Origin of the sequence: Pseudomonas sp. HMSC065H01 (assembly GCF_001815235.1) — a bacterium.
In the GTDB taxonomy this organism is placed as follows: domain Bacteria; phylum Pseudomonadota; class Gammaproteobacteria; order Pseudomonadales; family Pseudomonadaceae; genus Pseudomonas; species Pseudomonas aeruginosa.
Map to the genome: position 1 here is coordinate 59,898 of NZ_KV819914.1, position 55,600 is coordinate 115,497.

Here is a 55,600-nt window from a genome sequence, read left to right on the forward strand (position 1 = left end):
AACGGCCTGAGCACCTGGAAGCTCGATGCGCTGAAGCGCGACGTGCTGGCCAACAGCCTGCCGCAGGTGTCCTGGATCGTCGCCCCGGCCAAGTACTCCGAACACCCCGGCCCGTCCAGCCCGATCTGGGGGGCCGAGTACACTTCCTGGGTACTCGACGCGCTGACCGCCAACCCGGAGGTCTGGAGCAAGACCGCGCTGCTGGTGATGTTCGACGAGAACGACGGCTTCTTCGACCACGTCGCCCCGCCGGCCGCGCCGAGCCTGAACAAGGACGGCACGCTGCGCGGCAAGACCACCGCCGACGCCACCCTCGAATGGCACACCAAGGGCGATATCCGTTATCGCAACCAGCCCTACGGCCTCGGCCCGCGGGTGCCGATGTACGTGATCTCGCCGTGGAGCAAGGGCGGCTGGGTCAACTCCCAGGTGTTCGACCACACCTCGGTGATCCGCTTCCTGGAGCAGCGCTTCGGGGTCATGGAGCCGAATATCAGTCCCTGGCGTCGTGCCGTCTGCGGCGACCTGACCTCGGCGTTCAACTTCGCCAACCCGAACAACGAGCCGTTCCCCGAACTGCCCGACACCAGCCAGGCCGACGCCATCGTCGCCAGCCAGATCAAGCTGCCGAAGCCGAAGCCGCCGGCGGTGGCCGCCATGCCCAAGCAGGAAATGGGCATCCGTCCGGCCCGCGCCTTGCCCTACGAGCTGGGCGTGCATGCGCGCTACCGCAGCGGCGGAGATGCGCTGAGCCTGACCTTCGCCAACACCGGCAAGGCCGGCGCGGTGTTCCAGGTGTTCGACCTGCTCGACAGCGAGAACCCGCCGAAACGCTACACCGTCGGCGCGCGCAAGCGCCTGCACGACAGCTTCCAGGGCGACGCCAGCGGCGACTACCACCTGGAAGTGCACGGTCCGAACGGTTTCCTCCGGGTCTTTCGCGGCAACCTGCGGCGCGACCTGGCGGAGCGCAAGGCGCCGCTGCCGGAAGTGCGGATCGACTACGAGCCGCTGTTCGGCAACCTGCGCGTGCAACTGATCAACCGTGGCCGCCATCCGGTCAAGCTGACGGTCAAGGACAACGTCTATCGCCAGGGCGAGCGGCGTACCGTCAACGTGCCGCCGGGACAGCGCCGGGAAGTCCGCTATTCGCTGCGCAGCAGCGGCAACTGGTACGACTTCAGCGTCAGCGCGCAGGGGGCGGACAGCTTCCTGCGGCGTTTCAGCGGTCGCATGGAAGATGGTCGCTCCGGCTTCAGCGACCCGGGCATGGGCCTGGGCACGCTGACCTTCTGACCCGGACGGCCGCGCCGGCTCCCTGCAATGGGGCGGCCGGCGCGGACGGCCTGCGCCCTAGTCGAGGGGAACCGGGTAGAGGGTATTGAGGATCCACTTGCCGTCCTTCAGGACGAAACCGTACGAAATCTCCTTGGCCATGTACGTATCCCAGCGCGTGCAGACGCCCTGGCCGTCGGCCTGCTTGCAGGAGTAGGCATCGATCTTGCCCATGTGCAGCTTCTCCAGGGAAACCACCTGGAACTTGCTGTTGCCGCTGCAGGCCACCGGATTGTCGATGTATCCGTACTGGCGCCAGGCCGCGTCGTAGTTGCCTCTCGACTTGAACAGGGTCTTGTCTTTCTGCGACGAGCCGGATGGCGGCGTCATCCCGTAGATGTGCTGGGTCACGTGGCCGCCCATCGAGGTATTGCGCGTGGCGTCGGCGCTTTGCTGCACGCTGGTGATGTCGCGGCAGGCGGCGGCGTTGGCCGAGGAGGCCAGCAGCAGAAGGGCGGAGAAACCCAGGCCGGCGACGCACTGGTGTGCGTCGGGGCGGGGCAGTGAAAAGCGGTTCATCGGCGGCTCCTGTGAGATGGATTGCTTATGAAGGAACGCCGCCGCGCAGTTTTCGTGAAGATGCCTCAGTCGCGATAGCGTGGTGGCGGCGCGTAGCCGCCGCCGTTCCGGGCGTCAGCGGGAAATGCCTGCGGTCCGTCGGCCGGCGCCGCGCGACCGCTGGCCGGAGCGTCCAGCTCGAACAGGGCCACGCCGATCACGCCGAGGTTGCGGCTGTCGCCGGCCGCGCTGTTGCTGGCGTAGGCATCGTCGGGGCTGGCGAAGCGGAACGCCGCGACTTCCCGTTCGTTCTTGCGGAAGCCCTCGATCACCAGGCTCTCGCCCGGCTCCAGCACATAGCCGCGGTTCTTCAGGCTGCCCGGCTGGCCGTTGAGCACGTCCAGGCCGTCTACCGTGGAGACCACCTCGTAGGTCGCGCTGCCGAGGTTGTTCAGCCACAGTCGGTAGCGCTGGCCTTCACGACCCTGCAATTGCAGGGTGCTGCGGTGCTGCACGAGGTCGAACTTGCCGCCATCCTCGTCGAGTACGGCGAAGCCCACCCTGCCCTTGGCCAGGGGCAGTTCCTTGATGGCACGTCCATCGAAGCGGCTCGCGCTGTAGAACACCTGGCGGCGATCGACCGGTTGCTCCGATAGACGTCGCAGGGCCACCGAGGTGACCGGCGAGGCGACGCCTTCGCCCCATTGGGTGCCGAGCCGCTGCTCGGTCGGCGCGCCGGCCTGCTGTTGGGGCAGGCTGCAGCCGCCGAGGGCCAGCAGGCCCAGCAGTAATGCGGATAGCAGTGGTTTGCGCATGGTTCCTTCCTCTCCCTGGACACCAGGAGGCGGGGTGCCTCCCTGATGGCTCCGAGCACCGATGATGCCCGATCTTCGGCGGGCTTCGTAAATTTCCTCGAACGGGCGCGGCGGCGCGTTTTCCTATTGGCTGACCCAGCGCTGCCGCGCCCAGGCGCTCAGGCTGTCGACCCCGAGCACCAGGACCAGCATGGCCAGGATCACCGTGGCGGCCTGGGCCTGCTGGAACAGGCTCAGGCTGAAATAGAGCATCTGCCCGAGCCCGCCGGCACCGACGAAGCCGAGCACGCTGGCCATGCGGATATTGTTCTCCCAGCGGTACAGGGTATAGGCCACCAGTTGCGGCCAGACCCCCGGCAGGGTGCCATAGGCGAATGCCGCGAGGCGTCCGCTGCCGGCCAGGCGCAAGGCCTCGGCGGGCTGCGCCGGGGTGTTCTCCAGGGCTTCGGCGAACAGCCGGCCGAGCACGCCGCCGGTGTGCAGCGCCAGGGCGAGGGTCCCGGCGTTCGGCCCGAGCCCGGCCGCCAGCACCATCAGCGCGCCCCAGACCAGCTCCGGCACCGCGCGCAGCGCATTGAGCAGGAGTCGCGCCAGGCTCTGCGCCGGCACGCCGAAGCGACCTGCCGCCGGCAGCGCGAAGAGCAGGCCGAGCAGCGCCGCCAGCAGGGTGCCGATGGCCGACATGGCCAGGGTTTCCAGCAGCCCCCGGCCAATCGCCCGCAGGTGCGGAGCGGACAGGTCGGGCGGGAAGAACTCGCTGGCGTAGGCGGCCATCTGGCCCAGTCCCTTGCCGCTGAAAAGACCTGCGGTGTCCATGTCCAGATAGGCGAACGAGGCGCCCACCGCGGCCACCACCAGCAGCGGCCAGAGCAGCAGGCGCCAGGTCCGGCTCATGCCAGCCTCCCGCGCAGGAAGCGGCTCAGCAGGTCGGCGAGGAGGACCAGCAGGAGGAAGGTCAGCAGGATGCTGGCAACCTCGCCGCCGGCGAACATCCGCAGCGACAGGTCGATCTGCTGGCCGAGGCCGCCGGCGCCGACGAAGCCCATCACCACCGAAGCACGGATCGCGCACTCCCAGCGATAGACAGTGTAGGAAATCATTTCCCCGGCGGCGTTCGGCAGCACCCCGTAGGCGAACGCCGCCAGCCGCGATCCGCCGCCCAGCAGCAGGGCGCGGGTGGGGCGCGGATCCACCGACTCGAAGATTTCCGCGTAGACCTTGCCGAGCATGCCGGCATAGGTGATGGCGATGGCCAACACCCCGGCGGTGGGGCCCAGGCCCACGGCGCGGACGAACAGCAGCGCCCAGACGATTTCCGGCACGCTGCGCAGGAGGATCAGCAGGCCGCGCACCGGCCAGCGCAGTGCCCGTGCCCACCAGGCCGGCAGGCCGCCGCGCGGCAGTGCCGAGAGCGACAGGGCGCGGGTCGCCAGCAGTGCGGCGGGAAACGCCAGGAGCCAGGCCAGGGCCATGCCGGCGGTGGCGATGGCGAGGGTTTCCAGGGTGGCGCGGCCGAGCAGGGCGAGGAACCCGGGATCGTGTGCCGGCGGCCAGAAGCCGGCGAGGAAACCGCCCATGGTGCGCGCGTTGTCGCCGCTGAACAGGCCGGGGATATCCAGTTCGCTGAGGCGCAGCCCCGGCCAGAGCAGCAGCAACGCGGCCAGGGTCAGCAGCAGGCGCGGCAGGGCGGCGGGGTCGCGCGGCGGAGAAGCGGCGTTCAGCATCGTGGGATGTGCACCACGGCGGGTTCGCCGGCCGGGCTGGCGCGCTCGGCCTGCAGTTGTTCGTTGGCGTAGAGGGCGTCCAGCGCGGCGCGGTCGACTTCGCCGGCGGGCAGGTCGAAGGCGATGCGTCCGGCGCGCAGTCCGATCACCCGGGGGAAGTGTTGCAGCGCCAGGTCCACCGCGTGCAGGCTGGCCAGCAGGGTGCTGCCGCGCGCGGCGGCCTCGCGGTTGAGCAGGGCCAGGGTATGGCCGGCGAGCACCGGGTCCATGGCCGAGACCGGTTCGTCGGCGAGGATCAGCTCGGCGCGCTGGTAGAGCACCCGGGCGATGCCGACCCGCTGCAACTGGCCGCCGGAAAGCTGGTCGCAGCGCTGGAACAGCTTGTCGCCGAGATCCAGGCGTTGCAGTGCGTCGTGGGCGCCGGCGCGGTCCAGCGGATAGACCAGGCTGACCAGGCTCTTCCATAGCGGCCACTGGCCGAGGCGCCCGGCCAGTACCGCGCTGACCACCCGCTGCCGTGGCGGCAGCGGCGGTGCCTGGTGGACCAGGCCGATGCGCGCGCGCAGGCGTTGGCGGGCGGCGGCGGATAGCGCCCAGGGCTCCTCGCCGAGCAGTTCGACACGGCCGACGCTGGGCCGCCATTGGCTGGCGAGCACCCGCAGCAGGCTGGTCTTGCCGGCGCCGGAAGGTCCGATCAGGGCCACCCGTTCGCCAGCGGCCAGGCGTAGGCGGATGTCGGCAAGGGCGCGTTGGCCGTCGGCGTGGACCAGGTCCACGCCGTCGAGGCTCAGGCTCACTTCAGCAGGCCGGCGGCGCGTGCGGACTCCTCGATGCCCTTGTAGTTGTCCGGATTGGTCTCGATGAAGCGGCTGGCGGCCTGCAGGTCGAGGATCTCCTTGTCGGCCGGTTTCGCCGGGTCGAGGGCGAGGAAGGCCTGCTTGATCTTCTCGGCCAGGGCCGGGTCGAGGTTGCCGCGCACGGTCCAGTTGTAGTCGTAGTAGGTCGGCGTGGTGGCGAAGACCTTGACCTTGGCGGTATCGACCTTGCCGCTGTCCACCAGCTTCTGCCAGACCGAGGCGTTCAGCACGCCGGCGTCGACCTTGCCGGCCTGGACCCAGGCTACGGTGGCGTCGTGGGCGCCGGAGTAGGCGACGCGGGAGAAGAACTGCTCGGGGACGATGCCGTCCTTCTGCATGAAGTAGCGCGGCATCAGGCTGCCCGAGGTGGAGGAGACCGAGCCGAAGGCGAAGGTCTTGCCCTTCAGGTCCTGCAGGGATTTCACCTGGGGATCGGCCGTGATGAATTTGCTGGTGAACTGCTGGTCCTGCTCGCGCTGCACCAGGGGAATGGCGTTGCCGGTCTTCAGCCGCGCCTGGACGAAGGTGAAGCCGCCCAGCCAGGCCATGTCCAGGCGGTCGGCGGCCAGCGCCTCGACCACCCCGGCGTAGTCGGCCACCGGGACGAACTTCACCGGCATGCCGAGTTGCTTCTCCAGATAGGCGCCGAGCGGCTTGAATTTGCGCAGTAGCTCGGTGGGCGCCTCGTCGGGGATCGCCGAGACCTTGAGTTCTTTCAGGGTTTCGGCGTGGGCGAGCGCGGCGGACAGGGACAGGGCGATGCCGGCGGCGAGCGCCAGGGAGCGTTTCAACATGGGAGAGTTCTCCGGTTCAATGGCGGAAAAAACCCGGGGAGTATAGTGGTGCGCGGCCCGCTTGGGCAGCCGTCGCGGCGTTGCTCGCCGGCGCCTCGCGGGTAATATGGCGCTCCCCGTGCCCATTCGCTGCGTATTGGAGTTCGCCATGTCCGCTTCCCTGCCTTCCCTTGCCTTCGCCGGTCTCGGCCTGATGGGCGTGCCCATGTGCCGCCGGCTGCTGGCCGCCGGCTATCCGCTGGCGGTGTGGAACCGTTCGCCGGGCAAACGCGAGTTGCTCGCGGCCGAGGGCGCGAAAGCCGTCGAGGTCCCGGCCGAACTGGCCGCCGACGCGGAAATCCTGATGCTTTGCCTGGCCGATACCGCGGCGGTGCGTGAAGTGGTGTTCGGCGCCGGCGGCATCGTCGAGAACGCCAGGCCCGGGCAGTTGCTGGTGGATTTCTCCAGCGCCGAGCCGGCCGCCACCCGCGAGATGGCCGCCGAGCTGGAGGCGCGCTGCGGCGTGCGCTGGGTCGACGCGCCGGTCTCCGGCGGCACGCCGGGCGCGGAAAGCGGCAGCCTGGCGATCATGGCCGGCGGACGCGCAGCGGATATCGAACGCCTGCGGCCGGTCCTCTCCCGGCTTGGCCAGCGCCTGACGCGCATGGGCGAGGTGGGCGCCGGGCAGGTGACCAAGGTCTGCAACCAGATGATCGTTGCCTGCAACGCCCTGGTGATCGCCGAAGTGGTGGCGCTGGCGGAGCGGGCCGGGGTCGACGCCAGCCTGGTCGCTCCGGCGCTGGCGGGCGGCTTCGCCGACTCGAAGCCGTTGCAGATCCTCGCCCCGCAAATGGCCGAGAGCCGTTACGAGCCGGTCAAGTGGCACGTACGGACCCTGCTCAAGGATCTCGATACCGCGGTGAAGCTGTCCCGCGAGCAAGGCGCGGCCACCCCGATGAGCGGGTTGGCCGCGCAGTTGATGCGTCTGCACGGCAGCCAGGGCTATCTCGAACGCGATCCGGCGACCCTGGTGGAGCAATACCGGACCGCCGTCGAGTGAACCTCAGGCCTGGTTCAGGCTGCGCAGCGGCGGCGCGGCGTCGAAGCGGTAGGCGCGGAGGAACTCTTCCAGGGCCGCCAGCGGCAGCGGCCGGCTGAACAGGTAGCCCTGCACCAGCTCGCAATGGTTCTCCCGCAGGAACGCCAGTTGCTGCGGGGTCTCCACGCCCTCGGCGACGACTTTCAGATGGAGCTTCTGGGCCATCGCGATGATCGCCTGGGCGATTTCCATGTCCCGCTGCGAGGCGGGGATGTCCATGATGAACGAGCGATCCACCTTCAGCGCGTCCAGCGGCAGGCGCCGCAGGTAGGCGAGCGACGAATAGCCGGTGCCGAAGTCGTCGATCGACAGGCTGACGCCCAGCTCGCGGAGGCGTTCGAGCAGCGGGATGGTCTGGTCGATGTTGTACATCAGCGCGTCCTCGGTCACCTCCAGTTCGAGGAAGCACGCCGCCAGCCCGGCCTGCTCCAGCGCATGACGGACTTCGTCGACCAGGCTGGCCCGGCCGAGATTGCTGGCGCAGCAGTTGACCGCCACCCGCAGCCGTTCGTGGCCGGCCAGGTGCAGGCTGCGCAGGTCGCGGCAGGCGCGTCGCAGCACCCAGTCGTCGAGCTGGTCGATCATGCCGTTGGCTTCGGCCAGGCCGATGAAGCGGTCCGGACCGAGCAGGCCCTGGGTCGGATGGCGCCAGCGCACCAATGCCTCCAACTGGTGTACCTCGCCGTCGGCGAGGGCGAGGATCGGCTGGTAGTGCAGCTCCAGTTGGTCGTCGCGCAGGGCCTGGCGCAGTTCCTCCTCCATCTGCAGTTCCTGGGTCGCCCGCACCAGCAGTTGCCGGCTGAAGAACTGCGCGTTGTTGCGCCCGCAGGCCTTGGACTGGTGCAGGGCCAGGCCGGCGTTCTTCAGCAGCTCCTCGCACTGCTCGCCGTCGTTCGGGTAGAGGCTGACGCCGACGCTGGCGGTCATCACCAGGGTGCGCCCGTCCAGGGCGATGGGTTCCTTCATCTTCTGCATCAGGCGTTGCGAGAGGATGTGCGCCTCGTGGTCCTGGGTGAGGTCGGCGAGCACGCAGAACTCGTCGCCGGCGAAGCGCGCCACCACGTCGCTATCGCGCAACACGCTGCGGATGCGTTCGGAGACGATCTTCAGCAGTTGGTCGCCAGAGTCGTGGCCGAGGGAATCGTTGATCCGCTTGAAGTGATCGAGGTCGAGGAACATCACCGCCAGGCCCTTGCCTCTCAGGCGACAATTCTCCAGGTGCTGGACGAACACTTCGTTGAATGCCGTGCGGTTCTGCAGGCCGGTCAGGCTGTCGTAGCGAGCCATCTGGCGCAGCGAGGCGTGGGCGTGGTCGAGCTGGTTGAGCAGGGCGTTGACCCGGCTGTTTTCGCTGAGCCGGCGCTCCCGTTGTTTCTCCGACCATGCGGCCCAGATGCCGCAGGCGGCGATGGCGCTGGCGAGCACTCCGGTGAGCCAGCCCAGGCGCAGCGAGTCGGCGCTGGCTTGCAGTTCCAGCGGCGTGCCGGCGGGTACGCTGAGCACCAGCGCGGCCATCCCGGTGAAATGCATGGCGGCGATGGCGCCGGCCAGCAGCAGGCTGGCGATCAGTTTCATGTAGCGGTAGCGCGCGCTGCGCCGGCCGCGCAGGTAGGGGACCGCGGCGAGGGCGGTGAAGGCGGCGCCGATGGCGATCAGTACCGAAAGGGCGAACAGCGATGGCTGGTAGTACTGGGTGGCCACCGAGCGCATCGCCGCCATCCCGGTGTAGTGCATGGCAGCGATGCCCAGGCCGATGCAGCAGGCGGCGAGCAGGCAGGGCAGCAGGCCGAAGCGCGGGCGGGCGGTCATGTACATCGCCAGGTACGAGGCGGCGACGGCGATCAGCAGCGACAGGCCGGTGATCGGCAGGTCGTAGCGCAGGGCGATCGGCGCGTGGAACGCGAGCATGGCGACGAAATGCGTGGCCCAGATGCCGCTGCCCAGGCAGAACGCCCCGATCCATTGCCAGAGGCGCGGGTGGCTCAGGCTGTTGCCGACCCGCTCGACCATGTCCAGTGCCGTGTACCCGGCGAGGCAGGCGACGAGGAAGGCGAGCGCCACCAGCGACGGCGAATAGGTGCAGTTCTGCAGCACGTAGCCGTCGACGGGAGACTCTCCGAGGAAGCGCAGGCCTTGCCAATCCATAGCGGTGTCTCCCTGGACACGGAAAACCCGCGGACGGCGCGGGTGCGGGCTGGGGGTGGCATTGTGCTTCCAGTATAGATAGCGGGAGCCACCTGCAAGGTCGGCATGGAAGGAAGTCGCTGGCCGCCGACATACGGCCGGTTTCGGCATTTTCCCGGGGAGAAAAGGCATAGCTGAGCTTGTTCCGGCTCCATCGCCACGGGCATGATCGCTGCGCCCGCGAGGGCTCGCGAGGCTTCACGAAATTTTGACCAGGCGCCCGATAGAGTTCGGGCGCCCCGCCACGGGGGGTGGCGGCGGTCCGTTACGTTTCAGGAGTTGCTTCAATGGGTGGGGGTATCAAGCGTTTCTTGCCGGCTATCGGTTCGACCCGGCTGGTGATGCTGTTCGCGCTGGTTCTGGTGGTGTTCTACAACGCGGCGACCTGGAAGGCCCTGCATGGCCTGGTGCCGCTGCAAGGCTTGAAGGGCTTCGCGTTCTTCGCCTCGTTCGCGGCGTTCCTGTGGGCCGCCTTCACGCTCCTGCTGACCCTGGTTTCCTTCCGCCCGCTGCTCAAGCCGGCCTTGACCCTGGTCGCCCTGTGCTCGGCCGGCGCGACCTACTTCATGGGCAGCTACGGCATCAGCATCGACACGGTGATGGTGCAGAACGTCTTCGAGACCAACGCCACCGAGGCCGGCGACCTGGTCAACCCGACCCTGCTCGGCTATCTGCTGTTGCTCGGTGTCCTGCCTTCGCTGCTGATCTGGCTCTGGCCGGTACGCTACCGGCCGTTCTTCCGCGGCCTGCTGAACAAGATCCTGACGCTGCTCGGCTGCCTGCTGATCGTCGCGGTAATGGTAGGCAGCTTCTATTCCACCTACGCCCCGATCTTCCGCGAGGAAGACAAGCTGACCCACTTCATCAACCCGACCAACTACATCTACGCGGTGGGCAAGTACGCCAAGCAGCGCCTGGTGATCAAGGAACACCTGGTGGTCGAGCCGATCGGCCTGGACGCCCGTCAGGCGCCGGCTGCGCTGCAGCGACAGAAGAAATCGCTGCTGGTGTTCGTGGTCGGCGAGACCGCCCGTGCCGATCATTTCTCGCTGAACGGCTACGCCCGCGAGACCAACCCGGAGCTGAGCAAGCAGGACATCGTCAACTTCACCCAGGTCCGTTCCTGCGGCACTTCCACCGCGGTCTCGGTGCCCTGCATGTTCTCCCAGTACCCGCGCGAGGACTACAGCGACAAGAAGGCCAAGACCCACGAAGGCCTGCTGGACATTCTCCAGCGTGCCGGCGTGCAGGTGTTGTGGCTGGAGAACAACAGCGACTGCAAGGGCACCTGCCTGCGGGTGCCCAACCGGGACATCCCGAAGACCCAGCCGAGTCCGTTCTGCGACGGCAAGAACTGCCTGGACGAGTCGCTGCTGGTAGGCCTGCAGGAGTACATCGACGGGCTGCAGGACGACGCCATCATCGTCCTGCACTCCGATGGCAGCCACGGTCCCGAGTACTACGAGCGCTACCCGAAGGAGATGGAGCGCTTCCAGCCGGTATGCCGGACCAACCAGCTCGGCAGTTGCAGCAAGGAAGAGCTGGTGAACGTCTACGACAACACCATCCTCTATACCGACCACTTCCTGACGAAGGTGATCGAATTGCTCAAGCGGAATGCCGACAAGCGCGATACGGCGATGATCTACGTGTCCGACCACGGCGAGTCGCTGGGCGAGAATGGCGTCTACCTGCACGCGGCGCCCTATTCGATCGCGCCCCAGGCGCAGATCCACGTGCCGATGGTCATGTGGTTCGCCCCGCAGGCGCTGGGCAACTGGGGCATCCAGCGCAGTTGCCTGGACGGCAAGCGCGACGACAAGGACCTGAGCCACGACAACCTGTTCCACTCGGTGCTCGGCCTGCTGGACGTACAGACTTCGTTGTACCAGCCGGCGCTGGACATCTTCGCCAGTTGCCGCGCGCCCAGGGCAGCCCAGTGAGCGACGGGGGCTGAAAGAAAAAAGGCCGTGGAGGATTCCCCCCACGGCCTTTTTCGTCGGCTTTCGCCTTATTTGTCGCGGACCAGCAGGACCGGACGCGAAGCCACGCGGATCAGGCCTTCCGCCACGCTGCCGAGCATCAGGCGGCGCATGCCGCGACGACCATGGGTGCCCATGACCACCACGTCGGCATCGCTGGCCTGGGCCTCGAGCTCGATGCGCTCGGCGATTTCCTCGCTGGCGCGCTCCTGGCAGACGCGATCGAAGGTGGCGCCTTCGACGTTGCTCGCCTCGACCTTCTCGCGGGCCTTGGCCAGGACGTCATCGGCGGCTTTCAGCGCGGCTTCGCGCAGCGGCTCGGGGTTGTAGTACACCGCGTAGTCGGGAAGGTGGCGCAGCGGGCTGTCGACGATGGTGATGACGCGCAGCTTGCCGCCGCTGAGGCCGGCCAGCTTGATGGCCTCTTCCAGGGCGCGGTCGGAGACCGGGCTGCCGTCCACGGCTACCAGAATGCGATCGTACATAAGGTGTCCCTCCAGAGTGAGTGTCCGCCCGCCGGGCGTTCTTGAAACTTCCAGGACACTGTAGACCCTCGCGGCCGGCGGACCTTTGCCGGAGGTCAATAAGTCGCAGGGCGACCGTCGCGATTCCGCTGCGACGCCCGGCTCGCGGCCCGGCGGGGGCCGGGGAACGGGGCGAACGGTCGCCGCGCGGCCATCCGCCGTTGCGGCCTTCGCTGGAAATGAAATGAAAGAAGCCATGGGGGATGCCCATGGCTTCTCGTTTCGCGCAGCCGTTGCCGGGCGTCAGCCGGCGACCAGGATGCGGATCGCCTCGAGGCGCAGGGAGGCCTTGTCGAGCAGGGCCAGGCCTTCCTCGCGCTGGGTGCGCAGGCTGTCCAGCTCGCTGTCGCGGACGCTCGGGTTGACCGCCTTGAGCGCGGTCAGGCGCGCCAGTTCCTCGTCCATGGCGGCGGCGAACTGCTGCTTGGCCCTGGCCACGCGTTCCTCGTGGCGCGGGACGATCTTGCCCTCGGCCACGTCGAACTGCTTGGCCAGCACATCGCGCTGGGCCTGGACGAACTTGTTGGCGCTGACCCGTGGCACGCTTTCCAGCTGGTCGTTGAGGGTTTCCAGGGACACCCGGCCGGCCAGGTCGTTGCCGTTGGCGTCGAGCAGGCAGCGCAGGGCCTGCGGCGGCAGCCAGCGGCCGAGCTGGAGGGCGCGCGGTGCCACGGCTTCGCTGACGAACAGGAGTTCGAGCAGCACGGTGCCGGGCTTTAGCGCCTTGTTCTTGATCAGCGCCACCGAGGTGTTGCCCATCGAGCCGGACAGCACCAGGTCCATGCCGCCCTGAACCATCGGATGTTCCCAGGTGAGGAACTGCATGTCCTCGCGGGCCAGCGCCTGGGCACGGTCGTAGGTGATGGTCACGCCTTCGTCGTCGCCGAGGGGGAAGCCGGCGTCGAGCATCTTCTCGCTTGGCTTGAGGATCAGGGCATTTTCCGAATGGTCTTCGCTGTGGATGCCGTAGGCGTCGAACAGGCGCTCCATGTAGATCGGCAGGGCGAAGTCGTCGTCCTGTTCCTCGATGGCCTCCACCAGCGCCTCGCCTTCGCCGGCGCCGCCGGAGTTCAGCTCGAGCAGGCGGTCGCGACCGCTGTGCAGCTCCGCTTCGAGGGCTTCGCGACGGGCGCGGCCTTCGGCGAGCAGCGCGTCCCAGGCCTTGTCCTCGCCGCCGTCGAGCAGCGGCAGCAGGCGCGGGCCGAACTCGTGTTGCAGGGCGTTGCCGGTGGGGCAGGTATTGAGGAAGGCGTTCAGCGCCTGGTGGTACCACTGGAACAGGCGCTGCTGGGCGCTGTTCTCCAGGTGCGGTACGTGCAACTGGATGGTGTGTCGCTGGCCGATCCGGTCGAGGCGGCCGATGCGCTGCTCGAGCAGGTCCGGGTGGGCCGGCAGGTCGAACAGCACCAGATGGTGGGCGAACTGGAAGTTGCGGCCTTCGCTGCCGATTTCCGAGCAGATCAGCACCTGGGCGCCGAACTCTTCGTCGGCGAAGTAGGCGGCGGCGCGGTCGCGCTCGAGAATGCTCATGCCTTCGTGGAACACCGTGGCGGAGATGCCCGAACGCAGGCGCAGGGCGTCTTCCAGGTCGAGGGCCGTCTCGGCGTGGGCACAGATGACCAGGACCTTGAACTGCTTGAGCATCTTCAGGGTATCGATCAGCCACTCGACGCGCGGGTCGAAGCGCCACCAGCGGTTGTTGTCGTCGCCGTCTTCCCACTGCTGCTGGAAATTCACTTCCGGATACAGGTCCGGGTGTTCGCCGGCCGGCAATTCCTCGTACTGGCTCGGCATCGGCAACGGATAGGCGTGCAGTTCGCGCTGGGGGAAGCCCTGCACGGCGGCACGGGTGTTGCGGAACAGCACGCGACCGGTGCCGTGGCGGTCGAGCAGCTCGCGGACCAGGCGCGAGCGAGCTTCTTCATCGCCGCCCTCGACGCTGGCCAGCAGCTCGTCGCCCTCGCTGCCGAGGAAGCCGTGGATGGCCTTGCGCGCGCCGGCGGAAAGACTGCCGTGGTCGAGCAGTTCCTGCACCGCTTCGGCGACCGGGCGATATTGCTCGCTCTCCCGGCGGAACGCTTCGAGGTCGTGGAAACGATTCGGATCGAGCAGGCGCAGGCGCGCGAAGTGGCTGTCCTGGCCGAGTTGCTCCGGGGTCGCGGTGAGCAACAGGACGCCGGGAATGATCTCCGCCAGTTGCTCGACCAGCGCGTATTCGGCGCTGACCTGGTCCTGGTGCCAGACCAGGTGGTGGGCTTCGTCGACCACCAGCAGGTCCCAGCCGGCGGCGAACAGGGCGTCCTGGGCGCGTTCGTCTTCCTTCAGCCACTCCAGGGCGACCAGGGCCAACTGGGTGTCCTCGAAGGGATTGCTGGCATCGCTTTCGGCGAAGCGCTCCTTGTCGAACAGGGCCACCTGCAGGTTGAAGCGCCGGCGCATCTCCACCAGCCACTGGTGCTGGAGGTTTTCCGGGACCAGGATCAGCACCCGCCCGGCGCGGCCGGAGAGCAACTGGCGATGGATGATCAGGCCGGCCTCGATGGTCTTGCCCAGGCCCACTTCGTCGGCCAGCAGGACGCGCGGCGCCATGCGGTCGGCGACTTCGCGGGCGATGTGCAACTGGTGGGCGATCGGCTGGGCGCGGGCGCCGCCGAGGCCCCAGAGCGAGGACTGGAGCAGTTGGCTGCGGCGTTCGAGAGTGTGGTAGCGCAGGGAGAACCAGGGCAGGGGATCGATCTGTCCGGCGAACAGACGGTCGCTGGCGAGGCGGAACTGGATGAAGTTGGAGAGCTGGGTTTCCGGCAGGGTGCGCTGCTCGTTCTGCGCGGTGAGGCCGTGGTACACCAATAGGCCCTCGCTTTCCTCGACCTCGCGAACGGTCATCTTCCAGCCTTCGAAGTGCGTCACTTCATCGCCGGGGGCGAAGCGCACGCGGGTCAGCGGCGCATTGCGCAAGGCGTATTGGCGGGTATCGCCGGTCGCCGGATAGAGCACGGTGAGCAGGCGGCCATCCTGGGCCAGGATGGTCCCCAGGCCCAATTCCGCTTCACTGTCGCTGATCCAGCGTTGCCCCGGTTGATACTGCGCCATGTCCACCTCCCAAAAAAGCCGGGTATGGTACCGCAACGCGTGGCGTTGAGCGACGCTTGGCGATGGATTGCGTGTTGCGCCACGGCTTCGTCGGAGAGCCGTCCGTCGGTACGGGAGCGACCGCCTGGCGGCTGGTTCTCAAGTCGAGCGGCGGGTCGACCGATAACCCTTGTAGAAGAACGCCGCAAACCGGCACGCTGCGAGAACCCATGACGCGGCACTACCCAGAGAGGTTGCCTGCATGCTTCCGCCGATCCCCCAGGGCCTGATCCCGGTCACCGTCCAGCAGGACCCGCCCAAGCCCCGTCCGGCCACGCCGCCGGTCGCGCCGACCCAGGCTGGCGCGGGCAGCGATGGCGTCGCCTTGCGCCAGGAGCGCGACGAGGAAAGCTGGCTGGAAGAGGAATACCGCCGTCGCCAGCGCCGCCAGGGCGGCGAGGCGCACGCGCGGAGCGACGAGGGGGACGAGGCGCCGGCTGACGAGGCGGGGGAGAGCGCCCCGGCGGACGAGCTGCCGCGCAAGGGACAATTGATCGACATCGAAGTGTAACCCTGGTTTTCCAGGCTTCAGCAGCGGCCTTGCGGCGTAGTAACCTGCGGCCCATGGACCTGTTCGCCGACGCACCCCTGACCCTGCCGGACGCCGACCTCCGCTATCTCCCGCATTGGCTGGATGCGCCGCTGGCGAGCGCCTGGCTGTTGCGCCTGGAACAGGAAACGCCCTGGGAACAGCCGATCCTGCGCATCCATGGCGAGGAGCATCCGACCCCGCGCCTGGTGGCCTGGTACGGCGACCCTGACGCCGCCTACCGTTATTCCGGCCAGGTCCACCGGCCGCTGCCATGGACCGCGTTGCTCGGCGAGATCCGCGAGCGCGTGGAGCGCGAGGTCGGCCAGCGGGTCAACGGCGTGCTGCTGAACTACTACCGCGACGGCCAGGACTCCATGGGCTGGCACAGCGACGACGAGCCAGAGCTGCGCCGCGATCCGCTGGTCGCCTCGCTCAGTCTCGGCGGCAGCCGCCGCTTCGACCTGCGGCGCAAGGGCCAGACCCGCATCGCCCACTCTCTGGAACTGACCCATGGCAGCCTGCTGGTCATGCGCGGCGCAACCCAGCATCATTGGCAACATCAGGTGGCGAAGACCCGCCGCTCCTGCATGCCCCGTTTGAACCTGACCTTCCGCCTGGTGTACCCCCAGCCATGAACGACGACGACAAGGTGATCGACCTCAGCGCCGAGCGCGACAAGCGCATCCACGACGTGCACGAGAAGCGCCTGCAGGAGGTCCGCAAGGCCTTCGAACAGGTGTTGCCGCTGGGCAAGCCGCGGAAGAAGCCGAAAGGCAAGCCGAAGAAGCGCTGAAGCCTCCGCCGCCGCGTTCGCCGGCGGCGCATTCCTGCGGGCAACGTGCGGCGATCGGGCAGGTTTTTCCCGGTTATCTGCGGCGTCCGACCGCATTCTCCCTCCTGCGAAACTTGACCTGGGTCAGTGTCATGCACCTGGCCGAAAAAGCCCGTCCGGGCGATTGATCCAGGTCAATATTGCGCCGCCGCGCCTCGCTAATCTGAGCCCATCGAGCAACACCCAACCGGCAACTGGAGGCCATCAACATGTTCATCGACGAAGTGGTTCTCGCAGGGATTCTTACAGTAGGCCTCATGGTCGCTTTCTTCGGTGGGGTCGGTTACTTCATCTGGAAGGATTCCCATAGCCGCAAAGGCTGATCCTCCCGGATACACAGAGCACGCAAGGCACTTAGGGCGACTTCGGTCGCCCGTTTTTTTTGCGCCTGGAAAAACACCGGCGCAGCGATCGGGATACTACGAATGTCGCTGGACGATATTGTTAGCAGCCTAATAATATAGGCTGCACATATCGCCTCGGCGTTCGCCGGCTATCTATGCTGATGTAGACCCCGTTTCGGAAGACCCTGTGCCCATTCACTGGAAGCCGTTCCTGGCACCCTCGACGCTGGCGCTCAAGTTCGCCATCAAGACGCTCCTGGCCGGCGGCCTGGCGTTGTGGTGCGCCTTTCGCTTCGACCTGGAGCAGCCGCAATGGGCGCTGATGACCGTGCTGATCGTGTCCCAGCCGTTGTCCGGCATGGTGGTGGCGAAGGGCTTGTTCCGCCTGCTCGGCACCCTGGTCGGCACCGCGATGTCGGTGCTGATGATCGCGCTGTTCGCCCAGGCGCCCTGGTTGTTCCTGCTGGCCATCTCGCTCTGGCTGGGGCTCTGCACGGCGGCCTCGACCTCCCTGCGCAACCACGTTTCCTATGCCTTCGTACTTTCCGGCTATACGGTGGCGATCATTGGCCTGCCGGCGGTGGACCAGCCGCTGCTGGTCTTCGAGCAGGCGGTGGCGCGTTGTACCGAGATCTGCCTGGGGATCATCTGCGCCTCGGCGGTCAGTGCGATCCTCTGGCCGCAGCGGGTCGAGCAGAACCTCGATAAGCAGGCCCACGCCACCTGGCTGCTGGGCATGCAGGCCGCGCGCGGCGAGATCGACCCGCGCCAGCGGCAGCCGCAGGGGCTGCTCAACGCGCTGAGCAAGATCGTCGAGGTCGATGCGCAGCGCGACCATGCCTGGTTCGAAGGCGAGCGCGGGCGGCGCCGGGCCGGCGCCCTGGCGTTGCTCTCGCGCGACCTGCTCAGCCTGTTGCGCACCGCGCGCGGCGTGGCCCGGCAACGGGCGCGGCTGAGCGAAGAGGAAGAGCGCCAGGTGGAGCGCTGGCTGGCCGCGCTGGCCAGCGCCCTGGAAGGAACCGATCCGGCGTCGATGCAGGCGCTGCGCGAGGAGTTGGCGCAGGTCGCGGTCGAGCCGCAGTGGAGCAACGACCAGCGTTACCTGCTGACCCGCTGCTCGGTGCTGCTGCTCAAGGCGGTGAATGCCGAGAAGGGTATGCGCGCGGTGGCCAGCGGCGAGGTCGAGGGGCGGGTGGGCAGCGCCGGCACCCTGTCCTGGCACCGCGACCTGCAGATGGCGCTGTTCTACGGCGCGCGTAGCGCCCTGGCGTTGCTCGGGCTGTCGATCTACTGGATCTATACCGCCTGGCCGGCGGCGTCCGGCGCGATGCTGCTGGCGGCGGTGGTGTGCAGCCTGTTCGCCAACCGCGACAACGCGGTGGCCATCGGCCTGAGCTTCCTGCGCGGCATCGTCTACGCGATCCCGGCGGCGATGCTGGTCAGCCAGTGGCTGCTGCCGCAGTGGAATGGCTTCCCGCTGCTCTGCCTGGCGATGGGCGTGCCGCTGTTCTTCGCCACCCTGGGCATGGCCGTACCGGTCACCGCCGGCACCGCCACCTCGTTCGCGATCCACTTCATCGTCCTGGTCGCGCCGCGCAACCAGATGGACTACGACCTCGCGACCCTGCTGAATTCCGCCCAAGGCGTACTGATCGGAGTCGGCTTCGCGGTGGTGATCTTCCGCTTGCTGACCTTGCGTCCGGGCTGGCTGACCCGACGCCTGCTGGATGCCACCTGCGTCGACCTCGGCCGCCTCACCCGGCGCCCGCTGGCGCAGGCGGAGAACTGGTTCGGCGGGCGCATGGCCGACCGCCTGTTGCGCCTGGCGCGGCACGCCAACCTGTTGCCGGAGCAGGAGCGGCGGCGTTGGGACGATGGCCTCCTGGCGCTCGACCTGGGTAACGAACTGATCCACCTGCGGGCCTGCCTGGAAGGCGCCCGTGGCGTCCTGCGCAAGGCGCGCGACCGCTTCCTCGGGGAACTGGGCGAGCTGCTTGAGGCCGGTCCCGCGGGGCCGCGCAGCGACCGCCTGGAACGGATCAGCCTGCCGTTGCGCGAAGCCCTGGAGCGCGACGCTCGCCACGACGACGAAGCCAGCCGCCTGGCGCGCGCGGCCCTGGCGCAACTGCTGTTCACCTGGCAGCAGTGGTGCCATCAGGAGGAAAGCCATGAGTCTGCATGAGTCGGCCTGGGGCGGCGTCTACCTCAGCCCGCTGTTCGTCTATGCCCTGCTGGCGCTGGCGGCCACCGCCGCGCTGCGGGTGCTGATCCAGAAAACGCCGTTGCGTCGCTGGGTCTGGCACGAGGCGCTGTTCGACTGCGCCCTGTTCATTTTGATGTTGAGTGGCATTACCTGGGCGGCCACGACCTGAATCCGTCGCCCCGAGAAGGAGATTCGCATGCGTGCATCGCTTCGCGTCGTCGTCACCCTGCTGGTGGTCGCTGCCGCTGTTCTCGCCGGCATCTGGCTCTGGCGCTACTACATGCTCTCGCCCTGGACCCGCGATGCCCGGGTGCGGGCCGACGTGGTGGTGGTGGCGCCGGACGTGTCCGGCTGGGTGACCGACCTGGAGGTCAAGGACAACCAGGTGGTCAAGGTCGGCGACGTGCTGATGCGCATCGACCAGGAACGCTACCAGGCCAACCTGGAGCAGGCCCGCGCCGTCGCCGAGACCCGTCACCAGCAATACCTGTTGCGCCAGAACGAGGCGGCCCGGCGCAGCCGCCTGGGCATCGGCGCGATCAGCGCCGAGGACAAGGAAAACGCCCAGATCAATGCCGCCATCGCTCGCAGCGAGTACCAGGAAGCGCTGGCCCAGGTGAAGATCGCCGAACTCAACCTCAAGCGCAGCGAACTGCGCGCTGCGCGCAACGGCCAGGTGACCAACCTGCGCCTGGCCCAGGGCAACTACGCCACGGCGGGCCAGGCGGTGATGGCGCTGGTCGACCAGCAGTCCTTCTATGTGGTCGCCTACTTCGAGGAAACCAAGCTGCCCGGCATCCGCGTCGGCATGCGCGCCCAGGTCCGCCTGATGAGCGGCGATCAGCCGATCGACGGCACGGTGGAGAGCATCAGCAGCGGTATCACCGACCGCAACTCGACGCCGGACGGCCAGTTGCTGGCCAATGTCGAGCCGACCTTCAACTGGGTGCGCCTGGCGCAGCGCATTCCGGTGCGCATCCGCCTCGACCAGGTGCCGGCGGATGTCCACCTGAGCGCCGGGATGACCGCCAGCGTTACCGTGCAGGGGGACTGAGCGGCAGCGCTTGCGTGGCGCCATCCAGCGTGCTGGCGCCAAGCGCGCAGGCCAGCGCCGCCAGCACCAGGGCGAGGCCGACCCAGGGCGTCGCGGCGACTCCCAGTGCCGCCACCACCAGGCCGCCCAGCGCCGCGCCGAGGCCCACGCCCAGGTGCATGGCCGAGGTGTTCAGGGCGACGCCGGCGGAACCGCTGGCCGGATCGCTGCGCAGCAGGAAGCTCTGCACCACCGGCGAGATCATCCAGCTGATCGCGCTCCAGACCATCAGTACCGGCAGGAACCCGATGCTGCCCAGGCTCAGCGGCACCGCCGCCAGCGCCAGGGCGAAGGCCGCCGGCACCAGACGCAGGGCGCGCCGGTGGCCGAGGCGGTCGGCCAGCCAGCCGCCGATATAGCCGCCGCTCAGCGCTGCCAGGCCGATCAGCAGGAGGATCAGGCTGATCTCGCCGGGCGAGCGAATACCGGCCATGCTCGCCAGGTACGGGGTGAAATAGGCGAACAGGGTGAAGTGCCCGCCGAGCAACAGGATCGATACCAGTTGCGCGAGCCACAGCGCGGGCTGGCGCAACTGCCGCAGGTAGCCTTCGCGGCCGGGCAGGTCGCCGGCCTGGCGTTGCGGCAGGTAGCGCCAGAGCAGCAGGCACAAGGGCAGCGAATAGACCGCGATGCCGGCGAAGATCCAGCGCCAGCCGAACCAGTCGCTGATCTGTACGCCCAGTGGCACGCCGAACACCAGCGAACCGCTGATGCCCATGAAGATCAGGCCGATCGCCCGGCCGCGCTGGGCCGGGGCGGCCAGCTCGGCGGCGAGCAGGCTGGCGAGGACGATCAGCAGCCCGCAACAGGCCGACATTCCCAGGCGAGCCAGGAGCAGGCCGAGATAGCCCGGAGCGAGGGCGGCGAGCGCGTTGCTGAGGGCGAACAGCAGCAGGGTCGCCAGCAGCAGGCGGCGGCGTTCGATGCGCCGGGTCAGCCAGCCGAGCAGCGGTGCGGCGAGGGCGAAGCCGAGGGAGAACAGGGTGGTGAGCTGGCCGGCCAGGCTGATGGAGACCCGCAGGTCTTCGGCCAGGGGCGGCAGGATGCCGATCAGGATGCTTTCCGCCAGGCCGGCGGCGAAGGTGGTCAGGGATAGCAACAGCAAGCGAAGGTCCATGGCGGCTCCGATTCCCGGTAAGGGGTTTCGGGCGGTGGAGTGCCTTCGGTTATCCCTGGTGATTGAGGTAAGACAGCGGACAGGGTAGAGCAGCGCGCGGCGGCCCGGCAAGTCCGCCGGGCCGGATGGCCCGACGATAGGGAAAGCCGCTCAGCCGATGCTGATCGGCGGCAGTTCGGCCAGCTCGACGCTGAGCTTCTCTTCCGGCGCCATGATCTCCGCTTCGCCGTCGACCACCTGCTTGCCTGCCTGGTTGAACACCCGCGTGGCTATGCGCACGCGGTTCTTCGGCAGCTTCTCGAGGACTTCCAGTTCGACCTTCAGGTCGTCGCCGAGCTTGACCGGACGGGTGAAGCGCAGGGTCTGGCCGAGATAGATGGTGCCTGGGCCGGGCAGCACGGTGGCGATCGCCGCGCTGATCAGGGCGCCGCTGAGCATGCCGTGGGCGATGCGTTCCTTGAACTGGGTGGTGGCCGCGTAGGCGGCGTCCAGGTGCACCGGGTTGCGGTCGCCGGAGACTGCGGCGAACAACTGCAGGTCGCGCTCGGCGATGCTGCTGGTGTACTCGGCCTTTTGCCCGACCTCTAGCTCGGCGTAGGGAATGTTCTGGACCTGGCTCATGTTCTCTCCTTTGTCGAATGATCCCGGCGGTGGCGCAGGGCCTGTTCCAGCCAGTCGATCAGGTCTTGGGTGACCGCGTCGCGGTTGCTCTCGTTGAACAGCTCGTGACGGGCCTCGGGATAGGTCTTCAGGGTCACCTGGCGCAGCCCGGCACCGCGCAGGGCGTCGGCCAGGTCGCCCAGGCGCTTGCCCTGGCTGACCGGGTCGCGTTCGCCGCCGATGATCAGCAGCGGCAGGTCGGCATCGATCTGCCGCAGGTGGGTGGGCGGGGTGATATCGGCCAGGCCGCCGAGCAGGTCCACCCACAACTGGTTGCTGCAGCGGAAGCCGCACAGCGGGTCGGCCACGTACCTGTCGACTTCCTGCGGATCGCGACTGAGCCAGTCGAAGGCCGTGCGATTGGGCTTGAACGCCTTGTTGAACGAGCCGAACGAGAGGAAGTCGATCAGCGCGCTCTTGCCCAGCGGCCCCTGGCGCCAGCGCTCGAAGCGGGCGATCAGGCGGGCGATCCGGTAGAGCGCTTGCGGCTGGTAGTTGGAACCGGAAAGGATCGCCCCTTGCAGGCTGCAGCTGTGGTGCAGCAGGTAGGCCATGGAGATGTAGCTGCCCATGCTGTGGCCCAGCAGGAAGATCGGCAGTTCCGGGTGCTGCTGGCGGATATGGTGGTTCAGGCTGGCCAGGTCGCCGACCACCTTGCCCCAGCCGCCCTGGTCGGCGAAGTGGCCCAGCTCGTCGGCTTCGGCGGTCCGGCCGTGGCCGCGCTGGTCGATCGCATAGAAGTGGTAGCCGGCAGCGTTCAGCGCGGCGGCGAGACGCTCGTAGCGACCGGCGTGCTCGGCCATGCCGTGGGACAGCATCACCGCGCCGACGGCCGTTGCGCTCGGCCAGTGGCGGGTGTACAGCGGGGTTTCGTCGCTGGCGGGGAGCCAGTAGGCAGCGGCGGGCATGTTCGTTCCTTGTGCCGGGCGGACGCGTTCCGGCGCATTCTAGCAGCGTACGCGGCTTCGTCCCGGAAAAGCGCCACCCTTGGGCACGGGCCGCTCTGGAATGGCGGGCGGCGAAGAGCGACAGGCTGGAGATTCACACTATCAATAAGGGCAGGAGGAGTATTTGCGCTGTCCGACGCAACTGCTAAGTTGCCCGATGCCCCGCACATGCGGGCCAGACCCGCTCAGGTAAGAGGACAAGAATAAATGCAACCTGAATTCTGGAACGACAAACGCCCGGCCGGCGTACCCGACAGTCTCGACTTCGCCGCCTACCGTTCCGTAGTCGAGGTCTTCGAGCGCTCCTGCAAGAAATTCGCCGACCGCCCGGCCTTCAGCAATCTCGGCGTGACGCTCAGCTACGCCGAACTCGATCGTCTGTCCGCCGCCTTCGCCGCCTACCTGCAGAAACAGACCGATCTCCAGCCCGGCGACCGCATCGCGGTGCAGATGCCCAATGTCCTGCAATATCCCATCGCGGTGTTCGGCGCCTTGCGCGCGGGGCTGGTGGTGGTCAACACCAATCCGCTGTACACCGCCCGCGAAATGCGCCACCAGTTCAAGGACGCCGGCGTGCGTGCGCTGGTCTACCTGAACGTGTTCGGCAAGCTGGTCGAGGAAGTGCTCCCGGATACGCGGATCGAGTACCTGATCGAGGCGCGCATGGGCGACCTGTTGCCGGCGCTGAAGGGTTGGCTGGTGAACAGCGTGGTGAAGTCGGTGAAGAAGATGGTCCCCGATTATCGCTTGCCCCAGGCGCTGCCGTTCAGGCAGGCCTTGAAGCAAGGCCAGGGCCATGCCCTGCAGCCGGTCAGGGTCGGCCTGGAGGATGTCGCCGTGTTGCAGTACACCGGCGGCACCACCGGGGTCTCGAAGGGGGCGATGCTCACCCACGGCAACCTGGTGGCGAACATGCTGCAGGTCCACGCCCAGCTTTCCCAGCTCGGCAAGGATGGCCTGCCGCTGATGAAGGAGGCGCAGGAGGTGATGATCGCGCCGCTGCCGCTCTACCACATCTATGCCTTCACCGCGAACTGCATGTGCATGATGGTCAGCGGCAACCATAACGTGCTGATCACCAACCCGCGCGACATCCCCGGTTTCATCAAGGAACTGAAGAAGTGGCGTTTCTCCGCGCTGCTCGGCCTCAACACCCTGTTCGTCGCGCTGATGGAGCACCCCGGGTTCAAGGACGTCGATTTCTCCAACCTGAAGCTCACCAACTCCGGCGGCACCGCACTGGTCAGCGCCACCGCCGAGCGCTGGAAGGGCGTCACCGGCTGCACCGTGGTGGAAGGCTATGGCCTCACCGAATGCTCGCCGGTGGTGACCACCAACCCCTACGGCGAGCAGGCACGCCTGGGTACGGTGGGGATACCGGTCGTGGGCACGGCGCTCAAGGTGATCGACGAGCAGGGCAACGAGCTGCCTGTCGGCGAACGTGGCGAACTCTGTGTGAAAGGTCCGCAAGTGATGAAGGGGTACTGGCAGCGTCCCGAGGCCACCGAGGAGATTCTCGATGCCGAAGGCTGGCTGAAGACCGGCGACATCGCGGTGATCGACGAGGACGGCTTCGTGCGCATCGTCGATCGCAAGAAGGACCTGATCCTGGTCTCCGGCTTCAATGTCTACCCCAACGAGATCGAAGACGTGGTGATGGCCCATCCGAAGGTGGCCAGTTGCGCGGCAGTGGGCATTCCCGACGAGAAGTCCGGCGAGGCGGTGAAGCTGTTCGTGGTGGCCCGCGACCCCAGCCTGTCGGTCGAGGAACTCAAGGCCTACTGCAAGGAAAACCTCACCGGATACAAAATTCCGCGACAGATTGTGCTCAAGGATGCATTACCGATGACGCCTGTGGGTAAAATCCTCCGTCGTGAGCTGCGCGAAATCGCCTGATAGCCTTACAAGGCTCTGAAACGGGCATTTGCCGGGGACAGGAAAGACCGTGACCGAGACTAATGTCTCGGTCATTTTTTTGACCGAATAGGTCATGTTTGGTGCTGGTCTGCCTCTGGCAAAGCTGATAATCTCGGCGCGCCTAATAGCCCTGGGTCCAGGGTTAGCGAGCAGATCACAACAAGATGCCGCCATGAGCGGTGAAGATTAGCTGTTGCTTAGGAGTGGGCTTCCATGATCGAAAACTTCTGGAAGGACAAGTACCCAGCGGGTATTGCTGCCGAGATCAATCCCGACCAGTACCCGAACATCCTGTCGGTACTGAAGGAGTCCTGCCAACGTTTTGCCACCAAGCCCGCGTTCACCAACCTGGGCAAGACCCTGACCTACGGCGAGCTGTACAAGCTGTCCGGCGACTTCGCCGCCTACCTGCAGCAGCACACCGATCTCAAGCCCGGCGACCGCATCGCCGTCCAGTTGCCCAACGTCCTGCAATACCCGATCGTGGTCTTCGGCGCCATGCGCGCCGGCCTCATCGTGGTCAACACCAACCCGCTGTACACCGCGCGCGAACTGGAACACCAGTTCAACGACTCCGGCGCCAAGGCGGTGGTCTGCCTGGCCAACATGGCCCACCTGGTCGAGGGCGTACTGCCGAAGACCGGCGTCAAGCAGGTGATCGTCACCGAAGTCGGCGACATCCTGCCGCCGCTGAAGCGCTTCATCGTCAACTTCGTGGTCAAGCACATCAAGAAGATGGTGCCGGCCTACAGCCTGCCGCAAGCCACCAAGCTGACCGACGCGCTGGCCAGGGGCGCCGGCAAGTCGTTCCAGGAAGCCGCGCCGCAGGCCGACGACGTCGCCGTGCTGCAATACACCGGCGGCACCACCGGGGTCGCCAAGGGCGCCATGCTGACCCACCGCAACCTGGTGGCCAACATGTTGCAGTGCAAGGCGCTGATGGGCGCCAACCTCAACGAGGGCTGCGAGATCCTCATCGCGCCGCTGCCGCTGTACCACATCTATGCCTTCACCTTCCATTGCATGGCGATGATGCTCACCGGCAACCACAACATCCTGATCACCAACCCGCGCGACCTGCCGTCGATGCTCAAGGACCTCGGCCAGTGGAAGTTCACCGGCTTCGTCGGCCTGAACACCCTGTTCGTCGCCCTGTGCAACAACGAAACCTTCCGCAAGCTGGACTTCTCCGCGCTGAAGCTGACCCTCTCCGGCGGCATGGCGCTGCAACTGGCCACCGCGGAGCGCTGGAAGGAAGTCACCGGCTGCGCCATCTGCGAAGGCTACGGCATGACCGAGACCGCGCCGGTGGTATCGGTCAACCCGTTCCAGAACATCCAGGTCGGCACCATCGGTATCCCGGTGCCCTCGACCCTGTGCAAGGTGATTGGCGACGACGGCCAGGAAGTGCCCCTGGGCGAGCGCGGCGAACTCTGCGTGAAGGGTCCGCAGGTGATGAAGGGCTACTGGCAGCGCCAGGAAGCCACCGACGAGATCCTCGACGCCGATGGTTGGCTGAAGACCGGCGATATCGCCATCATCCAGGAAGACGGCTACATGCGCATCGTCGACCGGAAGAAGGACATGATCCTGGTCTCCGGCTTCAATGTGTATCCGAACGAACTGGAAGACGTGCTGGCGACCCTGCCGGGCGTCCTGCAGTGCGCCGCGATCGGCATCCCCGACGAGAAGTCCGGCGAGTCGATCAAGGTCTTCGTGGTGGTCAAGCCGGGGGCGACCCTGACCAAGGAACAGGTCATGCAGCACATGCATGACAACCTGACCGGCTACAAGCGGCCGAAGGCCGTGGAGTTCCGCGACAGCCTGCCGACCACCAACGTCGGCAAGATCCTGCGCCGCGAACTGCGCGACGAAGAGCTGAAGAAAGCGGGCCAGAAGTAAGTCCGCCGTTGCCTGAAGAAGCCCCGCCGATGCGGGGCTTCTTCGTTGCAGGCAGTCGGTTGCGGGGTGAGCGGGCCTGTGCGGACGTGCCGGCAGCGCATCACCTGCCGGAGGCCCCCCCATGGCCCGCCTCGATCCTGCCCTGGCCGAAGAAATACGCCGTCTGCCGATCAGCCGGCGTCTGGAACTGACCCAGGCATTGCTGCATCGCGCCGGCCCCGAGGTGGAGCGCCAATGGCCGCCAGTGGCCGAGGATCGCCTCGCCGACTGCCGGGCGGGCACCGCCGATGCGCTGCCGCTGGCCGAGATGCTCAAGCGACTGGGGCGCGGAGAGGGCCATCGCCCACCAGCAGCGTCGGCCGTATCGCGGCAGCGAGCGTTAACCGGGATTCGTCCTCTTCCGCTCAAATCTGCGACAATTCCGAATATTTTTCGCCTCGGCAGTGGCCGGAGCTTCTCCCGTCCTCCGCGACTGCGGCACGCTCACAGCATTCGAAAAGCCTAGATGACCGACCAGACTCCTTCCCTTGACCAACTCGTCCGGCGCCTCGACCAGGCCCAGATCAGCGACCGCCACCGCTTGCGCCGGCAGCTCCACGAACTGCGCAAGCAGCCCGACGACGCGCGCCTGGCGCAGTGGGTCGAGCGCTTCCAGGCCTCCTGCGCCAAGGTCGAGGCGCGGCGCGCCAGCGTGCCGGCGATCCGCTACGACGACAGCCTGCCGATCGCCGCCAAGCGCGACGAGATCAAGGCCGCTATCGCCGCCCACCAGGTGGTGGTGATCGCCGGCGAGACCGGCTCGGGCAAGACCACCCAGTTGCCGAAGATCTGTCTGGAGCTGGGTCGCGGCATCCACGGCCTGATCGGCCATACCCAGCCGCGTCGGCTGGCGGCGCGCAGCGTGGCGACGCGGGTCGCGGAAGAGATCGGCACGCCGCTGGGCGCGCTGGTCGGCTACCAGGTGCGCTTCGAGGACCAGAGCGACGACAGCACCCTGGTCAAGCTGATGACCGACGGCATCCTCCTGGCCGAGACCCAGCATGACCGCTACCTGGAGCGCTACGACACGCTGATCGTCGACGAAGCCCACGAGCGCAGCCTGAACATCGACTTCCTCCTCGGCTACCTGAAGACCCTGTTGCACCGGCGTCCGGACCTGAAGCTGATCATCACCTCGGCGACCATCGACCTGGAGCGTTTCTCCCGGCATTTCGACGGCGCCCCGGTGATCGAGGTTTCCGGCCGCACCTATCCGGTGGAGACCTGGTACCGGCCGCTGGCGGCGGAAACCGACGAGGAGGGCAACCGGGTCGAGGACGACCTGTCGGTGGACCAGGGCATCCTCGCCGCCCTCGACGAGATCGCCGCCCACGAACGCGAGGTCGGCAAGCGGCCCGGCGACGTGCTGGTGTTCCTCCCCGGCGAGCGGGAGATCCGCGACGCCGCGGAGATGCTGCGCAAGGCCAACCTGCGCCACACCGAGGTGCTGCCGCTGTACGCGCGACTGACCCCGGCCGAGCAGCAGAAGATCTTCCAGCCGCGCCCGGGACGCAAGATCGTGCTGTCCACCAACGTCGCGGAAACCTCGCTGACGGTGCCGGGCATCCGTTACGTGATCGACAGCGGCACCGCGCGGATCAGCCGCTACAGCTACCGCGCCAAGGTCCAGCGGCTGCCCATCGAGGCGGTGTCGCAGGCCAGCGCCAACCAGCGCAAGGGCCGTTGCGGACGGGTCGAGCCGGGCATATGCGTGCGTCTCTACAGCGAGGAGGACTTCAACGCGCGTCCGGCCTTCACCGACCCGGAAATCCTCCGCACCAACCTGGCCGCGGTGATCCTGCAGATGCTGCACCTGCGCCTCGGCGACATCGAGGCGTTCCCCTTCATCGAGCCGCCGGACGGCAAGGCGATCAAGGACGGCTTCACCCTTCTGCAGGAACTGTCGGCGGTCAACCGCGAAGGCCAGCTGACCCCGCTGGGGCGCCAACTGGCGCGCCTGCCGATCGACCCGAGGCTGGGCCGCATGCTGCTGGAGGCGGCCCAGCAGGGTAGCCTCGAGGAAGTGTTGACGGTGGCCAGCGCGCTGTCCGTGCAGGACCCGCGCGAGCGTCCGGTGGAGCGGCAGCAGGCCGCCGACCAGGCGCACGCGCAATGGAAGGACCCGGATTCCGACTTCGCCGCGCTGATCAATCTCTGGCGTGGCTTCGAGGAGCAGCGCCAGGCGCTGGGTTCCAATGCCCTGCGCAGCTGGTGCCGGAAGAACTTCCTCAACTACCTGCGCCTGCGTGAGTGGCGCGACGCCCACCGCCAACTGACCCTGATCTGCCGCGAACTGAAGCTGCCGTTCGGGCGTCCGGCCAAGGCCGAGGCGCGCAAGCCGGAGGCGAAGAAAGGCGCGTCGGCCGACAACGAACGCGAGGTACCGGGGATCGATTACGCGGCGGTCCACAAAGCGATCCTGTCCGGCCTGCTCAGCCAGATCGGGCAGAAGGCCGAGGAAGGCGACTACCTCGGCGCTCGCCAGCGACGTTTCTGGATCCATCCGTCCAGCGGCATCGCTCGCAAGCGCCCGCAATGGATCATGGCCGCGGAACTGGTGGAGACCACCAAGCTGTTCGCCCGAATGGTCGCGAAGATCGAGCCGGACTGGCTGGAGCCGCTGGCTGGGCACCTGATCAAGACCAACCACTTCGAGCCGCACTGGGAGAAGCGTCGCGGCCAGGTGGTGGCGTTCGAGCAGGTCACCCTCTACGGCCTCATCGTCATCGGTCGACGTCCGGTGCACTACGGTCCGATCGACCCGCCGGTGGCGCGCGAGCTGTTCATCCGCGAAGGCCTGGTGCGCGGTGAGATCAACAGCCGCGCCAAGTGCCTGAGCGCCAACCGGCAGTTGCTGGAAAAGCTCGACGAGCTGGAAGCCAAGGCGCGCCGGCGCGACATCCTGGCCGACGAGGAAACCCTGTTCGCCTATTACGACGCGCGCCTGCCGGCGGATATCTACCAGACCGCCAGTTTCGAGAAATGGTACGCCCGCGAGCGGCAGAACCAGCCGGACCTGCTGCTGATGCGCGAGGAAGACGTGCTGGCCCGTGAAGCCAGCGAAGTCACTGCGGCGCAGTACCCGGATCGCCTGCGCCTGGGCGACCTGCACCTGTCGCTGAGCTACCAGTTCGAGCCCGGCACCGCGCGCGACGGCGTCACCGTGCGGGTACCGGCGCCGCTGCTGCCGCAATTGCCGGCCGAACGCATCGACTGGCTGGTGCCCGGCCTGCTCTACGACAAGGCGGTGGCGCTGGTGCGCAACCTGCCGAAGGCGATCCGCAAGAGCTTCGTGCCGGTACCGGACTTCGTCCGCGCCGCCCTGGAGCGCATCACCTTCGGCGAAGGTTCGCTGCCGCAGGCGCTGGGCCGCGAGCTTCAGCGCATGACCGGCGTGCGGGTAGCCGACGAGGCCTGGGCCGAGGCGGCGACGCAGTTGGACGATCACCTGCGGATGAACATCGAGGTGGTCGACGCCCAGGGCAAGTTCCTCGGCGAGGGCCGCGACCTGGCCGAACTCATCGCGCGTTTCGCCGAAGCCAGCCAGGCGGCGCTGGCGATACCCCAGGCCGACAAGGAACAGCAGCGTCCGGTGGAGGCCAAGGCCTTCGCCAGCGTCGCCGAGAAGGCCCAGCAGAAGGTCGCCGGATTGTCGATGACGGTATACCCGGCGCTGGTGGAGGAGCAGGGCGAGGTCAAGGAAGGGCGCTTCCCGACCCAGGCCGAGGCCGACTACCAACACCGCCGCGCCCTGCAACGACTGCTGTTGCAGCAACTGGCCGAGCCGGCCAAGTACCTGCGCGCCAAGCTGCCGGGGCAGACCGAGATGGGCCTGCTGTACCGCGAGCTGGGACGGGTCGAGGCGCTGGTCGAGGACATCCTCCTGGCCAGTCTCGACAGTTGCGTGTTGCAGGGCGAAAGCCTGCCGCGCGACGGCGCCGCCCTGGCCGCGCTGGCCGAGCGCAAGCGCGCTGCCTGGAACGAGCACGCCGAGCGCCTGGCACGCCTGGTGCTGGATATCCTCAAGCTCTGGCACGGCCTGCAGAAGCGCTTCAAGGGCAAGGTCGAGCTGGCCATGACCGTGCCGCTGAACGACGTCAAGGGCCAACTGGCCAACCTGGTGTATCCGGGGTTCGTCCGCGCCACCCCGCTGGAGTGGTTGAAGGAGTATCCGCGTTACCTCAAGGCCATCGAGCAGCGCCTGGACAAGGTCGCCGGCCAGGTCCAGCGCGACCGGGTGTGGAGCGGCGAGCTGGGCGAACTCTGGGCGCAATACCAGGCGCGCCTCGCCAAGCACGCCCAGGAAGGCAAGCGCGACGCCGAGTTGCAGGTGTATCGCTGGATGCTGGAGGAGTACCGGGTCTCGCTGTTCGCCCAGCAACTGGGAACCCGGCTGCCGGTCTCGGACAAGCGCCTGGCCAAGCAGTGGAGCCAGGTCGAGGGCTAGTTCCAGGGATACCGCGCGAAACGAAAAAGGCGCGCCGGTCGAAACCGGCGCGCCTTTTTCGTTCTGGTCCGATCAGTCGCGCAGGTTCAGTGCGCGACGGATGGTGAAGAACAGGTCGGTCTGGTCGGTCAGGCCGGTGACATTGGCGGCCTGCGGGCCGTAGGCGGCGATGCGCAACTGGGTGCCGGTGTGCTCCTGGGAGCCTTCCTCGGAGTTGCCGTAGCTGATCGCCAGCGGCGCGCCGTCCTTGGTCGTGAGCAGTTGGGTCAGCCCCGGCGCGGCGGTTTCCGGCGGGATGATCTGGCTGGAGTGGGCGTGGTCGGCGGTGACGATCACCAGGGTCTCGCCATCGGCCTTGGCGAAGGCCAGGGCCTTCTGCACGGCTTCGTCGAGGTCGACGGTCTCGCCGATCTGGCCGCACGGATTCGCGGCGTGGTCCTGCTTGTCGATGGACGCGCCCTCGACCTGCAGGAAGAAGCCGTTCGGATTGTCCTTCAGCAGCTCGATGGCCTTGCTGGTCATTTGCGCCAGGGTCGGGATGTCGGCGGTGCGCTTCGGGTTCGCCTCGCAGCTCACCGCCGGCTGGTTCAGGTTGCCGTGGTAGGTGGCGGTCGGACCGAGCCAGCGCACTGGCATGTTGCCCGGCGCGAACAGGCCGATCAGCGGCTGCTTCTGGTTGGCGCGGCGCACGGCTTTCAGCTCGTCGAGGTTCTCGACGATCCGGTAGCCGCGGGCTTCGGCCTGGGCGCGGAGGGTCTTGCCGGCATAGCGGCCAGCCTTGGCGGTTTCCGCGAAGGTCGCGGCGCCGCCGCCGAGAACCACGTCAGGGCGGGTCTTCAGCCACTGCTCGGTGATCGAGCCGGCGCCGCCGTTCTCCAAGGCATTGCTCGGGCACTGCTTGCTGGTTGCCTCGGGGCCGTAGCACTTGCGAGCGGTGACGTGGGCGAGCAGGGCGGCCGGGGTGGCGTCCTGCAGCTCGGCGGTGGAGACGTTGCCGGTGGCCTTGCCGTTGAGCTTGGCCAGCTCCAGCAGGTTGCGGTGCGGCTGTTCGTGGATATCCACGCCGATTGCGCCGTTGTACGACTTGACCCCGGTGGTCCAGGCGGTGGCGGAGGCGGCGGAATCGGTCACGTAGTCCGGCAGGCCGCTGTCCTTGTGCAGGGAGTAGTGGGTGTACTGGCCGGTCAGCGGCAGCGCATCGATACCCTTGAAGTAGCCGCCCGCGCCGCGCGCGTAGTTGCGCGCCACGGTGATCTCGGAGTCGCCCATGCCGTCGCCGATCAGCAGGATCACGTTCTTCGCCTTCTTCTTCGACAGCGACTGCTTCAGGGCCTGGGTCAGGTCCTGCTCGACGCGCCGTGCGCCGCCGTACTCGCTGAGTTCGCCACGGGCCTGGCGGTTGAACAGCGACGGATCGTCCTGGCGCGCCTGGGCCGGCAAGGCGCTGCCGAGCACGGCCATGGAGACGGCAAGAGAGAGGGCGAGGGGATAACCTGGGGTCATGACGCATTTCCCTATGTTGAGGAGGTGGCTGTGCGAGACGGCAGGGCCATCCGGCGAGTGCTACGAAAGTAGGGAAGGGTGATGACGGGCTTGTGACAATTTCTTTCGAAGTGTGTGGAGCGCGCGACGCATCACGTCGTGACGAGCGGGGAGCGAGCCGGTATGGTGCGCAGGTCTATTCCGGTTCGTTCAAGGAAAGCCTCCATGAGTTTGCACGGCGTTTACGATTCCCAGAACATCTTCGCCAAGATCATTCGCGGCGAAGCTCCCTGCTACAAGGTCTACGAAGACGAGGACGTGCTCGCTTTCCTCGATCTGTTCCCGCAGTCCTACGGGCATACCCTGGTGATTCCCAAGCACGCCGAGGCGCGCAACCTGCTCGAGATCGATGCGCAGAACCTGGCCAAGGTCATGGCCGTGGTCCAGCGCCTGACCCGCGCCCTGGTCGAGGAGGTGCAGCCGGACGGCGTGCAGGTCGCCCAGTTCAACGGCGCCCCTGCCGGGCAGACGGTCTTCCACATCCATTTCCACGTCATCCCGCGCTTCAGCGGCGAGAATCTCGGCATCCATGCGGCGAAGCAGGGCGACCCGGAAGTGCTCGCACAACTTCAGGAGCGTTTGGCGCAGCGTCTGCAAGGCTGATTGCGCATGGGCCGGCCCGGTTCGGGGGCGGTCCTTCGCTCGTCGGATTTTTCTGAAATATTTTGTTACATACTGTCGAGGGTCAGGCGCGCCGCGGTTTTCCGGCGATGTGCGCAACAATTTGCACAGTTTTTTTGACGTAGCATCCGCGCGATCACGCACTTCGGATCGAGCACGGCGAACAGGGACGCCAGCCGTGCAGGTTTTTCGAGAAACAGGGGACAGCGGATGTTCAACCCGGCCAACCAGACCCACTTCAGCCTCAGCCTCGACGGCCTCCGTCACGACCTGCAGGTCCTCGCCTTCAACGGCCACGAAGGCATCAGCCGGCCCTACCGCTTCGAACTCGAACTGGTCAGCGAGCGCGCCGGCCTCGACCTCGAAGCGCTCATGCACCGGCCCGCCTTCCTCGCCTTCACCCCGCAGGGCCAGGGTGTCCACGGCCTGGTCTACGGCGCTGCCCAAGGCGATGCCGGCAAGCGCCTGACCCGCTATCGCCTCACCCTCGTGCCGCAACTGGCCTACCTCGCGCAGCGCAGCAACCAGCGGATCTTCCAGCACCTCACGGTGCCGCAGATCGTCGCCCTGATCCTCGAGGAGCACGGCATCCTCGCCGACGCCTACCGCTTCCAGCTCGGCACCCGGTATCCCGAACGCGAATACTGCGTGCAGTACGACGAAAGCGACCTGCATTTCGTCCAGCGCCTCTGTGCCGAAGAGGGCATCCATTTCCATTTCCGGCACAGCGCCGAGGCGCACCTGCTGGTGTTCGGCGACGACCAGACGGTGTTCCCCCGCCTGGGCCGTCCCACCGCCTACGTGCACGACAGCGGGCTGGTCGCCGACGAACCGGTGATCAAGCGCTTCAGCCTGCGCCTGGCCAGCCGCACCACGCGCACCACTCGCCGCGACTACGACTTCGAGAAGCCGCGGCTGCTGCTGGAGGCCGGCAATCGCCCCGCTGCCGACGCCCCGGCCGAGCCGGACCTGGAGGACTACGACTACCCCGGTCGCTTCGTCGATCGCCAGCGCGGCAAGCTGCTCAGCCAGCGCGCCCTGGAGCGGCACCGCGCCGACCGGCGCCTGGGCGAAGGGGTCAGCGACCAGCCGCTGCTGGTCAGCGGGCACTTCCTGGAGATCGCCGAGCACCCGCGCGCGGAGTGGAACGACCTGTGGCTGCTCAGCGAAGTCTTCCACGAAGGCAAGCAGCCGCAGGTGCTGGAAGAGAACGTTACCTCCGACACGTCGGCCAGCACGGACGACTTCCAGCAGGGCTACCGCAACCGCTTCCTCGCGACGCCCTGGGAGGTGTTCTTCCGCCCGCCGCTGGAACACCCGAAGCCGCGCGTGCTGGGCAGCCAGACCGCGGTGGTGACCGGCCCGCCAGGCGAGGAAATCCACTGCGACCGCTACGGCCGGGTCAGGGTACAGTTCCACTGGGACCGCGAGGGCCAGGGCGACGACAAGAGCAGTTGCTGGCTGCGCGTAGCCAGCGGTTGGGCCGGCAACGGCTATGGCGGCATCGTCATTCCGCGGGTCGGCATGGAAGTGCTGGTGGACTTCCTCGAAGGCGATCCCGACCAGCCGCTGGTCAGCGGCTGCGTCTACCACGCCGCCCACCCGGTGCCCTACGAGTTGCCGGCGAACCAGACCCGCAGCGTCTTCAAGAGTCTCAGCAGCCCTGGCGGCGGTGGCTACAACGAGCTGCGCATCGAGGATCGCAAGGGCCAGGAACAGATCTTCGTCCATGCCCAGCGCGACTGGGACGAGAACATCGAGCATGACCAGAAGATCCGCGTCGGCCACGAACGCCACGACACCGTGGAGGCGAACAGCTACAGCGAGTTCAAGGCCGAGGAGCATCACACCGTGCACGGAGAGCGCAAGGTCGAGCTGAAGGCCGATGACCACCTGACGGTCGGCGACAGCCAGCACGTGAAGCTCGGTCGTGCCTACCTGGCCAGGGCCGGGCGCGAGATCCACCTGAAGGCCGGGCAGAAGATGGTGATCGAGGCTGACAGCGAACTGACGGTGAAGGCCGGCGGCAGCTTCATCCGGCTCGACGCAAGTGGCATCGCCATCAGCGGCCCGCTGGCACGGATCAATGCAGGCGGCGCGCCGGGAAGCGGCTCGGGGATCGCGATCAAGATGCCGCGGGTGCCGGGCATGGCCGACCAGGACAGCTCCGGCGCGCCACCCGAGGCGGTCGCGGCCAACCTGCCGCCGCGGCAACCGGTCTGCGAAGAGTGCCTGCTACAGGCGAAGAAAAGAGGCCAGGCGCTCGCCGAGCGCTGAGGAACCGCGATGACGCCGAACCCCCGCCATTGGGCCCGCGAGCTGTGGCAGCGCTCCCGCGATCGCGGCTTGCAGACCCACATCGATGTATTGGTCGATGCCACCGGGCTGGACGACTATCCCTTGCTCGCCGAGCATGCGCGGCAAAGCGATCCTCCGGCGCTGTTCAAATTGCTGGAGCAAACCCCGGAGGCCGCCCTGGCCGACGAGGGCCCGCTGCTGCTGCGCCTGGAAGACGGCCACGCGGCCTGGCTGGACGAACTGCTCGAACGCATCGACTGCCGCCGCCATCTGATGCTCCTGTTCAGCCCCTGGCCGTTGCCGCGCCTGGGCGAGCACCTGCGCAGCTGCACCCAGGCCGAGTGGAACCAGGGTCGTTCCAGCGGCGTACTGCGTTTCTACGAGCCGGGCCTGTTCATGGCCGTCAGCGACATGCTCGATCCCCGGCAGAGCCGTTACCTGCATGCCCCGGTTTCCAGCTGGCACTGGCTGGACCGCGACGGCCGGCCGAGGGCGCTGGCCGGTCATTACCAGGCCCACGAGACGCCGCCGCTGCAAGCGGCCCTCCGCCTGGAAGCGCACCAGGTCGCTGCCTTGCGCGCCTGGAGCGAGGCCGAAGCCTACCGCCGCGAATACTTCGTGCTGCCCCGCGAGCATGGCCTGGGCAGCCAGGAAAGCCTGCTCCAGCATCTGGTCCAGGCGCACCTGGCCGCCGACCGCCAGGGCTTGCAGGACTTCGACCAGCGCGATGCCTTCGTCGCCCAATGGCTACGCGAACAGACCCCCGGCCCCGGCTTTTCCCCGGCGGGAACGAGTCGCGCATGAACGGGCGCGGCATCGGCCTTCCCGCCCTGCTTCCGGGGCCCCTGCTGGCCGCGGGCTGCCAGAGCGGGCGGACATGCTGGCGGCGCCGGTGATGGGTTACAACCATACGTCCGCGGCGATCAATTGGTTTTCGGTGAATGGGGCGGGTGGACCGCGTTTAGACCCTTATCAGGGGGATGGTAGCCAGGTTTGTTGCGGAGTGATTCCAAAGAAGTGGAATCCAAATTTGAAAGCTGTCGTGGAATGGGAGAAAGATCCCAAACCGCACGCCGCTATAAGGCGAGATAAATATGGACGGCTGGATAAAGATGATTACTTGAGACATGCCTCAAGCTACACCCGACATAAGATGATCGTGGATATACCTAGATATAGTGAAAAAATATGCCTGTTGCAGGTGCATTTCCTCCCGTGCGACCAGGTCGTGGTCTCAACAACCTATTACAGCCAGGGGCATCCAGAGTATCCAGATAGAAAGTATTTTCAGAAGAGAGAGCCTTCATGCAAAAGCATCTTGAATGCAAAGGGGTTAAGGACACCTGTTTGGCTGATTGCTTTACTGATAGGTTTTTTGTTTTTACAAGCGTGCCAGGCAGGCCCTGATATGGTGTCTACTCCTATCGGAGGATACAAGCATACTTCGGCGGCTATTAACAGATTCAGTGTAAATGGTGCTGGCGGATTAAACCTTGGTCCATTTCAGGGGGAGCAGGGCAGGTATGTTGTGGTGTCGTTCCTAGAGTTTGGAAGCCGGGCTTGAAGGCAACCGTAGAGTGGGAGGTAGATCCTGAGTCAGGGGCTTATAAAGACTGGCCGGAAAGATATTTTTAGATGGCTGGAGAAAACGTATGAGAGAGCATGGGGTCTTGTATGTTCGTCATAAGGAAACTGTCGATATATCTTCTTGTGATAGTAAGGAGATTTGTTCGCTAAAAATGCACTTTCTTCCATGTGATAAGGTTACTACTTCAGTTGCCTGTTATACGCCGTTTCATCCTGAATATCCGAATAAAGGGTACTTTGATATGAGGGGTATGTCATGCAGAAGTTGATGAACTTGATCTGTGTGGGAAATAAAAATTCCATTGGGCTGGTGGTTTTTCTCAGCACCTTCTTTGGGCTGGTGGCATGCCAGGCTGGGCCTGAAGTGCTGTCTGCACCTATCATGGGTTACAACCATACTCCGGCGGCGATTAACGAATTTACGGTGAATGGTGCCGGGGGGCCAAACCTGGGCCCTCATCAGGGCGGAGGTGGGCAAGTATGTTGTGGCGTGATTCCAAAGTACTGGGTGCCGGGTTTGGAGGCGATTGTAGAGTGGGAAATTGATCCTAATCCTAAGGCTGAACTAAAGCGAGATCGGTACGGGAGTCTGGATATGCAGGACTATCGACGACATGCTAAAAATTACACGCATCACAAGGCGGTTGTTGAAATACCTAGGTATGAAAGGCCTGGGCCGATAAGAGTTCACTTTCTGCCTTGCAATCAGGTTCGTGTAACTGCTGCGGCCACTTCTCCGGGGTACCCTGGATATCCTTATAACTATCCGATGGTTATGGAGAGAGTGGCAGAATGTCCGAAGAAATAAATGTCTTGCGAGAAGATATTCGTGTGACTGTCAGTGTTGCTCCTGAATTTCCGAAGGAAAGGCTTCTTCCGCTTGAGCCAAGTGTTCTCTCTAAGAATATAAGTCGGCAGGTAAAAGAAGAGCGGAAGTATAATGAGGAAAAAATCAAGCGGGATAGGGAGGGTGGCGGAGAAAGCAGTGGAATACCTTGTTGTAAAACTCTGCATGTGAGCATAGGCTATGATGGTACTAATAATAATGATCGGGCTGATGGTGCATCATTGCCGCCTTCTAGAAGTAATGTGGCAAAGCTATTTCATGCTTCTGTCGGAGAAGGCTCCGTGCAGGAAGGGTTGGGTTTCTTTCGATATTACTGCCCTGGGGTTGGTACGGTATTTCCAGATATTCGGGAATATACTCCGTCGAGTCTCGGTTTGATTGCGGCGGCAGGTGGGGAGAACAGAGTAAACTGGGGAATAACCCGCTTGGTTGATGTTTTGCAAGGAACGCTTACCCCAGAAAGTCCTCTTCTGCTAGATGAGTCTCAAACAATGATTAAGAACATGGCAACCAATGGAATTGCCAAGGTTCTAACCGGTGGGTTGTTGGAGAACGGCGAGAAAAAACGCCGAGCTGCCTTGGAGCCAAAACTCAAGGAACTGGAGGAAAAGCTTCGCCAGCGTCAGGACTCAGGGCAGAAACCGCATATCCTGGCCATGCGTTTGTATATCTATGGATTCTCCCGTGGGGCGGCGGAGGCACGAGCCTTCGCCAACTGGCTGCAGGAGCTGACTCGGGCCAGCGGTGCCGATGGCCGGGTGGAATATCGCTTCGCCGGCCTGCCGATCTCCATCGAGTTCCTCGGCCTTTTCGATACCGTGGCGGCAGTTGGACTGGCGGATAGCGCGCCGTTCGCCGCCGGACATATGGATTGGGCCGACGGCACCATGCGGCTGCCCGACGAAGCCCAGGTTCAGTGCCTACCGACCACATTGCCGGAAGACTGCGCTTTTCTGAAACGTTGCGTGCATTTGATCTCATGCCATGAGCAGCGTGCCAGTTTTCCGCTGGATTCGATCCGCCGTCGCGACCTGGATGCCAACGGACGTCGTACGGGGCCTTCCTGCTATCGGCAGGGTACGGTGGAATATGCATACCCTGGTGTTCACTCGGATGTTGGAGGGGGTTATGGCGTTGGCAACCAGGGTAAGGCGGTGGGAGGTTCGGAATTCCTGCTATCCCAGATAGCGCTGCAGCATATGTATGCGGAAGCTTTTGATGCCGGTGCTCCTTTGCAGGTTCCCAAATCAGCCGTTCATCCGGACTTTCATGAAGTCTGGCGGGAGATGACGCCTGAAACCGAAGCGGAGTTCAGCGTCTCCGAAGAACTTGCCACCCGTTTCAACGCCTGGCAGGCCCAGGCCAAGGCCGGCCCCCTGGAAGAGGTGATCCGTCGCGAGACCGCGTTGATCACCGCCTGGCGCATCGACCGCTATGCCGGCGGGCTGCGCAACAAGGCGTTCTTCGCCAATGTCCCGCCGGACATGCCGGAAGCCCAGCAGAAGGCCTGGGAGGCCCTGCACAAGCGGCGTAGCCGGGAGTACGCGGCCGCCCAGCAGGGCGAGCCGCTCCCGCCGATGAGCGCCGCCGAACAGGCGGAGTGGGATCGCAACGTGGCGCTGATCGGCGGCGAGGACAAACTGCGCGACCTGCGGGTGGAGAAGCAGTTCGATCCGCCGCTGGACCAGCGCCAACTACTCGGCGCCGCCGCCGAGTTCGCCCATGACTACAAGGGCGACTGGGGCGTGCTCGACGACGGCATGACGGTGGGCGGAGTGATCGACCTGCTGCTCGGCGGCACCGTATTCCTGATCAACGAGGAAGACGAAGCCGAGGAATACAGCCAGATCCACCGCGACGGCAGCGCGCGCTACCACCAGTTGTTCAGCGCTCCCGACCGGGTGGCGCCGGGCCAGGAAAAGCTGGTGGCGCTGTTCGACGAACAGGTGCACGACTCCCGCGCCTGGTTCATGAACACTTCGGCGATAGGCCCGCGAGAACCCTTCACCGACTACTTCCGCTATCGCCTGGTGCATTTCGACAACGAGTCGAACAAGCGGCTCTCGGTACTGGCCACCGCCGGGCGGGTGGTAGGCGTAGGGGTGATGCTGGCCAGCGTCGGCCTCAGCGTCAAGCGTCGCGATCCGCGGATGCTGCTCGGGCTGTTCCTGCCATCGCTGGCGCGTCCGCTGCTGAGCGGCAAGGTCGGCCTGCCGGAGATCAGCGCCTTCGACCCGCTGACCGGGATCGCCTTGCCGATGGTCGGCGGGGCGGCGCTGGACAACCTGCGGGCCTTCACCTGCGAGCCTGGCGACAAGGTCGAGCAGATCGGCCAGTTGCCGCCACCGCCGCCGCTGGCGGTCGCGGCGGTGCAATCGCCCGCATTGCAGCAGGTGCTGCTGGCTCAGCAGACCGTGGAGGCGCTCAAGGCGCGCGACCTGGGCAGCCTGGCCGGGCTGGTGGCCAAGGCCGAACTCACCCAGGCGCCCGCGGCGGCGACCCCGGCCTGGCTCGCCGAGGCGAAGCAGGCCTTGCAGGACATGGGCACGGAGCAGGCGCAACCGCCGGGCCCCGGCTCGGCGCCGGGCTGGCTAAAGCGCGGCAAGGACCTGATGGAATCGCTTTGAACCTCGACCGGCGAACGCGGCCGACCTGTCGCCCCGGATCATTCGGCGCGGATGTCGAACCCGCTGCTGGCCTCGCTGACGATGCGGAAGCGCGCGTTGCCGTCCGCGGCGATCCGGGTTCTCAGCTCGCGGTTCAGCAGGCCCTTGCCGCAGAGAGTGTCGTCCTGGGTATCGATGCCGATACCGACCACATGCTCGCCCGCCGGCACCTGGAAGCTGGCTTCCTCGCCGACGCCGATGCGCGCGGCGACCTGGCGGTCGATAAGGAACGCCACGTAGCAGCCGCCGCCCAGGTAGCCATAGTCGCGGTGGACTTCCAGCCGGCCGCCACCGCTCACCGGTTGCTGGTAGCCGAGCAGGCGTTCGGCGGGGATCGCCCGGGTCTTCTCGGCGGGAACCGAGGAACAGCCGGCCAGGAGGAAAAGGATCGCTACGGCGTACATCGGGCGCATGAAGGCTCTCCGTCGAAAGGTTCCCTCAGGCTAGCCCAGTTTCGCTGGAGCGCGGAGCGACGGGGCGGAGTGGGCTAGAATGCCTGGCCTGTTCTTCCGGAGCCGACTACCGATGCGCCAGGCCCTGCTGATCGTCGACGTGCAACCCTGTTTCGCCCCGCCGGACTGGCTGCTGGAAGGCATCGGCCAACTGCTCGGGCGGATGCCCTCGGTGGCCAGCGTCGAGCGCCATGACGAATCCCGTACGCCGTTCCAGCGCCAGCTCGGCTGGCGACCGCCGCTCGACGATGCCTGCCTGGTGGCGGCCGACCGGGTCTTCGTCAAGCATGGCTACCTGCCGACGGCGGAACTCGTCGACCATCTGCGTGCGCTGCGAGCGGAACGGGTGCTGGTATGCGGCATCCAGGCCGACACCTGCGTGCTCGCCGCCGGCTTCGCCCTGTTCGACGCCGGCCTGCAACCGACCCTGATCGGCGACCTGGTGCTCGGCTCCTCGCTGGATCGCTCGGGGGAGCTGGGTGTGCGCCTGTGGAAGCATCATTTCGGCCAGGTCGTCAGCCTGGCCGAGGTGCTGGCGGATTGAGGCTCAGTGGGGCCGGCTGAGCAGCGCGACCGTGGCCTCGGCATTCATCATCCGCGCTGCCGCCAGCGGCGTCAGCCCGGCGGCGTCCTGGGCGTCACGACGGGCGCCGTGGGCCAGCAGGCTGGCGGCGACCTCGGCCTGGTTGAACATGGCCGCCATCATCAGTGCGGTCTTGCCGTCGGCCGAGGCGCCCTCGACGTCGGCGCCGCCGGCGAGGAGCAGTTCGACCATCGCCAGGTCGCCCTTGAACGCAGCGCCGGCCAGCGGTGTCTGCCCGGCCAGGTTGCGCAGGTCCGGGTCGGCCTTGTAGGCCAGCAGCAGGCGTACCGTGTCGGCGTGGCCATGGTAGCTGGCCAGCATCAGCAGGCTGTCGCCCTTGTGGTTGCGCAGGTTCGGCGGCAGGCCCTGTTGCAGCAGTTGCTCGAGGCGCTGGCTGTTGCCCTGGCGGGCCAGGTCGAACAGCTGGTGGACGAACTCCTGGGTTTCCATATCCAGTTCTGGACGAGGGCTATCGGTCATGGGGCTGCTTCCTTGTGAATACCGGGTTTGCCGAATGATAGGCGGCCTTGCCGAGGTGGGCTGTTGAGCATTGCCTATGGGGCGGGTTGGCAAATTCAATCGATGGTTGGGGTGGGAAGGTGCCAGCCTGCTGTGACCGGAAGCCGGCCTGGTTGCGTCGTCTTTACAGTTCGATACGGATATCGGTGGCGAAAACGGGGAAAATAAACCGATCGTGCGCCTATCGGCTGTGCCCGGCGTGCACTCTGGAATATCCTTGGCGCCTTCGATACCACTGAGCGGTGCGCGCGCTTGCCGAAGCGAGGCGGTGGCACACTGCGCAATGGCCGACCTTGCCCGGGCCCTGTACGAAAGCGCGTCGCCAACGTCTTTTCGTAGAGCGCCCGGCATCGCCGCGAGCGAACCCGTTTCCGGTGCCGGCCCCAGGCGGGCACCGCTATGCCTAATCGGCCCCGTTCGACGGCGGCCCAGCGAGAGAAGAGGAACAACTGTGCATAAAGCCGTCATCAGCGGAACCGGTCTTTATACTCCGCCCTACAGCATCTCCAACGATGAGCTGGTGGAGAGCTTCAATACCTTCGTGCGCCATTACAACGACCAGCACGCCGAGGCCATCGCCAAGGGCGAACTGGAGGCGCTGGCCGAGTCCAGCTCGGCGTTCATCGAGAAGGCGTCCGGCATCAAGAGCCGCTTCGTGATGAACAAGGAAGGCATCCTCGACCCGCAGCGCATGGTTCCGTACCTTCCCGAGCGCAGCAACGACGAGTGGTCGATCCTCTGCGAGATGGCCGTGGCCGCCGCCAGGGAGGCGCTGCAGCGTGCCGGCCGCAGCGCCGCCGACATCGACGGGGTGATCGTCGCCTGCTCCAACCTGCAGCGCGCCTACCCGGCGATCGCGGTGGAGGTGCAGGCCGCGCTGGGCATCCAGGGCTACGGCTACGACATGAACGTGGCCTGCTCCTCGGCCACCTTCGGTATCCAGGCCGCCACCACCGCGATCCAGACCGGCCAGGCGCGGGCGATCCTGATGGTCAACCCGGAGATCTGCACCGGCCACCTGAACTTCCGCGACCGCGACAGCCACTTCATCTTCGGCGACGCCTGCACCGCGGTGATCGTCGAGCGCGCCGACCTGGCCGTGTCGAAGCACCAGTTCGACATCGTCAGCACCAGGCTGCTGACCCAGTTCTCCAACAACATCCGCAACAACTTCGGCTTCCTCAACCGCGCCGACGAGAGCGGTATCGGCAAGCGCGACAAGCTGTTCGTCCAGGAAGGCCGCAAGGTGTTCAAGGATGTCTGCCCGATGGTCGCCGAGCTGATCGGCGAGCACCTGGCGGCCAATGAAATCCAGGTCGCCGAGGTCAAGCGCTTCTGGCTGCACCAGGCCAACCTGAACATGAACCTGCTGATCACCCGCAAGCTGCTCGGCCGCGACGCCGAGGCGCACGAGGCGCCGGTGATCCTCGACAGCTACGCGAATACCAGTTCCGCCGGCTCGGTGATCGCCCTGCACAAGCACCAGGACGACCTGCCCAGCGGCGCCATCGGGGTGCTCAGCTCGTTCGGCGCCGGTTACTCGATCGGTAGCGTGATCCTGCGTAAACACTGATCGTGGCGGCGCCTACCGACGCCGAGCTGCTGCCGCGCCTGCTGGCCGGCGAGCAGCGAGCCTTCCGCGAGCTGGTTGGCGCCTACCAGGGCGCCATGCGGGCCGTGGCCTGGGCGATCATCGGCAGATCGCATACCGAGGAAGTGGTGCAGGACGCCTGGCTCGCGGCGGTTCGCGGGCTGGACGGGTTCCAGGGGCGTTCGAGCCTGAAGACCTGGCTGCTGACCATTACCGCCAATACCGCCAAGAGCCGCTTGCGCCAGGTTCGCCGGGAAGTTTTCCTCGACGACCTGCCGGGGCCCCATGGTACGGTGGATGACCAGCGCTTTGCCGCCGACGGTCACTGGAGCCAGCCGCCGCACGCCTGGCACGAGGATTCGCCGGAAGCCCTGCTCGCTGAGGGCGAACTGCGCGATTGCCTGGACAAGACCCTCAACGGTCTGTCCGAGCTGCAGCGCAGCGTGCTGACCCTGCGCGAACGCCAGGGCTTGGAGCTGGAGGAAATCCGTGATCTCCTGGATATCACGCTTTCCAATGTCCGGGTGCTGCTGCATCGCGCCCGCCTGAAGGTCTTCGCCACCCTGGAGCATTTCGAGGAGACCGGCCAATGCTGAGTTGCAAGGAACTGGTCGCCCGGTCCAGCGACTTTCTCGATGGGCAACTGGACTTCCGCGGACAACTGGCGGTGCGCAGCCACCTGCTCATGTGCCGGCATTGCCGGCGCTTCATCCGCCAGATGCGCCTGACCCAGGCGACCGTGCGCCATCTGCCGGAAGGGCAGGGGCCGGAACTCGACCGCCTGGCCGCGCATCTCTCCGAATTGCGCAAGGACGCCGCGCGGCGCTGAGCCGGGGTACCCTCGACACCAAGCCGCCGCCCGCGATTCGTGGGCGGCGGCTTTTTCGTTTCCGCTATCCGGCGTGGGAGAACCGAACCCGGCCTGGCATGGGTGGCTCTCCCTTCCGCGTGACGAGGTCGAGGAGTGTGGCTGGGCTTGGCGGATATCGCTGCGCGATATGCACCCTACGGAGGGGCGGCAATCCGTTTCGCTGGGCGAGCATCCGAAGTTGAGGAGAACGCCTGGGACCTGGCGAATATCGCCGACCGATATTTCTCCAGCAGGGGCAATCCCTGAGTTCAGGCAAAGGGACGGGAAATTTTTTTCGACTCCGCTGTAACGCCGCCAGGGGTGCTCCGTCCATTGGAGCGAGGACGCCATACCGGCGCCCGCTACCAACTTCAGGAGTTACCCATGAAAAAGATTTCCCTCGCTTCTTCCGTCGTCGGCGCTGCTCTGCTCGGCGTAGCCAGTGTCGGCGCGCATGCCGCGCAGAATCCCTTCGCCGTGCAGGAGCTGAGCAGCGGCTACAGCGTGGCTGCCGCCGAGAAAGCCAAGGAAGGTTCCTGCGGCGAGGCCAAGTGCGGTGCCGACAAGGGCAAGCGCGAAGCCTCCAAGGCAGGTCATGAAGGCAGCTGCGGTGCGGATCGCAAGGCCAAGGAAGGTTCCTGCGGTGGCGAGAAGAAGGCCGGCGAAGGCAACTGCGGCGCCGACAAGAAGAAGTCGTAAGGCCTGAGGAGACGGACCATGCAACGGGAATTCGTCAGCGGCGCCGGGCTAGGCCTGCGTCGCGCGCTGCTGGAGCCGCTCGGCGCCGGCGATGAGGTCCGGGTCGACTTCCTCGAGGTCGCCCCGGAGAACTGGATCGGCATCGGCGGCCGTCTCGGCCGCCAGTTCCGCGAGCTGACCGAGCGCCTGCCGTTCCTCTGCCATGGTCTGTCTCTCAACCTCGGCGGCTACGCCCCGCTGGACATGTCGTTGCTGCGCGCGATCAAGGGTTTCATCGAGCAGCATGACATCCGTGCCTACAGCGAGCACCTGTCGGCCTGCGCCGACGACGGCCAGCTCTACGACCTGATGCCGCTACCGTTCAGCGACGAATCGGTGCGCCGGGTCGCCGAACGGGTCCGGGTGGTACAGGACGTCCTCGAGCGGCCGTTGATCGTCGAGAACGTCTCGGCGTATGCGCGCTTGCCGGGCGAGCTGGAAGAGGTCGATTTCGTCCGCGCGGTACTGGAGGAAGCCGATTGCCAATTGCTGCTGGACGTCAACAACGTCTACGTCAACGCCTGCAACTTCGGTTTCGACGCACACGCCTACATCGCCGCGATGCCCAGCCGGAGGATCGCCTACCTGCACATGGCCGGGCACGACGAACAGGGCGCCAGCCTGAAGATCGACACCCATGGCGCGCCGGTCTGCGATCCGGTCTGGGAACTGCTGGCACATGCCTATGCCTGCCATGGCGAACGCCCGACGCTGCTGGAGCGCGATTTCAACCTCCCGCCACTGAGCGAGCTGTATGCCGAAACCGATCGCATCCGCGAGCTGCAGCGGCGCAGCGGTGAAGCGCAACTGCGCAGCCTGGGGTACGGCACATGAACCACACGACCTTGCAACGGCGTTTCGCCGCACGTATCCGCGATCCGCAGCAGGCCTTGCCGCCCGGCATCGCGACGGAGCGCATGGCGATCTACGAGGAACTGTTCTTCAACAACCTGGACGGTTTCATCAGCAGCGGTTTCCCGGTCCTGCGCCGGTTGTTCGACGAGCCGCGCTGGCATCGCCTGGTGCGTGCCTTCATGCGCGAGCATCGCTGCCGCACACCGTACTTCAGCCAATTGGGCGAGGAGTTCATCGGCTGGCTGCAGGACGGCTACCGCGCGGAGGAGGGCGATCCGCCCTTCCTGCTGGAGCTGGCTCACTACGAGTGGGTCGAGCTGGCCCTGTCGCTGGCCGAGGCGCCTGTCGAGACGCTGCCGCAGGCCTGGTCGTGGTCGCCACTGGCCTGGCCGCTGGCCTATCGCTGGCCGGTCCATCGCCTGGGGCCGAGCCATCGGCCGGTGGAGCCGCCGGCCGAGCCGACCTGCCTGCTGGTCTGGCGCGATCCGGCGGAGCGGGTGCGCTTCCTGCACCTGTCGCCATTCGCCTATCGCCTCGCGCAGCGCCTGAGCGAGGAGGGCGAGGCGCCGGTGGCGCTGCTGCCGTTGTTGCGCGAGTTGGCCGGAAGCTGCGGCCTGAGCGCCGACGTGGAGTATTTCGAAAATGCCTTCGCCTTGCTGGAGGACTGGCACGCCCAGGGCATCCTCATGGGCGAGGGCGCTCTGGAGTGATGATGAAGACTGTCTTCCTGCGTTTACAGCATGCCCTCGACGTCACCCGTCGAGCGGATTTCCTCGCCCCGCTGGCGCTACGCCTGTACCTGGCGCCGGTGTTCTGGATGGCCGGCTGCCAGAAGCTGGCGGACATGCCGGCCACCATCGAGTGGTTCGGCAATCCCGACTGGGGACTCGGCCTGCCGTTTCCCGAACTGCTGGCCTGGCTCGCCGCGCTGAGCGAGGCCGGTGGCGCCGTGTTGCTGTTGTGCGGCCTGGCCGTGCGCTGGATCAGCCTGCCGCTGATGGTGACCATGCTGGTAGCGATCTTCGCCGTGCACTGGCCGAACGGCTGGCAGGCGATCGCCGATCCGTCCGCGCCGTTCGCCAACGCCCAGGTGCTGGAGGCTGGCGAGAAGCTGGCGCGAGCCCGGGAAATCCTGCGCGAATACGGCAACTACGACTGGCTGACGTCGAGCGGAAGCTTCGCCATCGTCAACAACGGCATCGAGTTCGCCGCGACCTACCTGGTGATGTTGCTCGCGCTGTTCTTCGGCGGCGCCGGCAAGTGGCTTTCTGCTGACTTCTGGATTGCGCGAAAATTGCGCTGAGATTTCTACCCATATCGAATAACCCGAAAGGCTCGTAGTAGAGGGCTTTTCGCGTTATTCGCATTGGAGATAAAAAGTTCCTATGTAATGAAACATTTATCTCCATGCAATTTGGCTGCAATCTGCCATCGCCAAGATTCCCCCCAACACAAAGGGGCCGCCTTACGGCCAGCGCGGAACAAGGGGCGCGCTGTAGCCAGGCACTCGCGTGTTGCCAATGCACACACCATTAAGGGGAAATCTTCGATGATCCGTAAGCACTCGCTCGGCTTCGTTGCCAGCGCTCTGGCTCTGGCCGTATCTGCCCAGGCGTTCGCCGGCACCGTGACCACCGACGGCGCCGATATCGTGATCAAGACCAAGGGCGGCCTCGAAGTCGCCACCACCGACAAGGAATTCAGCTTCAAGCTGGGCGGTCGCCTGCAGGCCGACTACAGCCGTTTCGACGGTTTCTATACCAAGAATGGCAACACCGCCGACGCCGCCTACTTCCGCCGCGCCTTCATCGAACTCGGCGGAACCGCATACAAGGACTGGAAATACCAGATCAACTTCGACCTGTCGCACAACACCGGCAGCTCCGACAACGGCTATTTCGACGAAGCTTCGGTCACCTACACCGGCTTCAACCCGGTCAACCTGAAGTTCGGTCGCTTCGACCCCGACTTCGGCCTGGAAAAGGCCACCAGCTCCAAGTGGGTGACCGCTCCCGAGCGTAACGCCGCCTACGAACTGGCCGACTGGATCAACACCCACCAGGACGGCATGGGCGCCCAGGTCAACTCGACCCTCGCCGACATGGCCTACCTGTCCGCCGGCGTATCCGCCAAGGACGCCGACGACAGCGACGGCGACAGCGTCAAGCAGTTCAACTTCCGCGGCGTGTTCGCGCCGATGCACGAAGCCGGCAATGTTCTCCATGTCGGCGTGAACTATGCCTACCGCGACCTCGACGACACCGCCTTCGACTCGCGCATCCGTCCGCGCCTGGGCATGCGCGGCATCGCCACCAGCGGCGGCAACGACGCCGGTGACAACGGCAACCGCGCGACCTTCGGCGGCGTCTCCAACTCGCCGGCCGGTTCCTACAAGGACGACAGCGTCTGGGGCCTGGAAGGCGCCTGGGCGATGGGCCCGTTCTCGGCCCAGGCCGAATACCTGGCACGCAAGCTGAAGGCCGATGACAACGCCTACAAGGACATCAAGGCCAAGGGTTACTACGCGCAACTGGCCTACACCCTGACCGGCGAGTCCCGCCAGTACAAGCTGGAAGGTGCCAAGTTCGACTCCGTCAAGCCGGAAAACAAGGAAATCGGCGCCTGGGAAGTGTTCTACCGCTACGACAACATCAAGGTGGAAGACGACAACGTGGTCGCCGATACCGCCACTCGCGAAGTCGGCGACACCAAGGCCAAGGCCCACAACCTGGGCGTGAACTGGTACGTCAACGATGCGGTGAAGATCAGCGCGGCCTACGTCAAGGCGAAGACCGACAAGATCACCAACAACAATGGCGACGATGACGGCGACGGCTTCGTGACCCGCTTGCAGTACGTGTTCTAAGAAGCGACAACGATCTGCTCCTGTTTTCGGCCTCGCTCCGGCGAGGTCTTTTTAATCGCTTCCTTACCCGGTTGTGGCGATGTTGGCAGCCTGCAACCGGGTCTTTCTTTCGTTACAGGTCTACCCGCAGGTACTGGCAGGAATATCCGAAAGCCAGACGGTTATCGGCAGAAACTCTTGGTTTTTATTGCAGTCATGCAATCTTCGCAAGGTTGTCGCAATATATGAAACAAGCTGTTACATCTGTCGCCCGGACCTGATGCCTCTAGGCCTGCGCCCTTATCCGACGGCCTCATCCAGGCGCTATCCGGCTGCCTGTCACAAAAGCTTTCGCGCTTTGCAGTCTCGCTGTCACAACCCATCCAGATGATCCCCCTCCAGCAGCGCCGGCCGGCGATAGAACCGGCCGTTTCCGCGCTGCTCAAGACCATTCGAAATCCGAACAGGGGACTTACCTGATGATTCGCAGACACTCGTGCAAAGGGGTGGGGAGCAGTGTTGCCTGGAGTTTGCTGGGCCTGGCGATTTCCGCGCAGAGCCTGGCCGGGACCGTGACCACCGACGGTGCCGACATCGTGATCAAGACCAAGGGCGGCCTCGAAGTCGCCACCACCGACAAGGAATTCAGCTTCAAGCTCGGCGGCCGCCTGCAGGCCGACTACGGCCGCTTCGACGGCTACTACACGAACAACGGCAATACCGCCGATGCCGCCTACTTCCGCCGCGCCTACCTGGAGTTCGGCGGCACCGCCTACCGGGACTGGAAGTACCAGATCAACTACGACCTGTCGCGCAACGTCGGCAACGACAGCGCCGGCTACTTCGACGAGGCCTCGGTCACCTATACCGGCTTCAACCCGGTCAACCTGAAGTTCGGCCGCTTCTACACCGACTTCGGCCTGGAAAAGGCCACCAGCTCCAAATGGGTCACCGCGCTGGAGCGCAACCTCACCTACGACATCGCCGACTGGGTCAACGACAACGTCGGTACCGGTATCCAGGCCAGCTCGGTGGTGGGCGGCATGGCTTTCCTCTCGGGCAGCGTGTTCAGCGAGAACAACAACGATACCGACGGCGACAGCGTCAAGCGCTACAACCTGCGCGGCGTGTTCGCGCCGCTGCACGAGCCGGGCAACGTGGTGCACCTGGGCCTGCAATACGCCTATCGCGACCTGGAGGACAGCGCGGTGGATACCCGGATCCGTCCGCGCATGGGCATGCGCGGCGTCTCCACCAATGGCGGTAACGATGCCGGCAGCAATGGCAACCGTGGCCTGTTCGGCGGCAGTTCGGCAGTCGAGGGGCTGTGGAAGGACGACTCGGTCTGGGGCCTGGAAGGCGCCTGGGCGCTGGGTGCCTTCTCGGCCCAGGCCGAGTACCTGCGGCGCACGGTCAAGGCCGAGCGCGACCGCGAGGATCTCAAGGCCTCCGGCTATTACGCGCAACTGGCCTACACCCTCACCGGCGAGCCGCGCCTCTACAAGCTGGACGGCGCCAAGTTCGACACCATCAAGCCGGAGAACAAGGAAATCGGCGCCTGGGAGCTGTTCTACCGCTACGACTCGATCAAGGTCGAGGATGACAACATCGTCGTCGACAGCGCCACCCGCGAGGTCGGCGACGCCAAGGGCAAGACCCATACCCTGGGCGTCAACTGGTACGCCAACGAGGCGGTGAAGGTTTCCGCCAACTACGTCAAGGCGAAGACCGACAAGATCAGCAATGCCAACGGCGACGATAGCGGCGATGGCCTGGTGATGCGCCTGCAGTACGTGTTCTGAGGCGCTCGGGCCCCGTCCGGCGGGCGGGGCTCGTTTCCGCAGGATGTTACCCGCGTCATGAAATTGCCTGGTGGATGTCCGGGCGGGCCGCCCAGCTTGACCCAGGGCACAGATCGCATGGCGGCATCTGGCTATGCTGGTCCCTCGGAAACGCTCTGGGAGGGACTGATGATCGGCTGGGGACGTGCCTGTATTGGCGTCGGGGGGCTGCTGTTGCTGGGCCAGTTGCTGGGGGGCGCCCTGCTGCTCGCGGACGACGGCGAAGCGACGCTGGCGGTCGAACACTTCTGGCAATTCGTCTTCCTGATCCCGGCGATCCTGGTGGCACTGGGAATGTTCGTCCTGCAGCATCACGTGGGTTCCTTCGCCCAGTTGTACCGCCGGCGTCTCGATGGCGCCTCCTACCTGCTGGTTTCCTGCGGCATCGCCCTGGTCCTGGGCAAGCTCTGCGTCCTGCTGCTCGCCTGAGCCCCTCGCGCGGCCCGGCATGTCCGGGTTTGCCCGAGGCATTCAGCTTCCTGATTTAGCCGGAGGGCGCTGAAACCCTTGGTTACACTGGCCTTCATCACACGAACAGGAAGGCAGGACCCCCTATGCAAAACCGCATGATGATCACCGGTGCCGGCTCCGGGCTGGGGCGCGAAATCGCCCTGCGCTGGGCGCGTGACGGCTGGCGCCTGGCGCTGGCCGACGTCAACGAGGCCGGCCTGGCGGAAAGCCTGAAACTGGTGCGCGAGGCGGGTGGCGATGGCTTCACCCAGCGTTGCGACGTACGCGACTACAGTCAACTGACCGCGCTGGCGCAGAGCTGCGAGGAGAAGTTCGGCGGCATCGACGTCATCGTCAACAACGCCGGGGTGGCCTCCGGCGGCTTCTTCGGCGAGTTGTCCCTGGAGGACTGGGACTGGCAGATCGCGATCAACCTGATGGGCGTGGTCAAGGGCTGCAAGGCCTTCCTGCCGTTGCTGGAGCGAAGCAAGGGCAAGATCGTCAACATCGCCTCGATGGCGGCGTTGATGCAGGGCCCGGCGATGAGCAACTACAACGTGGCCAAGGCCGGGGTGGTGGCGCTTTCGGAAAGCCTGCTGGTAGAGCTGGCGCTGGTCGAGGTCGGCGTCCATGTGGTCTGTCCTTCGTTCTTCCAGACCAACCTGCTGGACTCTTTCCGCGGCCCGAGCCCCGAGATGAAGCACCAGGTCGGCAAGTTGCTGGAGAGTTCGCCGATCAGCGCCGCCGACATCGCCGACTACATCCACGCCGAAGTGGCCAAGGGCAGTTTCCTGATCCTGCCCCACGAGCAGGCGCGGATGGCCTGGAGGATCAAGCAGCAGAATCCCCAGGCGATCTATGACGAGATGACCGCGATGGCCGGCAAGATGCAGGCCAAGCGTCAGCGCCAGGCCTGAGTGGAAATGGCTGCAGGCCAGCAGGGGCGCGGCTTTGCACCATTGCGGTGCGGCGCAGATAATGCTTGCCCAAGGCGGTGCGATCGAGTAGCTTGAGTCACCGGCCTGCCTGCCGAAGTACGTTGGACCCCACAAGAAGCCTCGCTCATTTGCGAGGCTTTTTGCTTTTCCGCCCTCGCGCCCTGTGCTAGAAGGCTGCCTCTGCGAGTCCGTTCTGTTCTGGAGTACCCCTGTGGAGTCTGAATCCATCGTCTATGGCTGCATCCGCGACTGGCCGGGCGATTCGATGGAGCGGCGCATGCGTCGTGCCGCCAACCGCCGCGTGCTGGACAGCCTGCCGGGCGGCGAGGCCTGGCCGTTCCTCGGACGCGAGATGTTCAGCCGCTGCGAGCAGTCCGGGGCCGGGCTCTACCAGACCCAGATCATCCACTTCGGTGCCAGCTACCAGGCCATCGAATACGAGTGGAGCCTGTGGGTCGAGCAGTTCGAGGCGTTGCTCAGGCGCCTCTACTGGGCCAGCGCGGTGGTCCACCTGGAGACCGAAGTGAACGGCAGCCATACCTTTCGCTGGGAGTCCGAGCGTGGCTTCCATACCCCCCAGGAGAGCGACCTGCAGGTCCGCTGCGCCTGGGAGCGGGAGGGCGGGCGGCGGTGATCAACTACCTCTGGTTCGTCCTCGCGGCGTTCTGCGAGATCGCCGGCTGCTACGCTTTCTATCTCTGGCTGCGGCTGGGCAAGAGCGCCCTGTGGGTGCTGCCCGGCCTGCTCAGCCTGACCCTGTTCGCCTTGCTGCTGACCCGCGTGGAGGCCAGCTACGCCGGCCGCGCCTATGCCGCCTATGGCGGCATCTACGTCGCCGCGTCGCTGTTCTGGCTGGCTTTTGTCGAGCGCTCGCGGCCGCTATGGAGCGACTGGCTGGGCGTGGCCTTGTGCGTGGTCGGTGCCAGCGTCGTGCTGTTCGGCCCGCGCCTGTCTCAGTGACTCAGGCGGGGTGGGTGGCGCGCCCGTCACGGGCGCCGGACCCCGAACCGGCGGATCACTGCGAAGTGTTGCGCTGTACGTCACCTTTTTCCTGATCCAGTTCCTTGAGCATCTGCGCGTAGGCATCGCAATCGCTCGGCCGGTTCTGTTCCGAGCGGGCTTCCTGGCGCTGGCGCAACTGCTCGTTGAGTTCCCTGGCCCGTTGCGGGTTCTTCTGGGTGATCGAGGCGACCTTGGTGGCGACTTCCTTGCCCATCTTTTCCGCCTCCGCTTCGGAACAGGCGAAGACCGGCGTGGCGACCAGCAAGGCGCAGGCGCTGGCGAGGGCGAAAAGCGGTTTCATGGCGTACTCCTATGGGGTGGTACTGAGCGGTGGAGCCCGGTCGAGCCGACAAAGTTCAGCCGCAACGCCGGACGGCGACCGATTCGAACCCTCGCGGCGGGTTGCGGGTCGCACGCATAGAGAGGGTGCGAAGGACCCTCGTTGCTTATGCCGCAGGAGGTATGCCATGACTCACGATTGGGATCTGGTCGAACGGTTGCTGCTGGAGGTCCGGCAGTCCGCCCATGAGAACTTCGCCCCGCGCGCCCATGCCGAACGCCTGGCCGAGGAACGCTCCCAGGCCGGGCAGCGGGTCGGCGACATGGATGCGTTGAAGCAGAAGGCCGCCGACTACGAGGCGATCCTGCTGGAGGGCGGCTTCATCGAGCCGCGTCCGGAAGAGCAGGGCGGCAATGGCGAGAACTTCGTCCTCACGCCGCGCGGCGAGCGCCTGCTCGGCCTGATCGGCGGCGAGACGCCGAAGGCCGCCGAGGCTCGCCGGCTGCTCGAGGAGAACGGCAGCGAAGCGCTGCACGCCGAGCGCTTCGACCGTTTCGTCGCCGGGCTCTGAAACTGCGCCCGACGGGCGATCGGCGGGGCTTGTGAGTCGCCCGCGGCGCCACCATAGTGCGGAGCATGATGCCTATTTCATCCTCTTCCGCCCGCCGCGCCGAGCCGGCTCCGCGGCCCCTGGCGGAGTTCCATCCCGCCGTCCGCCAGTGGTTCGAACGCCACTTCGCCGCGCCCACGCCGGCCCAGGTCGAGGCCTGGCCGGCGATCCGCGAGGGGCTTTCGACCCTGGTCGCCGCGCCCACCGGTTCGGGCAAGACCCTGACCGCCTTCCTCGCCGCCATCGATGCCCTGGTGGTGGAGGGGCTGGCCGCCGGCGGCGAGTTGGCGGATGCTACCCAGGTGGTCTATGTCTCGCCGCTGAAAGCGCTGTCCAACGACATCCGCATCAACCTGGAGCAACCGCTGGCTGGCATCCGCGAGGAACTGGCGCGTCTCGGCCTGCCCGACGTCGATATCCGTAGCGCGGTGCGCACCGGCGATACGCCGCAGGTCGAACGCGGAGCGATGCGCAAGCGCCCGCCGCACATCCTGGTCACCACGCCCGAATCGCTGTACATCCTGCTCGGCTCGGAGTCGGGCCGGCAGATGCTTGCCGGGGTGCGCAGCGTGATCGTCGACGAGATCCATGCCCTGGCCGGCAGCAAGCGCGGCAGCCACCTGGCGCTGTCGCTGGAGCGCCTGCAGGCGCTGTGTCCGCGACCGCTGCTGCGGATCGGGCTGTCCGCCACGCAGAAACCGATCGAGAAGGTCGCGCGCTTCCTCGTAGGCGCCAGCGGCAATCCGCGCGATCCGGCCTGCCGGATCGTCGACATCGGCTATACGCGCCCCCGCGACCTGGGCATCGAGGTACCGCCGGTGGCGCTGGAAGCGGTGATGTCCAACGACACCTGGGAGCTGGTCTACGACCGCCTGGCGCACCTGGCCGGCGAGCACCGCACCACCCTGGTGTTCGTCAACACCCGGCGCATGGCCGAGCGGGTCACCCGCTTCCTCGCCGAACGCCTCGGCAGCCGCCAGGTGGCGGCCCACCACGGCAGCCTGGCCAAGGAGCTGCGCCTGGATGCCGAGCAGCGCCTCAAGGCCGGGCAATTGAAGGTACTGGTGGCGACCGCCTCGCTGGAGCTGGGCATCGATATCGGCGACGTCGAGCTGGTCTGCCAGTTGTCGTCGCCGCGCTCCATCGCCGCCTTCCTGCAACGGGTCGGGCGTTCCGGGCACAGCGTCGGCGGCACCCCCAAGGGCCGGTTGTTCCCGACCTCCCGCGACGACCTGGTGGAATGCGCGGCGCTGCTCGACAGCGTGCGCCGTGGCGAGCTGGACAGCCTGGTGCTGCCACGCCAGCCGCTGGACGTGCTGGCGCAGCAGATCGTCGCCGAAGTGGCCTGCCAGGAGTGGCGCGAGGACGACCTCTATCGCCTGGTGATCCGCGCCGAGCCCTACGCCGGGCTGGAGCGCGAGCGCTTCGACGAAGTCCTGCGGATGCTCGCCGAGGGCTACCACTCACGCCTCGGCGTGCGCGGCGCCTATCTCCATCGCGATGCGCTCAACGGCCTGCTCCGTGGCCGCCGT

Annotated in this window: 52 protein-coding genes and 1 pseudogene (2 of these 53 only partly in view); 37 read left to right on the forward strand and 16 right to left on the reverse strand. The window is 66.2% G+C overall.

What is annotated here, in order from left to right:
• Positions 1-1,296, forward strand: partial view of a phosphocholine-specific phospholipase C gene (locus tag HMPREF3014_RS24590; protein ID WP_003113149.1) — the 3' portion only. It extends 783 nt beyond the left edge of the window; 1,296 of the gene's 2,079 nt are visible here — the last part of the coding sequence; the start codon falls outside the window, past its left edge; its stop codon occupies positions 1,294-1,296.
• Between the two features lie 57 nt (positions 1,297-1,353).
• Here HMPREF3014_RS24590 and HMPREF3014_RS24595 read toward each other — a convergent pair whose 3' ends face one another.
• The 6 genes from HMPREF3014_RS24595 to HMPREF3014_RS24620 form a co-directional block, all read right to left on the reverse strand.
• Entirely contained in the window at positions 1,354-1,854 is a 501-nt protein-coding gene (locus HMPREF3014_RS24595) for a hypothetical protein (protein WP_016263221.1), read from the reverse strand.
• A 65-nt stretch (positions 1,855-1,919) separates the two neighbouring features.
• Positions 1,920-2,648 carry a hypothetical protein gene (locus HMPREF3014_RS24600; RefSeq protein ID WP_003158319.1) on the reverse strand — a complete coding sequence of 243 codons (729 nt, stop codon included), beginning with the start codon at positions 2,646-2,648 and terminating at the stop codon, positions 1,920-1,922.
• 123 nt (positions 2,649-2,771) lie between these two features.
• Positions 2,772-3,542, reverse strand: coding sequence for a phosphonate ABC transporter, permease protein PhnE (phnE, locus tag HMPREF3014_RS24605; RefSeq protein ID WP_003091685.1), 771 nt, complete (start codon positions 3,540-3,542; stop codon positions 2,772-2,774).
• Positions 3,539-4,372 carry a PhnE/PtxC family ABC transporter permease gene (locus HMPREF3014_RS24610; RefSeq protein ID WP_003113153.1) on the reverse strand — a complete coding sequence of 278 codons (834 nt, stop codon included), beginning with the start codon at positions 4,370-4,372 and terminating at the stop codon, positions 3,539-3,541. Before HMPREF3014_RS24610 ends, phnE begins: the two co-directional genes overlap by 4 nt.
• On the reverse strand, positions 4,366-5,169 hold the full coding sequence (locus tag HMPREF3014_RS24615; RefSeq protein ID WP_003117585.1) for a phosphonate ABC transporter ATP-binding protein: 804 nt from the start codon (positions 5,167-5,169) through the stop codon (positions 4,366-4,368). The genes HMPREF3014_RS24610 and HMPREF3014_RS24615 overlap by 7 nt, the downstream gene beginning before the upstream one ends.
• On the reverse strand, positions 5,166-6,023 hold the full coding sequence (locus tag HMPREF3014_RS24620; RefSeq protein ID WP_003113155.1) for a putative selenate ABC transporter substrate-binding protein: 858 nt from the start codon (positions 6,021-6,023) through the stop codon (positions 5,166-5,168). Before HMPREF3014_RS24620 ends, HMPREF3014_RS24615 begins: the two co-directional genes overlap by 4 nt.
• A gap of 148 nt (positions 6,024-6,171) precedes the next feature.
• On the opposite strand from HMPREF3014_RS24620, the gene HMPREF3014_RS24625 reads away from it, so the two are divergent.
• Positions 6,172-7,062 carry an NAD(P)-dependent oxidoreductase gene (locus HMPREF3014_RS24625; protein WP_003113156.1) on the forward strand — a complete coding sequence of 297 codons (891 nt, stop codon included), beginning with the start codon at positions 6,172-6,174 and terminating at the stop codon, positions 7,060-7,062.
• Between the two features lie 3 nt (positions 7,063-7,065).
• Here the strand turns inward: HMPREF3014_RS24625 and HMPREF3014_RS24630 are convergent, their stop codons facing one another.
• On the reverse strand, positions 7,066-9,246 hold the full coding sequence (locus HMPREF3014_RS24630) for a putative bifunctional diguanylate cyclase/phosphodiesterase (RefSeq protein WP_003117586.1): 2,181 nt from the start codon (positions 9,244-9,246) through the stop codon (positions 7,066-7,068).
• A gap of 326 nt (positions 9,247-9,572) precedes the next feature.
• On the opposite strand from HMPREF3014_RS24630, the gene HMPREF3014_RS24635 reads away from it, so the two are divergent.
• Complete coding sequence (locus tag HMPREF3014_RS24635) at positions 9,573-11,228, forward strand: phosphoethanolamine transferase (protein ID WP_003091675.1); 1,656 nt, start codon at positions 9,573-9,575, stop codon at positions 11,226-11,228.
• A 68-nt stretch (positions 11,229-11,296) separates the two neighbouring features.
• Here the strand turns inward: HMPREF3014_RS24635 and HMPREF3014_RS24640 are convergent, their stop codons facing one another.
• Both HMPREF3014_RS24640 and rapA read right to left on the reverse strand, forming a co-directional pair.
• On the reverse strand, positions 11,297-11,752 hold the full coding sequence (locus tag HMPREF3014_RS24640) for a universal stress protein (RefSeq protein WP_003091672.1): 456 nt from the start codon (positions 11,750-11,752) through the stop codon (positions 11,297-11,299).
• Between the two features lie 282 nt (positions 11,753-12,034).
• Positions 12,035-14,887 (reverse strand): RNA polymerase-associated protein RapA, encoded by a 2,853-nt coding sequence (gene rapA / locus HMPREF3014_RS24645; RefSeq protein ID WP_003119658.1) that lies wholly within the window; start codon positions 14,885-14,887, stop codon positions 12,035-12,037.
• A gap of 235 nt (positions 14,888-15,122) precedes the next feature.
• Here rapA and HMPREF3014_RS24650 point away from each other — a divergent pair, with 235 nt between their 5' ends.
• The 7 genes from HMPREF3014_RS24650 (at position 15,123) to HMPREF3014_RS24670 (ending at position 19,885) form a co-directional block, all read left to right on the forward strand.
• Positions 15,123-15,431 carry a hypothetical protein gene (locus HMPREF3014_RS24650; protein WP_003143434.1) on the forward strand — a complete coding sequence of 103 codons (309 nt, stop codon included), beginning with the start codon at positions 15,123-15,125 and terminating at the stop codon, positions 15,429-15,431.
• Between the two features lie 53 nt (positions 15,432-15,484).
• A complete protein-coding gene (locus HMPREF3014_RS24655; RefSeq protein ID WP_003115462.1) occupies positions 15,485-16,087 on the forward strand; it encodes an alpha-ketoglutarate-dependent dioxygenase AlkB family protein in 603 nt (200 codons plus the stop codon).
• Complete coding sequence (locus HMPREF3014_RS34710) at positions 16,084-16,245, forward strand: hypothetical protein (RefSeq protein ID WP_003091659.1); 162 nt, start codon at positions 16,084-16,086, stop codon at positions 16,243-16,245. Before HMPREF3014_RS24655 ends, HMPREF3014_RS34710 begins: the two co-directional genes overlap by 4 nt.
• Positions 16,246-16,493: 248 nt before the next feature.
• Positions 16,494-16,607 (forward strand): cytochrome c oxidase subunit CcoM, encoded by a 114-nt coding sequence (gene ccoM, locus HMPREF3014_RS35325; RefSeq protein WP_003091657.1) that lies wholly within the window; start codon positions 16,494-16,496, stop codon positions 16,605-16,607.
• A 208-nt stretch (positions 16,608-16,815) separates the two neighbouring features.
• Positions 16,816-18,810 (forward strand): FUSC family protein, encoded by a 1,995-nt coding sequence (locus tag HMPREF3014_RS24660; RefSeq protein ID WP_003112019.1) that lies wholly within the window; start codon positions 16,816-16,818, stop codon positions 18,808-18,810.
• Complete coding sequence (locus HMPREF3014_RS24665) at positions 18,797-19,000, forward strand: DUF1656 domain-containing protein (protein WP_003091655.1); 204 nt, start codon at positions 18,797-18,799, stop codon at positions 18,998-19,000. Before HMPREF3014_RS24660 ends, HMPREF3014_RS24665 begins: the two co-directional genes overlap by 14 nt.
• A 27-nt stretch (positions 19,001-19,027) precedes the next feature.
• A complete protein-coding gene (locus HMPREF3014_RS24670; RefSeq protein WP_003091654.1) occupies positions 19,028-19,885 on the forward strand; it encodes an efflux RND transporter periplasmic adaptor subunit in 858 nt (285 codons plus the stop codon).
• Here HMPREF3014_RS24670 and HMPREF3014_RS24675 read toward each other — a convergent pair.
• The 3 genes from HMPREF3014_RS24675 to HMPREF3014_RS24685 form a co-directional block, all read right to left on the reverse strand.
• Positions 19,866-21,041 carry an MFS transporter gene (locus tag HMPREF3014_RS24675; RefSeq protein ID WP_003130346.1) on the reverse strand — a complete coding sequence of 392 codons (1,176 nt, stop codon included), beginning with the start codon at positions 21,039-21,041 and terminating at the stop codon, positions 19,866-19,868. The two genes, HMPREF3014_RS24670 and HMPREF3014_RS24675, sit on opposite strands and share 20 nt — an antisense overlap.
• Positions 21,042-21,191: 150 nt before the next feature.
• The gene (locus HMPREF3014_RS24680; RefSeq protein WP_003117593.1) at positions 21,192-21,662 is read right to left on the reverse strand and encodes a MaoC family dehydratase; all 471 of its coding nucleotides are present in this window, start codon (positions 21,660-21,662) and stop codon (positions 21,192-21,194) included.
• A complete protein-coding gene (locus HMPREF3014_RS24685; protein ID WP_003115465.1) occupies positions 21,659-22,609 on the reverse strand; it encodes an alpha/beta hydrolase in 951 nt (316 codons plus the stop codon). The genes HMPREF3014_RS24680 and HMPREF3014_RS24685 overlap by 4 nt, the downstream gene beginning before the upstream one ends.
• Positions 22,610-22,855: 246 nt before the next feature.
• On the opposite strand from HMPREF3014_RS24685, the gene fadD2 reads away from it, so the two are divergent.
• From fadD2 to hrpA, 4 genes are all read left to right on the forward strand, one after another.
• Positions 22,856-24,544: a long-chain-fatty-acid--CoA ligase FadD2 gene (fadD2, locus tag HMPREF3014_RS24690; RefSeq protein WP_003130348.1), complete on the forward strand. Its 1,689-nt coding sequence runs from the start codon at positions 22,856-22,858 to the stop codon at positions 24,542-24,544.
• A gap of 234 nt (positions 24,545-24,778) precedes the next feature.
• Positions 24,779-26,467: a long-chain-fatty-acid--CoA ligase FadD1 gene (gene fadD1 / locus HMPREF3014_RS24695; protein ID WP_003091643.1), complete on the forward strand. Its 1,689-nt coding sequence runs from the start codon at positions 24,779-24,781 to the stop codon at positions 26,465-26,467.
• 121 nt (positions 26,468-26,588) lie between these two features.
• Entirely contained in the window at positions 26,589-26,972 is a 384-nt protein-coding gene (locus HMPREF3014_RS35190) for a hypothetical protein (protein ID WP_023087135.1), read from the forward strand.
• Complete coding sequence (hrpA, locus tag HMPREF3014_RS24705) at positions 26,973-30,953, forward strand: ATP-dependent RNA helicase HrpA (RefSeq protein WP_003117596.1); 3,981 nt, start codon at positions 26,973-26,975, stop codon at positions 30,951-30,953. It begins immediately after the preceding gene.
• 72 nt (positions 30,954-31,025) lie between these two features.
• On the opposite strand, the gene phoA is transcribed toward hrpA, so the two are convergent.
• A complete protein-coding gene (phoA, locus tag HMPREF3014_RS24710) occupies positions 31,026-32,456 on the reverse strand; it encodes an alkaline phosphatase (protein WP_003112133.1) in 1,431 nt (476 codons plus the stop codon).
• Between the two features lie 204 nt (positions 32,457-32,660).
• Here phoA and HMPREF3014_RS24715 point away from each other — a divergent pair, with 204 nt between their 5' ends.
• From HMPREF3014_RS24715 to HMPREF3014_RS33930, 7 genes and pseudogenes are all read left to right on the forward strand, one after another.
• The gene (locus HMPREF3014_RS24715) at positions 32,661-33,098 is read left to right on the forward strand and encodes an HIT family protein (protein WP_003105490.1); all 438 of its coding nucleotides are present in this window, start codon (positions 32,661-32,663) and stop codon (positions 33,096-33,098) included.
• A 228-nt stretch (positions 33,099-33,326) separates the two neighbouring features.
• Positions 33,327-35,393: a type VI secretion system Vgr family protein gene (gene tssI / locus HMPREF3014_RS24720; RefSeq protein ID WP_009876830.1), complete on the forward strand. Its 2,067-nt coding sequence runs from the start codon at positions 33,327-33,329 to the stop codon at positions 35,391-35,393.
• 9 nt (positions 35,394-35,402) lie between these two features.
• Entirely contained in the window at positions 35,403-36,218 is an 816-nt protein-coding gene (locus HMPREF3014_RS24725; protein WP_003107607.1) for a toxin Tle1 chaperone Tla1, read from the forward strand.
• Positions 36,215-36,729, forward strand: a pseudogene (locus HMPREF3014_RS35465) (DUF3304 domain-containing protein); the annotation flags it as partial. The gene HMPREF3014_RS24725 and the pseudogene HMPREF3014_RS35465, both read left to right, overlap by 4 nt.
• A gap of 185 nt (positions 36,730-36,914) precedes the next feature.
• Entirely contained in the window at positions 36,915-37,049 is a 135-nt protein-coding gene (locus tag HMPREF3014_RS35200) for a DUF3304 domain-containing protein (RefSeq protein WP_227358676.1), read from the forward strand.
• Positions 37,050-37,257: 208 nt separating this feature from the next.
• On the forward strand, positions 37,258-37,809 hold the full coding sequence (locus tag HMPREF3014_RS33925; RefSeq protein WP_071535051.1) for a Tli1a family immunity protein: 552 nt from the start codon (positions 37,258-37,260) through the stop codon (positions 37,807-37,809).
• Positions 37,810-38,339: 530 nt separating this feature from the next.
• Entirely contained in the window at positions 38,340-40,475 is a 2,136-nt protein-coding gene (locus HMPREF3014_RS33930) for a T6SS phospholipase effector Tle1-like catalytic domain-containing protein (RefSeq protein ID WP_023087136.1), read from the forward strand.
• A gap of 38 nt (positions 40,476-40,513) precedes the next feature.
• On the opposite strand, the gene HMPREF3014_RS24745 is transcribed toward HMPREF3014_RS33930, so the two are convergent.
• A complete protein-coding gene (locus HMPREF3014_RS24745; protein ID WP_003091632.1) occupies positions 40,514-40,927 on the reverse strand; it encodes a hypothetical protein in 414 nt (137 codons plus the stop codon).
• Positions 40,928-41,006: 79 nt separating this feature from the next.
• Between HMPREF3014_RS24745 and HMPREF3014_RS24750 the strand changes: the two genes are divergently transcribed.
• Entirely contained in the window at positions 41,007-41,510 is a 504-nt protein-coding gene (locus HMPREF3014_RS24750) for a cysteine hydrolase family protein (RefSeq protein ID WP_003119669.1), read from the forward strand.
• Positions 41,511-41,513: 3 nt separating this feature from the next.
• Here HMPREF3014_RS24750 and HMPREF3014_RS24755 read toward each other — a convergent pair whose 3' ends face one another.
• Positions 41,514-42,029: an ankyrin repeat domain-containing protein gene (locus tag HMPREF3014_RS24755; protein WP_003091630.1), complete on the reverse strand. Its 516-nt coding sequence runs from the start codon at positions 42,027-42,029 to the stop codon at positions 41,514-41,516.
• A gap of 490 nt (positions 42,030-42,519) precedes the next feature.
• On the opposite strand from HMPREF3014_RS24755, the gene HMPREF3014_RS24760 reads away from it, so the two are divergent.
• The 13 genes from HMPREF3014_RS24760 (at position 42,520) to HMPREF3014_RS24820 (ending at position 53,136) form a co-directional block, all read left to right on the forward strand.
• Complete coding sequence (locus HMPREF3014_RS24760; RefSeq protein ID WP_009876827.1) at positions 42,520-43,641, forward strand: beta-ketoacyl-ACP synthase III; 1,122 nt, start codon at positions 42,520-42,522, stop codon at positions 43,639-43,641.
• A gap of 2 nt (positions 43,642-43,643) precedes the next feature.
• The gene (locus tag HMPREF3014_RS24765; protein ID WP_003104434.1) at positions 43,644-44,255 is read left to right on the forward strand and encodes an RNA polymerase sigma factor; all 612 of its coding nucleotides are present in this window, start codon (positions 43,644-43,646) and stop codon (positions 44,253-44,255) included.
• Positions 44,249-44,488: an anti-sigma factor family protein gene (locus HMPREF3014_RS24770; protein WP_003091627.1), complete on the forward strand. Its 240-nt coding sequence runs from the start codon at positions 44,249-44,251 to the stop codon at positions 44,486-44,488. Before HMPREF3014_RS24765 ends, HMPREF3014_RS24770 begins: the two co-directional genes overlap by 7 nt.
• Before the next feature lie 405 nt (positions 44,489-44,893).
• Positions 44,894-45,208, forward strand: coding sequence for an HvfA family oxazolone/thioamide-modified RiPP metallophore (locus HMPREF3014_RS24775; protein ID WP_003091625.1), 315 nt, complete (start codon positions 44,894-44,896; stop codon positions 45,206-45,208).
• Between the two features lie 18 nt (positions 45,209-45,226).
• Positions 45,227-46,081 carry an HvfB family MNIO-type RiPP peptide maturase gene (locus tag HMPREF3014_RS24780; protein WP_003104429.1) on the forward strand — a complete coding sequence of 285 codons (855 nt, stop codon included), beginning with the start codon at positions 45,227-45,229 and terminating at the stop codon, positions 46,079-46,081.
• Positions 46,078-46,812, forward strand: coding sequence for an HvfC family RiPP maturation protein (locus tag HMPREF3014_RS24785; protein WP_009876826.1), 735 nt, complete (start codon positions 46,078-46,080; stop codon positions 46,810-46,812). The genes HMPREF3014_RS24780 and HMPREF3014_RS24785 overlap by 4 nt, the downstream gene beginning before the upstream one ends.
• Before the next feature lie 2 nt (positions 46,813-46,814).
• The gene (locus HMPREF3014_RS24790; RefSeq protein WP_003143472.1) at positions 46,815-47,405 is read left to right on the forward strand and encodes an HvfX family Cu-binding RiPP maturation protein; all 591 of its coding nucleotides are present in this window, start codon (positions 46,815-46,817) and stop codon (positions 47,403-47,405) included.
• Positions 47,406-47,651: 246 nt separating this feature from the next.
• Complete coding sequence (gene oprO / locus HMPREF3014_RS24795) at positions 47,652-48,968, forward strand: outer membrane porin OprO (protein ID WP_003104423.1); 1,317 nt, start codon at positions 47,652-47,654, stop codon at positions 48,966-48,968.
• 458 nt (positions 48,969-49,426) lie between these two features.
• Positions 49,427-50,749, forward strand: a complete 1,323-nt coding sequence (gene oprP, locus HMPREF3014_RS24800; RefSeq protein ID WP_003119678.1) for an outer membrane porin OprP — start codon at positions 49,427-49,429, stop codon at positions 50,747-50,749.
• Between the two features lie 168 nt (positions 50,750-50,917).
• Positions 50,918-51,217 (forward strand): hypothetical protein, encoded by a 300-nt coding sequence (locus HMPREF3014_RS24805; RefSeq protein ID WP_003091621.1) that lies wholly within the window; start codon positions 50,918-50,920, stop codon positions 51,215-51,217.
• A gap of 125 nt (positions 51,218-51,342) precedes the next feature.
• Positions 51,343-52,155: an SDR family oxidoreductase gene (locus tag HMPREF3014_RS24810; RefSeq protein ID WP_003091619.1), complete on the forward strand. Its 813-nt coding sequence runs from the start codon at positions 51,343-51,345 to the stop codon at positions 52,153-52,155.
• A gap of 232 nt (positions 52,156-52,387) precedes the next feature.
• Entirely contained in the window at positions 52,388-52,810 is a 423-nt protein-coding gene (locus tag HMPREF3014_RS24815) for a hypothetical protein (RefSeq protein ID WP_003091617.1), read from the forward strand.
• Entirely contained in the window at positions 52,807-53,136 is a 330-nt protein-coding gene (locus HMPREF3014_RS24820) for a YnfA family protein (RefSeq protein WP_003091616.1), read from the forward strand. Before HMPREF3014_RS24815 ends, HMPREF3014_RS24820 begins: the two co-directional genes overlap by 4 nt.
• A gap of 55 nt (positions 53,137-53,191) precedes the next feature.
• Here the strand turns inward: HMPREF3014_RS24820 and HMPREF3014_RS24825 are convergent, their stop codons facing one another.
• Complete coding sequence (locus tag HMPREF3014_RS24825; protein ID WP_003091615.1) at positions 53,192-53,479, reverse strand: hypothetical protein; 288 nt, start codon at positions 53,477-53,479, stop codon at positions 53,192-53,194.
• A 166-nt stretch (positions 53,480-53,645) separates the two neighbouring features.
• On the opposite strand from HMPREF3014_RS24825, the gene HMPREF3014_RS24830 reads away from it, so the two are divergent.
• Together HMPREF3014_RS24830 and HMPREF3014_RS24835 are read left to right on the forward strand one after the other, a co-directional pair.
• Positions 53,646-54,029, forward strand: coding sequence for a hypothetical protein (locus HMPREF3014_RS24830; RefSeq protein WP_003091614.1), 384 nt, complete (start codon positions 53,646-53,648; stop codon positions 54,027-54,029).
• A gap of 68 nt (positions 54,030-54,097) precedes the next feature.
• Positions 54,098-55,600 carry the beginning of a DEAD/DEAH box helicase gene (locus HMPREF3014_RS24835; RefSeq protein WP_003122440.1) on the forward strand. It continues 2,844 nt past the right edge of the window, so only the first 1,503 of its 4,347 coding nucleotides appear in the window; its start codon is at positions 54,098-54,100; its stop codon lies beyond the right edge, outside the window.

Excerpts from the sequence above, each read along its gene's own strand:
- HMPREF3014_RS24635 (WP_003091675.1), top strand. The coding sequence starts at position 9,573 with ATGGGTGGGGGTATCAAGCGTTTCTTGCCGGCTATCGGTTCGACCCGG.
- HMPREF3014_RS24785 (WP_009876826.1), top strand. The coding sequence starts at position 46,078 with ATGAACCACACGACCTTGCAACGGCGTTTCGCCGCACGTATCCGCGAT.
- HMPREF3014_RS24830 (WP_003091614.1), top strand. The coding sequence starts at position 53,646 with ATGACTCACGATTGGGATCTGGTCGAACGGTTGCTGCTGGAGGTCCGG.
- oprO (WP_003104423.1), top strand. The coding sequence starts at position 47,652 with ATGATCCGTAAGCACTCGCTCGGCTTCGTTGCCAGCGCTCTGGCTCTG.
- tssI (WP_009876830.1), top strand. The coding sequence starts at position 33,327 with ATGTTCAACCCGGCCAACCAGACCCACTTCAGCCTCAGCCTCGACGGC.
- HMPREF3014_RS24655 (WP_003115462.1), top strand. The coding sequence starts at position 15,485 with ATGGACCTGTTCGCCGACGCACCCCTGACCCTGCCGGACGCCGACCTC.
- HMPREF3014_RS24675 (WP_003130346.1), bottom strand. The coding sequence starts at position 21,041 with ATGGACCTTCGCTTGCTGTTGCTATCCCTGACCACCTTCGCCGCCGGC.
- HMPREF3014_RS24610 (WP_003113153.1), bottom strand. The coding sequence starts at position 4,372 with ATGCTGAACGCCGCTTCTCCGCCGCGCGACCCCGCCGCCCTGCCGCGC.
- HMPREF3014_RS24665 (WP_003091655.1), top strand. The coding sequence starts at position 18,797 with ATGAGTCTGCATGAGTCGGCCTGGGGCGGCGTCTACCTCAGCCCGCTG.
- ccoM (WP_003091657.1), top strand. The coding sequence starts at position 16,494 with ATGTTCATCGACGAAGTGGTTCTCGCAGGGATTCTTACAGTAGGCCTC.
- HMPREF3014_RS33930 (WP_023087136.1), top strand. The coding sequence starts at position 38,340 with ATGATTAAGAACATGGCAACCAATGGAATTGCCAAGGTTCTAACCGGT.
- HMPREF3014_RS33925 (WP_071535051.1), top strand. The coding sequence starts at position 37,258 with ATGCAGAAGTTGATGAACTTGATCTGTGTGGGAAATAAAAATTCCATT.
- HMPREF3014_RS24640 (WP_003091672.1), bottom strand. The coding sequence starts at position 11,752 with ATGTACGATCGCATTCTGGTAGCCGTGGACGGCAGCCCGGTCTCCGAC.
- HMPREF3014_RS24780 (WP_003104429.1), top strand. The coding sequence starts at position 45,227 with ATGCAACGGGAATTCGTCAGCGGCGCCGGGCTAGGCCTGCGTCGCGCG.
- HMPREF3014_RS24625 (WP_003113156.1), top strand. The coding sequence starts at position 6,172 with ATGTCCGCTTCCCTGCCTTCCCTTGCCTTCGCCGGTCTCGGCCTGATG.
- HMPREF3014_RS24725 (WP_003107607.1), top strand. The coding sequence starts at position 35,403 with ATGACGCCGAACCCCCGCCATTGGGCCCGCGAGCTGTGGCAGCGCTCC.
- HMPREF3014_RS24600 (WP_003158319.1), bottom strand. The coding sequence starts at position 2,648 with ATGCGCAAACCACTGCTATCCGCATTACTGCTGGGCCTGCTGGCCCTC.
- HMPREF3014_RS24755 (WP_003091630.1), bottom strand. The coding sequence starts at position 42,029 with ATGACCGATAGCCCTCGTCCAGAACTGGATATGGAAACCCAGGAGTTC.
- oprP (WP_003119678.1), top strand. The coding sequence starts at position 49,427 with ATGATTCGCAGACACTCGTGCAAAGGGGTGGGGAGCAGTGTTGCCTGG.
- HMPREF3014_RS24745 (WP_003091632.1), bottom strand. The coding sequence starts at position 40,927 with ATGCGCCCGATGTACGCCGTAGCGATCCTTTTCCTCCTGGCCGGCTGT.
- HMPREF3014_RS24650 (WP_003143434.1), top strand. The coding sequence starts at position 15,123 with ATGCTTCCGCCGATCCCCCAGGGCCTGATCCCGGTCACCGTCCAGCAG.
- HMPREF3014_RS34710 (WP_003091659.1), top strand. The coding sequence starts at position 16,084 with ATGAACGACGACGACAAGGTGATCGACCTCAGCGCCGAGCGCGACAAG.
- HMPREF3014_RS24670 (WP_003091654.1), top strand. The coding sequence starts at position 19,028 with ATGCGTGCATCGCTTCGCGTCGTCGTCACCCTGCTGGTGGTCGCTGCC.
- HMPREF3014_RS24805 (WP_003091621.1), top strand. The coding sequence starts at position 50,918 with ATGATCGGCTGGGGACGTGCCTGTATTGGCGTCGGGGGGCTGCTGTTG.
- HMPREF3014_RS24680 (WP_003117593.1), bottom strand. The coding sequence starts at position 21,662 with ATGAGCCAGGTCCAGAACATTCCCTACGCCGAGCTAGAGGTCGGGCAA.
- HMPREF3014_RS24620 (WP_003113155.1), bottom strand. The coding sequence starts at position 6,023 with ATGTTGAAACGCTCCCTGGCGCTCGCCGCCGGCATCGCCCTGTCCCTG.
- phoA (WP_003112133.1), bottom strand. The coding sequence starts at position 32,456 with ATGACCCCAGGTTATCCCCTCGCCCTCTCTCTTGCCGTCTCCATGGCC.
- HMPREF3014_RS24790 (WP_003143472.1), top strand. The coding sequence starts at position 46,815 with ATGAAGACTGTCTTCCTGCGTTTACAGCATGCCCTCGACGTCACCCGT.
- HMPREF3014_RS24810 (WP_003091619.1), top strand. The coding sequence starts at position 51,343 with ATGCAAAACCGCATGATGATCACCGGTGCCGGCTCCGGGCTGGGGCGC.
- fadD1 (WP_003091643.1), top strand. The coding sequence starts at position 24,779 with ATGATCGAAAACTTCTGGAAGGACAAGTACCCAGCGGGTATTGCTGCC.
- HMPREF3014_RS24595 (WP_016263221.1), bottom strand. The coding sequence starts at position 1,854 with ATGAACCGCTTTTCACTGCCCCGCCCCGACGCACACCAGTGCGTCGCC.
- HMPREF3014_RS24775 (WP_003091625.1), top strand. The coding sequence starts at position 44,894 with ATGAAAAAGATTTCCCTCGCTTCTTCCGTCGTCGGCGCTGCTCTGCTC.
- hrpA (WP_003117596.1), top strand. The coding sequence starts at position 26,973 with ATGACCGACCAGACTCCTTCCCTTGACCAACTCGTCCGGCGCCTCGAC.
- HMPREF3014_RS24825 (WP_003091615.1), bottom strand. The coding sequence starts at position 53,479 with ATGAAACCGCTTTTCGCCCTCGCCAGCGCCTGCGCCTTGCTGGTCGCC.
- HMPREF3014_RS24750 (WP_003119669.1), top strand. The coding sequence starts at position 41,007 with ATGCCTGGCCTGTTCTTCCGGAGCCGACTACCGATGCGCCAGGCCCTG.
- phnE (WP_003091685.1), bottom strand. The coding sequence starts at position 3,542 with ATGAGCCGGACCTGGCGCCTGCTGCTCTGGCCGCTGCTGGTGGTGGCC.
- HMPREF3014_RS35190 (WP_023087135.1), top strand. The coding sequence starts at position 26,589 with ATGGCCCGCCTCGATCCTGCCCTGGCCGAAGAAATACGCCGTCTGCCG.
- HMPREF3014_RS24685 (WP_003115465.1), bottom strand. The coding sequence starts at position 22,609 with ATGCCCGCCGCTGCCTACTGGCTCCCCGCCAGCGACGAAACCCCGCTG.
- HMPREF3014_RS24770 (WP_003091627.1), top strand. The coding sequence starts at position 44,249 with ATGCTGAGTTGCAAGGAACTGGTCGCCCGGTCCAGCGACTTTCTCGAT.
- HMPREF3014_RS24630 (WP_003117586.1), bottom strand. The coding sequence starts at position 9,246 with ATGGATTGGCAAGGCCTGCGCTTCCTCGGAGAGTCTCCCGTCGACGGC.
- fadD2 (WP_003130348.1), top strand. The coding sequence starts at position 22,856 with ATGCAACCTGAATTCTGGAACGACAAACGCCCGGCCGGCGTACCCGAC.
- HMPREF3014_RS24715 (WP_003105490.1), top strand. The coding sequence starts at position 32,661 with ATGAGTTTGCACGGCGTTTACGATTCCCAGAACATCTTCGCCAAGATC.